Annotated in this window: 49 protein-coding genes and 1 tRNA gene (1 of these 50 cut by a window edge); 19 read left to right on the forward strand and 31 right to left on the reverse strand. The window is 67.1% G+C overall.

The annotated features are described in order from the left end of the window. Window positions 1-343: 343 nt before the first annotated feature. Window positions 344-556 (forward strand): cold-shock protein, encoded by a 213-nt coding sequence (locus V6W80_RS05035; RefSeq protein ID WP_017641736.1) that lies wholly within the window; start codon window positions 344-346, stop codon window positions 554-556. 184 nt (window positions 557-740) lie between these two features. On the opposite strand, the gene V6W80_RS05040 is transcribed toward V6W80_RS05035, so the two are convergent. Genes V6W80_RS05040 through dapE form a run of 3 tightly spaced genes read right to left on the reverse strand, consistent with a single transcriptional unit; the run spans window position 741 to window position 3,081 of the window. Then, the gene (locus V6W80_RS05040) at window positions 741-1,124 is read right to left on the reverse strand and encodes a hypothetical protein (RefSeq protein WP_064307967.1); all 384 of its coding nucleotides are present in this window, start codon (window positions 1,122-1,124) and stop codon (window positions 741-743) included. A 5-nt stretch (window positions 1,125-1,129) separates the two neighbouring features. Beyond that, window positions 1,130-1,942 carry a putative RNA methyltransferase gene (locus V6W80_RS05045; RefSeq protein WP_064307966.1) on the reverse strand — a complete coding sequence of 271 codons (813 nt, stop codon included), beginning with the start codon at window positions 1,940-1,942 and terminating at the stop codon, window positions 1,130-1,132. Then, a complete protein-coding gene (gene dapE, locus V6W80_RS05050; RefSeq protein ID WP_338546037.1) occupies window positions 1,939-3,081 on the reverse strand; it encodes a succinyl-diaminopimelate desuccinylase in 1,143 nt (380 codons plus the stop codon). The genes V6W80_RS05045 and dapE overlap by 4 nt, the downstream gene beginning before the upstream one ends. Window positions 3,082-3,165: 84 nt before the next feature. Between dapE and tcdA the strand changes: the two genes are divergently transcribed. Next, the gene (gene tcdA, locus V6W80_RS05055) at window positions 3,166-3,951 is read left to right on the forward strand and encodes a tRNA cyclic N6-threonylcarbamoyladenosine(37) synthase TcdA (protein WP_017642560.1); all 786 of its coding nucleotides are present in this window, start codon (window positions 3,166-3,168) and stop codon (window positions 3,949-3,951) included. A 350-nt stretch (window positions 3,952-4,301) separates the two neighbouring features. On the opposite strand, the gene mltF is transcribed toward tcdA, so the two are convergent. After that, window positions 4,302-5,786 (reverse strand): membrane-bound lytic murein transglycosylase MltF, encoded by a 1,485-nt coding sequence (gene mltF / locus V6W80_RS05060; RefSeq protein WP_430707783.1) that lies wholly within the window; start codon window positions 5,784-5,786, stop codon window positions 4,302-4,304. Window positions 5,787-6,102: 316 nt separating this feature from the next. Here mltF and purL point away from each other — a divergent pair, with 316 nt between their 5' ends. Together purL and V6W80_RS05070 are read left to right on the forward strand one after the other, a co-directional pair. Further along, a complete protein-coding gene (gene purL, locus V6W80_RS05065; protein ID WP_064307962.1) occupies window positions 6,103-10,002 on the forward strand; it encodes a phosphoribosylformylglycinamidine synthase in 3,900 nt (1,299 codons plus the stop codon). 102 nt (window positions 10,003-10,104) lie between these two features. Continuing rightward, window positions 10,105-10,419, forward strand: coding sequence for an NIF3 1 (locus V6W80_RS05070; protein ID WP_017642557.1), 315 nt, complete (start codon window positions 10,105-10,107; stop codon window positions 10,417-10,419). Window positions 10,420-10,422: 3 nt separating this feature from the next. Here the strand turns inward: V6W80_RS05070 and V6W80_RS05075 are convergent, their stop codons facing one another. The 5 genes from V6W80_RS05075 to V6W80_RS05095 all read right to left on the reverse strand — a co-directional run bounded on the left by V6W80_RS05075 (window position 10,423) and on the right by V6W80_RS05095 (window position 16,197). Further along, the gene (locus V6W80_RS05075; RefSeq protein WP_017642556.1) at window positions 10,423-10,719 is read right to left on the reverse strand and encodes a winged helix-turn-helix domain-containing protein; all 297 of its coding nucleotides are present in this window, start codon (window positions 10,717-10,719) and stop codon (window positions 10,423-10,425) included. A 53-nt stretch (window positions 10,720-10,772) separates the two neighbouring features. Further along, complete coding sequence (locus tag V6W80_RS05080; RefSeq protein WP_338546039.1) at window positions 10,773-13,604, reverse strand: valine--tRNA ligase; 2,832 nt, start codon at window positions 13,602-13,604, stop codon at window positions 10,773-10,775. An 87-nt stretch (window positions 13,605-13,691) separates the two neighbouring features. After that, the gene (locus V6W80_RS05085; RefSeq protein WP_017642554.1) at window positions 13,692-14,054 is read right to left on the reverse strand and encodes a hypothetical protein; all 363 of its coding nucleotides are present in this window, start codon (window positions 14,052-14,054) and stop codon (window positions 13,692-13,694) included. A 4-nt stretch (window positions 14,055-14,058) separates the two neighbouring features. Then, window positions 14,059-14,487: a DNA polymerase III subunit chi gene (locus V6W80_RS05090; protein ID WP_338546041.1), complete on the reverse strand. Its 429-nt coding sequence runs from the start codon at window positions 14,485-14,487 to the stop codon at window positions 14,059-14,061. A 210-nt stretch (window positions 14,488-14,697) separates the two neighbouring features. Continuing rightward, window positions 14,698-16,197 carry a leucyl aminopeptidase gene (locus V6W80_RS05095; RefSeq protein WP_338546043.1) on the reverse strand — a complete coding sequence of 500 codons (1,500 nt, stop codon included), beginning with the start codon at window positions 16,195-16,197 and terminating at the stop codon, window positions 14,698-14,700. 171 nt (window positions 16,198-16,368) lie between these two features. On the opposite strand from V6W80_RS05095, the gene lptF reads away from it, so the two are divergent. Then, window positions 16,369-17,481 (forward strand): LPS export ABC transporter permease LptF, encoded by a 1,113-nt coding sequence (lptF, locus tag V6W80_RS05100; RefSeq protein ID WP_160923620.1) that lies wholly within the window; start codon window positions 16,369-16,371, stop codon window positions 17,479-17,481. Further along, complete coding sequence (lptG, locus tag V6W80_RS05105) at window positions 17,478-18,539, forward strand: LPS export ABC transporter permease LptG (RefSeq protein WP_017642550.1); 1,062 nt, start codon at window positions 17,478-17,480, stop codon at window positions 18,537-18,539. Before lptF ends, lptG begins: the two co-directional genes overlap by 4 nt. Window positions 18,540-18,558: 19 nt before the next feature. Here lptG and V6W80_RS05110 read toward each other — a convergent pair whose 3' ends face one another. The 3 genes from V6W80_RS05110 to V6W80_RS05120 form a co-directional block, all read right to left on the reverse strand. Further along, window positions 18,559-18,879 carry a hypothetical protein gene (locus V6W80_RS05110; protein WP_017642549.1) on the reverse strand — a complete coding sequence of 107 codons (321 nt, stop codon included), beginning with the start codon at window positions 18,877-18,879 and terminating at the stop codon, window positions 18,559-18,561. A gap of 100 nt (window positions 18,880-18,979) precedes the next feature. Next, entirely contained in the window at window positions 18,980-19,447 is a 468-nt protein-coding gene (locus V6W80_RS05115) for a hypothetical protein (protein ID WP_173148382.1), read from the reverse strand. Between the two features lie 35 nt (window positions 19,448-19,482). Then, window positions 19,483-19,653: a hypothetical protein gene (locus V6W80_RS05120; RefSeq protein ID WP_017642547.1), complete on the reverse strand. Its 171-nt coding sequence runs from the start codon at window positions 19,651-19,653 to the stop codon at window positions 19,483-19,485. Between the two features lie 198 nt (window positions 19,654-19,851). Between V6W80_RS05120 and V6W80_RS05125 the strand changes: the two genes are divergently transcribed. Further along, the gene (locus V6W80_RS05125) at window positions 19,852-20,181 is read left to right on the forward strand and encodes a DHCW motif cupin fold protein (RefSeq protein WP_017642546.1); all 330 of its coding nucleotides are present in this window, start codon (window positions 19,852-19,854) and stop codon (window positions 20,179-20,181) included. Window positions 20,182-20,290: 109 nt separating this feature from the next. Here the strand turns inward: V6W80_RS05125 and V6W80_RS05130 are convergent. Next, window positions 20,291-20,375 (reverse strand) — tRNA-Leu (locus V6W80_RS05130). A gap of 106 nt (window positions 20,376-20,481) precedes the next feature. Between V6W80_RS05130 and queA the strand changes: the two genes are divergently transcribed. The 6 genes from queA (at window position 20,482) to V6W80_RS05160 (ending at window position 26,582) form a co-directional block, all read left to right on the forward strand. Continuing rightward, entirely contained in the window at window positions 20,482-21,525 is a 1,044-nt protein-coding gene (queA, locus tag V6W80_RS05135; RefSeq protein ID WP_338546047.1) for a tRNA preQ1(34) S-adenosylmethionine ribosyltransferase-isomerase QueA, read from the forward strand. A gap of 10 nt (window positions 21,526-21,535) precedes the next feature. Then, on the forward strand, window positions 21,536-22,654 hold the full coding sequence (gene tgt, locus V6W80_RS05140) for a tRNA guanosine(34) transglycosylase Tgt (protein ID WP_338547353.1): 1,119 nt from the start codon (window positions 21,536-21,538) through the stop codon (window positions 22,652-22,654). A gap of 147 nt (window positions 22,655-22,801) precedes the next feature. After that, on the forward strand, window positions 22,802-23,146 hold the full coding sequence (gene yajC, locus V6W80_RS05145) for a preprotein translocase subunit YajC (RefSeq protein WP_007162951.1): 345 nt from the start codon (window positions 22,802-22,804) through the stop codon (window positions 23,144-23,146). Window positions 23,147-23,210: 64 nt separating this feature from the next. Next, window positions 23,211-25,079 carry a protein translocase subunit SecD gene (gene secD / locus V6W80_RS05150; RefSeq protein ID WP_338546049.1) on the forward strand — a complete coding sequence of 623 codons (1,869 nt, stop codon included), beginning with the start codon at window positions 23,211-23,213 and terminating at the stop codon, window positions 25,077-25,079. A gap of 10 nt (window positions 25,080-25,089) precedes the next feature. Further along, window positions 25,090-25,995 carry a protein translocase subunit SecF gene (gene secF, locus V6W80_RS05155; RefSeq protein WP_017642542.1) on the forward strand — a complete coding sequence of 302 codons (906 nt, stop codon included), beginning with the start codon at window positions 25,090-25,092 and terminating at the stop codon, window positions 25,993-25,995. Between the two features lie 59 nt (window positions 25,996-26,054). Continuing rightward, window positions 26,055-26,582 (forward strand): glycine zipper 2TM domain-containing protein, encoded by a 528-nt coding sequence (locus V6W80_RS05160; RefSeq protein ID WP_017642541.1) that lies wholly within the window; start codon window positions 26,055-26,057, stop codon window positions 26,580-26,582. A 153-nt stretch (window positions 26,583-26,735) separates the two neighbouring features. On the opposite strand, the gene V6W80_RS05165 is transcribed toward V6W80_RS05160, so the two are convergent. The 7 genes from V6W80_RS05165 to V6W80_RS05195 form a co-directional block, all read right to left on the reverse strand. Further along, the gene (locus tag V6W80_RS05165; protein WP_017642540.1) at window positions 26,736-27,776 is read right to left on the reverse strand and encodes an acyltransferase family protein; all 1,041 of its coding nucleotides are present in this window, start codon (window positions 27,774-27,776) and stop codon (window positions 26,736-26,738) included. A gap of 286 nt (window positions 27,777-28,062) precedes the next feature. Continuing rightward, a complete protein-coding gene (locus V6W80_RS05170; RefSeq protein ID WP_184291688.1) occupies window positions 28,063-28,608 on the reverse strand; it encodes a hypothetical protein in 546 nt (181 codons plus the stop codon). Window positions 28,609-28,728: 120 nt separating this feature from the next. Further along, window positions 28,729-28,866, reverse strand: a complete 138-nt coding sequence (locus V6W80_RS05175) for a hypothetical protein (RefSeq protein ID WP_007159685.1) — start codon at window positions 28,864-28,866, stop codon at window positions 28,729-28,731. A gap of 64 nt (window positions 28,867-28,930) precedes the next feature. Then, the gene (locus V6W80_RS05180) at window positions 28,931-30,283 is read right to left on the reverse strand and encodes an MATE family efflux transporter (RefSeq protein ID WP_064307955.1); all 1,353 of its coding nucleotides are present in this window, start codon (window positions 30,281-30,283) and stop codon (window positions 28,931-28,933) included. A gap of 79 nt (window positions 30,284-30,362) precedes the next feature. Continuing rightward, a complete protein-coding gene (gene pcp / locus V6W80_RS05185) occupies window positions 30,363-31,001 on the reverse strand; it encodes a pyroglutamyl-peptidase I (protein WP_338546054.1) in 639 nt (212 codons plus the stop codon). A gap of 8 nt (window positions 31,002-31,009) precedes the next feature. Further along, window positions 31,010-31,960 carry a DUF979 domain-containing protein gene (locus V6W80_RS05190; protein WP_017642536.1) on the reverse strand — a complete coding sequence of 317 codons (951 nt, stop codon included), beginning with the start codon at window positions 31,958-31,960 and terminating at the stop codon, window positions 31,010-31,012. Continuing rightward, a complete protein-coding gene (locus V6W80_RS05195; protein ID WP_017642535.1) occupies window positions 31,957-32,664 on the reverse strand; it encodes a DUF969 domain-containing protein in 708 nt (235 codons plus the stop codon). Before V6W80_RS05195 ends, V6W80_RS05190 begins: the two co-directional genes overlap by 4 nt. A 272-nt stretch (window positions 32,665-32,936) precedes the next feature. On the opposite strand from V6W80_RS05195, the gene V6W80_RS05200 reads away from it, so the two are divergent. The 6 genes from V6W80_RS05200 (at window position 32,937) to bfr (ending at window position 37,970) form a co-directional block, all read left to right on the forward strand. Continuing rightward, window positions 32,937-33,857 carry a LysR family transcriptional regulator gene (locus V6W80_RS05200; RefSeq protein ID WP_017642534.1) on the forward strand — a complete coding sequence of 307 codons (921 nt, stop codon included), beginning with the start codon at window positions 32,937-32,939 and terminating at the stop codon, window positions 33,855-33,857. Window positions 33,858-33,962: 105 nt separating this feature from the next. Further along, complete coding sequence (locus V6W80_RS05205) at window positions 33,963-34,709, forward strand: 5-oxoprolinase subunit PxpA (protein WP_338546055.1); 747 nt, start codon at window positions 33,963-33,965, stop codon at window positions 34,707-34,709. Beyond that, window positions 34,706-35,383, forward strand: coding sequence for a 5-oxoprolinase subunit PxpB (gene pxpB / locus V6W80_RS05210; RefSeq protein WP_338546056.1), 678 nt, complete (start codon window positions 34,706-34,708; stop codon window positions 35,381-35,383). Before V6W80_RS05205 ends, pxpB begins: the two co-directional genes overlap by 4 nt. Next, a complete protein-coding gene (locus V6W80_RS05215; protein ID WP_338546057.1) occupies window positions 35,380-36,312 on the forward strand; it encodes a biotin-dependent carboxyltransferase family protein in 933 nt (310 codons plus the stop codon). The genes pxpB and V6W80_RS05215 overlap by 4 nt, the downstream gene beginning before the upstream one ends. Window positions 36,313-36,461: 149 nt before the next feature. Beyond that, window positions 36,462-37,352 (forward strand): PA4780 family RIO1-like protein kinase, encoded by an 891-nt coding sequence (locus V6W80_RS05220; protein ID WP_059313875.1) that lies wholly within the window; start codon window positions 36,462-36,464, stop codon window positions 37,350-37,352. Window positions 37,353-37,472: 120 nt separating this feature from the next. Continuing rightward, entirely contained in the window at window positions 37,473-37,970 is a 498-nt protein-coding gene (bfr, locus tag V6W80_RS05225; protein WP_007159675.1) for a bacterioferritin, read from the forward strand. A 30-nt stretch (window positions 37,971-38,000) separates the two neighbouring features. Here the strand turns inward: bfr and V6W80_RS05230 are convergent, their stop codons facing one another. From V6W80_RS05230 to V6W80_RS05280, 11 genes are all read right to left on the reverse strand, one after another. After that, complete coding sequence (locus V6W80_RS05230; RefSeq protein WP_338546061.1) at window positions 38,001-40,568, reverse strand: ATP-binding protein; 2,568 nt, start codon at window positions 40,566-40,568, stop codon at window positions 38,001-38,003. Window positions 40,569-40,668: 100 nt separating this feature from the next. Then, on the reverse strand, window positions 40,669-41,997 hold the full coding sequence (locus V6W80_RS05235; RefSeq protein ID WP_017642528.1) for a bifunctional DedA family/phosphatase PAP2 family protein: 1,329 nt from the start codon (window positions 41,995-41,997) through the stop codon (window positions 40,669-40,671). 62 nt (window positions 41,998-42,059) lie between these two features. Next, window positions 42,060-43,205, reverse strand: coding sequence for an alginate O-acetyltransferase AlgX-related protein (locus V6W80_RS05240; RefSeq protein WP_338546064.1), 1,146 nt, complete (start codon window positions 43,203-43,205; stop codon window positions 42,060-42,062). 10 nt (window positions 43,206-43,215) lie between these two features. Then, window positions 43,216-44,631 carry an MBOAT family O-acyltransferase gene (locus V6W80_RS05245; protein ID WP_338546065.1) on the reverse strand — a complete coding sequence of 472 codons (1,416 nt, stop codon included), beginning with the start codon at window positions 44,629-44,631 and terminating at the stop codon, window positions 43,216-43,218. 13 nt (window positions 44,632-44,644) lie between these two features. Beyond that, window positions 44,645-45,256 (reverse strand): alginate O-acetyltransferase AlgF, encoded by a 612-nt coding sequence (locus tag V6W80_RS05250; RefSeq protein WP_257706589.1) that lies wholly within the window; start codon window positions 45,254-45,256, stop codon window positions 44,645-44,647. Window positions 45,257-45,291: 35 nt separating this feature from the next. After that, the gene (locus tag V6W80_RS05255) at window positions 45,292-45,957 is read right to left on the reverse strand and encodes a cell division protein FtsQ (RefSeq protein WP_017642524.1); all 666 of its coding nucleotides are present in this window, start codon (window positions 45,955-45,957) and stop codon (window positions 45,292-45,294) included. Window positions 45,958-45,971: 14 nt separating this feature from the next. After that, complete coding sequence (locus V6W80_RS05260) at window positions 45,972-49,754, reverse strand: cellulose synthase subunit BcsC-related outer membrane protein (protein ID WP_338546066.1); 3,783 nt, start codon at window positions 49,752-49,754, stop codon at window positions 45,972-45,974. A 3-nt stretch (window positions 49,755-49,757) separates the two neighbouring features. Beyond that, complete coding sequence (gene bcsB / locus V6W80_RS05265) at window positions 49,758-51,992, reverse strand: cellulose biosynthesis cyclic di-GMP-binding regulatory protein BcsB (protein ID WP_338546067.1); 2,235 nt, start codon at window positions 51,990-51,992, stop codon at window positions 49,758-49,760. Next, entirely contained in the window at window positions 51,989-54,187 is a 2,199-nt protein-coding gene (gene bcsA / locus V6W80_RS05270) for a UDP-forming cellulose synthase catalytic subunit (protein WP_338546068.1), read from the reverse strand. Before bcsA ends, bcsB begins: the two co-directional genes overlap by 4 nt. A gap of 2 nt (window positions 54,188-54,189) precedes the next feature. Next, window positions 54,190-55,239 (reverse strand): cellulose synthase operon protein YhjQ/BcsQ, encoded by a 1,050-nt coding sequence (locus V6W80_RS05275; protein ID WP_338546070.1) that lies wholly within the window; start codon window positions 55,237-55,239, stop codon window positions 54,190-54,192. Window positions 55,240-55,602: 363 nt separating this feature from the next. Next, window positions 55,603-56,597, reverse strand: the final stretch of a protein-coding gene (locus V6W80_RS05280) for a cellulose biosynthesis protein BcsC (protein ID WP_338546071.1). Its footprint extends 2,023 nt past the window's final position; the window shows 995 of its 3,018 coding nt (coding positions 2,024-3,018); the start codon falls outside the window, past its right edge; its stop codon occupies window positions 55,603-55,605.

Below are 56,597 nucleotides of genomic sequence, written 5' to 3' on the forward strand. Positions count from 1 at the left end.
CAGTGTGCCGGATGGCCTGGCGGGCGTAAAACCACCCGTGTTGTTCTGACTTCGACCCGGCAGTCGGCGCCTTGTCCCCAGCGTCGAAAAAATGCCATTCAAATCGTCGACAATCCGGCGCTGGCGTGGCTTCCAGCCGTGATGGCACTGTGCGTAAAGAACGTTGCTTTTGCCGGAAAAGCCCTGCTTCATAAGGTTTCGGCAACGTGTTGCCGATGGTCGGATACGGGCCAGCCTGGCGACCGGTCCGATGCGCGATCTGTACCGATACAACAAAGCGACCCGGTCGCCCAGGCTGTGGCGAGCGGGGATAGGAAATCCAGAAAAGCTTCGGAGAGATGTGATGGGTGAGCAACGCGAAACCGGGACCGTCAAGTGGTTCAATGACGCCAAGGGATATGGATTCATTCAACGCGAGGGCGGCGCCGACGTGTTCGTTCACTACCGCGCCATTCGTGGTGAAGGCCACCGCTCCCTTGTCGAAGGCCAGCAGGTGGAGTTCTCGGTGATCGAAGGCCAGAAGGGTCTGCAGGCCGAAGACGTCGCCCGGCTGTAAGAGCCTATTCAAAGTCTGCTGCGCGTCGGCCAAACGGCGTTGAAAATGGCTTCGGAATGCTCATTTACCACTCGTAAACTCCGCTTCCTCAGCCATTTTCGCCTTGTTTGTCTCTAGCTCGCGAGCCTTTGAACAGGCTCTGAGCCCGCTTCGCGAGGAGCGCAATGCTCCTCGCGCCTTCAGTTCACTCGGTGCGCCAGACGATTTCCTCGACGCCCTCGTCCGTCACCTTCAGCCAGCGATCGGCGGTTTCTTCCTCTTCTTCCTCGCTCCAGCCACTCGGGGCGCAGCGTACCTGCACCTGCAGGGCCGCCTGGGCGTCGCGGGCACAGGCCAGGTCGTCCACCCAGGGCGAGACATCGCTTTCCAGCAGCAGGCTGTGCCACTTGCCCACCGCCTTCGGCAGCCAGGTGACTGGAATGGGCTCGCCACCATAGCGCAGGGTGCACTTGAAGGTCTGCCCACGCGCCTGCCAGGCGCAAGGCATGGCGAACACCTGTTCGAGCCAGGCCGAGACGGCGTCCTGGTCGACGTCCTTTAGGTAGATTTCGATATCGGGCTGGCGCATGGGGCTTAGGCTCCGGATTTGACGATCCAATCGTAACGTACTGCCACCCGCACCTCGAAGGGCTCGGCAAGAACCCGCTCGCGACGCTCGGCGTTGACCCGCCAACCGTGGGGCGTCATGGCCAGCAGGTCTTCGCGGGTCTGGCGCTCGGTCAGCGGCAGCACGAATTCGAGCCCTTCGCTGTGGGCCAGTTCCAGACCTGGCGGCAGATCCTGCAAGTGCTTGTCTTCGGCATAGTCGCGCACCTCGTCATAGAGCCGCTGGCGCAACTCCAGCAGGTGGGCGCTGGCCGGACCCAGGCGCAGGATGCCGCCGCCCGGTGCCAGCACACGCAGGGCTTCGGCCCAGTCGATGGGGCTGAAGACACTGGCCAGCAGCTGGCAACTGGCGTCCGGCAGCGGCAGACGCGCCATGCTCGCCACCAGCCAGGTCAGCGCCGGGGTACGTCGGCAGGCGCGGCGCACCGCCTCGCGGGAGATGTCCAGCGCATAGCCGTCGGCCGCGGGCAGGGCCTGGGCCAGGCGCGCGGTATAGAAGCCTTCGCCACAACCCACGTCGATCCAGCGCTGGGGCGCGCGTTCGGCGGCCAGCTGCGCCAGGCGCTCGGCCAGGGGCGCATAGTGACCGGCATCGAGAAAGCGCCGGCGCGCCTCGACCATGGCGGCGTTGTCACCCGGATCCAGGCTCTTCTTGTGCTGCACCGGCAGGAGGTTCAGGTAGCCCTGGCGGGCGCGGTCGAAACGATGGCCGGCGGCGCAACCGACGCCACCCTCGAGTTCGGCCAGCGGGGCCTGGCAGAGCGGACAGATCAGCTTCATGCCAGCAACCGCACCAAGGTGCCGTAGTAGACCTCGGTCAGCAGATCCAGGTCGCTGGCCAGGACGTGCTCGTCCACCTGGTGAATGGTGGCGTTGACCGGACCCAGTTCCACTACCTGGGCGCCCAGGGTGGCGATGAAGCGACCATCCGAGGTGCCGCCGCTGGTGGATGCCTCGGGGCGATAGCCGGTGACCGCCTCCACGCTGGCCGCGACGGCGTCGAGCAGGTCGCCCGGCTCGGTGAGGAAGGGCAGGCCGGACAGCGACCAGTCGATGTGCCAGTCCAGGCCGTGGCGATCGAGGATGGCCTCGACGCGGGCCTGCAGGCCTTCCACGGTGGATTCGGTGGAGAAGCGGAAGTTGAACAGCGCCTGCAGTTCGCCCGGCACCACGTTGCCGGCGCCGGTGCCGGAATTGAGGTTGGAAATCTGGAAGCTGGTGGGCGGGAAGAAGGCGTTGCCGTCGTCCCATTGCTCGGCGGCCAGATCCGCCAGGGCCTGGGCCGCCAGGTGGATGGGATTGCGCGCCAGGTGCGGGTAGGCCACGTGGCCCTGCTTGCCGCGCACGATCAGGCGGCCATTGAGCGAGCCGCGGCGACCGTTCTTGACCACATCGCCCAGTAGCCGGGTGCTGGAGGGTTCACCGACGATGCACCAGTCCAGCCGCTCGCCGCGCTCGCGCAGGCGCTCGACCACCGCACGGGTGCCATGCAGGGCGGGGCCTTCTTCGTCGCTGGTGATGAGGAAGGCGATGGCGCCGCGATGGTCCGGGTGGTCGGCGACGAAGCGCTCCACGGCGATGATCATGCTCGCCAGACTGCCCTTCATGTCGGCGGCGCCGCGGCCACGCAGCATGCCATCGGCATCCACGTGGGCATTGAAGGGCGCCTGCTGCCAGGCCTCCAGCGGGCCGGTGGGCACCACGTCGGTGTGGCCGGCGAAGCACAGCACCGGACCCTCGCCGCCACGGCGGGCCCAGAAGTTGTCCACCTCCTCGAAGCGCAGCGGTTCCAGGGCGAAGCCCAGGCGCTCCAGGCGCTGCATCATCAGCGCCTGGCAGCCTTCGTCCAGCGGCGTGACCGAGGCCCGGCCGATGAGGTCGCAGGCGAGTTCCAGAGTGGGGGTGAGAGCGGTGGTCATGGCGGGTCCCGGGAGGCGGCTAGGGTTCAGGGGGAGCGGTATGGTAAAGGAAAACCTATACTGTGGCTTTTGTGGAAAGCCTTCATGACGTTCGATGAACAACGCTTCGGCGGGATCGCCCGGCTCTATGGGCAGGAGGCCGTCGAGCGCCTGGCCGCCAGTCACGTCGCCGTGGTCGGCATCGGCGGAGTGGGTTCCTGGGCCGCCGAGGCCCTGGCCCGTAGCGGCGTCGGTCGCATCAGCCTGTTCGATCTGGACGACGTTTGCGTCAGCAACACCAATCGCCAGGTGCACGCCCTGGACGGCCAGGTGGGGCGACCCAAGGTCACGGTGATGGCCGAGCGCATCCAGGCCATCAACCCGGCCTGCACGGTCAAGGCGGTGGCGGACTTCGTCACCCGCGAGACCATGGCCGACTACATCACCGAGGAGCTCGATCTGGTGCTGGACTGCATTGACAGCGTGGCCTCCAAGGCGGCGTTGATCGCCTGGTGCAAGAGACGCAAGATCGCCATCGTCACCACTGGCGGTGCGGGCGGCCAGATCGACCCCACCCAGATCCAGGTGGTGGACCTCAATCGCACCTACAACGACCCCCTGGCCTCGCGGGTGCGTTCGCTGCTGCGCCGAGACTATGGTTTCTCGCGTAATCCCAGCCGCCACTACAGCGTGCCCTGCGTCTTTTCCACCGAGCAGCTGCGCTATCCCAAGCCGGACGGCAGCGTTTGCCAGCAGAAGAGTTTCGTCGGCGAAGGCGTGCGCCTGGACTGCGCTGGCGGCTTCGGCGCGGTGATGATGGTCACCGCCACCTTCGGCATGGTCGCCGCCGCCCGCGCCGTGGACAAGCTGATCCAGAAGCCCAAAGGTTAAAGCTCTCGTAGGTTGGGTTGAGCGCAGCGAAGCCCAACGCTGCCCAGGTCGAGCCCGCATGTTGGGCTTCGACGATGGAGCCGTCTCAGCCCAACCTACGTCCTGATGATGGGACGCTTCGGTAGGTTGGGTTGAGCGCAGCGAAGCCCAACGCTGCCCAGGTCGAGCCCGCAATGTTGGGCTTCGACGATGGAGCCGTCTCAGCCCAGCCTACGTCCTGACGACGAGGGGGCGCTTCGGTAGGTTGGGTTGAGCGCAGTGAAGCCCAACGCTGCCCAGGTCGAGCCCGCAATGTTGGGCTTCGACGATGGAGCCGTCTTAGCCCAACCTACGTCCTGAGGTGCCGTGCCTCACATATCCTGGGGCGTTTCCCGGACGGGACGGTCGTCGGCGATGGCGGGGACGTGCAGGCCGGTCTTGGCCAGCTGCTGGCCTTCCATCTGCGGTTGGGTGGTCCAGGTGAGGATGTCGTAATAACGGCGCACGTTCTGCACGAACTGCACCGTCTCACCACCACGGGCGTAGCCATAGCGGGTCTTGCTGTACCACTGCTTCTGCGCCAGGCGCGGCAACATCTTCTTCACGTCCAGCCAGCGATCCGGGTCCAGGCCCTGGGATTCGGCCAGACGGCGGGCGTCGAGGATGTGGGCGATGCCGATGTTGTAGGTGGCCAGGGCGAACCAGGTGCGATCCGGTTCGTTGATGCTGTCGGGCAGCTCGTCACGGATCTGGTCGAAGTACTTGGCGCCGCCGGTGATGCTCTGCTCGGGATCCAGGCGATTGGATACCCCCATGGCCTGGGCGGTGTTATTGGTCAGCATCATCAGTCCGCGTACCCCGGTCTTGGAGGTGGCGTCCGGCGTCCACAGCGATTCCTGGTAGCCCATGGCGGCCAGCAGGCGCCAGTCCAACTGGTGTTTCTGCGCCACCTTGCGGAAGTGCTTCTCGTACTTGGGCAGGCGTTCCTGCAGGTGCTGGGCGAAGGTGTAGGCACCGACGTAACCAAGCACGTCGACGTGGCCGTAGTAGCGCTCCTTGAGCTGCTGCAGGGTGCCGTCGCGGCGGACCTTGTCCAGGTAGGCGTTGACCGCGTCGAGCAAGCTGTTGTCCTCACCGGGCTGCAGCGCCCAGGCCTGGCCCTGGTTATCGCCCAGGTCGAAGGCCACCCGCACATTGGGGAAATAGACCTGGTTCATGGCCAGTTCGTTGGAATCCACCAGGGTCAGGTCGATCTGGCCCTCGTCGACCATGCGCAGCAGGTCGCTGACCTCCACCTGGTCGGATTCGTCGAAGGCCAGGCCCGGCACCTGGGCCTGCAGCGCCTTTAGTTGCTGGGCCTGGCTGCTGCCCTTGAGCACCAGGATGCGCTTGCCGACCATGTCCTTGGGCGTGCTGGGGCGGACGGTGCCGTTGCGATAGATGACCTGGGGCACCACGTCCAGATAGCTGCGGGAAAACTTCAGATTCTGGCGATTGATCGAAGGCGTGAGGCCGGCCGCGGCGATCACCGGCCCGTCCGGCGCGGTCAGGCGATTGAAGAGGTCGTCGAGGTTGTCGGCGGTGCTGATTTCCAGGCGTACCTTGAGCGATTCGGCGAAGCCCTTGACCAATTCGTATTCGAAGCCGGTCTCGCCGTTGCGGTCCTGGAAATAGGTCGCCGGACTGTTGCGCGTCACCACGCGCAGGACTCCCGCCTGCTGCACCTGCTCCAGCGCGGTAGGCTTGGGCGGCGCAGGCACGTCGGCCTCCCCGCAGCTCATGAGCAAGGCGAGGAAGGGCAGGGTAAGCCAGGCGAATCGCTTGAAGGCTCTATTCAAATGGGCTAGCTCGGCCATACGGCATCAAAACGGCACTGGCGCCTTGCTGACGCGCCTCATCGGTCGGCCCCTCCGGGCACTCGTTATGGTCGGGACGCTCCGCGCCACCGGTCCGGCCAAAGGCTCTATCCTGAGCCCAATGGGGAGCCGCGTCCATGGGGCGCGGCAGGCCGTAACGGCGGGCAGTATACGCGAGAAGTGGCCCAGCGCCCATTTTATACATACAATGATGGTTGTAAGGCTGCATGAACCCTCGTCGCCGGAAGGTGTCCCCGGCGCGCCTTTAGGCTAGAATGCACGGCCCCAAAGTGACTTGGCCCCGAGGCTGTCCCCGATGCTGATCCTGCGCGGCGCTCCCGCTCTTTCTTCGTTCCGTCACGGCAAACTTCTCGACCAGCTGACTCGCCTGGTTCCCGGTGTCTCCGGGCTCTATGCCGAGTTCGTTCATTTCGCCGAAGTCGCCGGCACCCTGAGCGCGGAGGAAGAGGGCATCCTCGGCCGACTGCTGCAATACGGCCCCAGCGTCCCCCAGCAAGAACCCCAAGGCGCGCTGTTCCTCATCGTCCCGCGCCTGGGCACCATCTCGCCCTGGTCGAGCAAGGCCACCGACATCGCCCACAACTGTGGCCTGGCGCAGATCGAGCGTCTGGAGCGCGGCGTGGCCTACTACGTCGCCGGCGAGCTGGACGGCGTTGCCCACGCGCAGCTGGCCGCGGCCCTGCATGACCGCATGACCCAGCGCGTGCTGCCGACCCTGGACGCCGCCGCCGACATCTTCAGCCATGCCGCGCCCAAGCCGCTCACCGCGGTGGACGTGCTCGGCGGTGGTCACGCCGCGCTGGAGCAGGCCAACCTCGAGCTGGGCCTGGCCCTGGCCGAGGACGAGATCGACTACCTGGTCAAGAGCTTCACCGCCCTGGGGCGCAATCCCCATGACATCGAACTCATGATGTTCGCCCAGGCCAACTCCGAGCACTGCCGGCACAAGATCTTCAATGCCAGCTGGGACATCGACGGCGAAAGCCAGGAGAAGTCGCTGTTCGGCATGATCAAGAACACCTACGAGATGAACCGCGCTGGCGTGCTGTCCGCCTACAAGGACAACGCCGCGGTCATGGAAGGCTTCACCGCCGGCCGCTTCTATCCCGACGCCGAGTCCCGTGAGTACGGCGCGCACAGCCAGCCCGTGCACATCCTGATGAAGGTGGAGACCCACAACCACCCGACGGCCATCGCCCCCTTCCCCGGCGCCTCCACCGGCTCCGGCGGCGAGATCCGCGACGAAGGCGCCACCGGCCGCGGCTCCAAGCCCAAGGCCGGCCTGACCGGCTTCACCGTCTCCAACCTGAACATCCCCGGTTTCGCGCAGCCCTGGGAGCAGCCCTACGGCAAGCCCGAGCGCATCGTCACCCCGCTGGACATCATGATCGAGGGCCCGCTGGGTGGCGCCGCCTTCAACAACGAATTCGGTCGCCCGGCCCTGGCCGGCTACTTCCGCACCTTCGAGCAGCAGGTCGAGACCCCCCGTGGTCCCGAGGTGCGCGGCTACCACAAGCCGATCATGCTCGCCGGCGGCCTGGGCAACATCCGCGCCGACCACGTGCAGAAGGGCGACATCTCGGTGGGCGGCAAGCTCATCGTGCTCGGTGGTCCGGCCATGCTGATCGGTCTGGGCGGCGGCGCCGCCTCGTCCATGTCCACCGGTGCCAGCTCCGCCGACCTGGATTTCGCCTCGGTGCAGCGCGAGAACCCGGAAATGGAGCGCCGCTGTCAGGAGGTCATCGACCGCTGCTGGCAGCTGGGCGAAAACAACCCCATCACCTTCATCCATGACGTAGGCGCGGGCGGCCTGTCCAACGCCTTCCCCGAACTGGTCAACGATGCCGGTCGCGGCGGCCGCTTCGAACTGCGCAACGTGCCGAACGACGAGCCGGGCATGAGTCCGCTGGAGATCTGGTGCAACGAGTCCCAGGAGCGCTACGTGCTCTCCGTGGACGCCGAGAACTTCGAGACCTTCAAGGCCATCTGCGAACGCGAGCGCTGCCCCTTCGCCGTGGTCGGCGAAGCCACCGAGGAGCGCCAGCTGACCGTGGCCGACAGCCACTTCGGCAACAACGCCGTGGACATGCCGCTGGACGTCCTGCTCGGCAAGCCGCCGCGCATGCACCGCAGCGCCACCCGGGAAGCCGAACTGGGCGACGCCTTCGACGGCGCCGGCCTGGACCTGACCGAGTCGGTGGAGCGCGTCCTGCGCCACCCGGCCGTGGCCAGCAAGAGCTTCCTGATCACCATCGGCGATCGCACTATCACCGGCCTGGTCGCCCGTGACCAGATGGTCGGTCCCTGGCAGGTCCCGGTGGCCGACTGCGCCGTGACCGCCACCAGCTTCGACGTCCACACCGGCGAAGCCATGGCCATGGGCGAGCGCACCCCGCTGGCGCTGCTCGACGCGCCCGCTTCCGGCCGCATGGCCATCGGCGAGACCATCACCAACCTGGCCGCAGCGCGCATCGACAAGCTCGGCGACATCAAGCTCTCCGCCAACTGGATGGCCGCCGCCGGCCACCCGGGCGAAGATGCGCGCCTCTATGAAACCGTCAAGGCGGTGGGCATGGAGCTGTGCCCGCAGCTGGGCATCACCATCCCGGTCGGCAAGGACTCCATGTCCATGAAGACCCGCTGGCAGGACGGTGGCGAAGACAAGAGCGTTACCGCGCCGCTGTCCCTGGTGATCACCGGTTTCGCCCCGGTGCAGGACATCCGCCGCACCCTGACCCCCCAGCTGCGCCTGGACAAGGGCCAGACCGACCTGATCCTGATCGATCTCGGCCGCGGCCAGAATCGCCTGGGCGGCTCCATCCTTGCCCAGACCCACGGCAAGCTCGGCCAGCAGGCTCCCGACGTCGACGAAGCCGAAGACCTCAAGGCCTTCTTCGCGGTGATCCAGGGCCTCAACCAGGACGGCCTGCTGCTGGCCTACCACGACCGTTCCGACGGCGGCCTCATCACCACCCTGGTGGAAATGGCCTTCGCCGGTCACTGCGGCCTGGCCCTGCGCCTGGACGCCCTGGCCGCCGACCGTGACGAACTGACCCGCGCGCTGTTCGCCGAAGAGCTGGGCGCCGTCATCCAGGTGCCCCAGGACTTCACCCACGAGGTGCTGGCCCAGTTCAGCGCGGCCGGTCTGGAAGACTGCGTGGCGGTGATCGGCAACCCGGTCAACGGCTACGAGATCAACATCCACTACCACGACGAGCATCTCTACCGGGCCGAGCGGCGCATGCTGCAGCGCGTCTGGAGCGAGACCAGCTTCCAGATCCAGCGCCTGCGCGACAATGCCGACTGCGCCCAGCAGGAATTCGATGCCCTGCTGGAAGAGGATCATCCGGGTCTGTCGGCCAAGCTGGCTTATGATCCCAACGAGGACATCTGCGCCCCCTACATCAAGAAGGGCGTGCGGCCCCAGGTCGCCATCCTGCGCGAGCAGGGCGTCAACGGTCAGGTGGAGATGGGCGCGGCCTTCGATCGCGCCGGCTTCGCCGCCATCGACGTGCACATGAGCGACATCCTCTCCGGTCGCATCGACCTGGCGGACTTCAAGGGCGTGGTGGCCTGTGGCGGCTTCTCCTATGGTGACGTCCTCGGCGCCGGCGGTGGTTGGGCCAAGTCCATCCTGTTCAACGCCCGGGCCCGCGACGGCTTCCAGCAGTTCTTCGAGCGCACCGATACCTTCACCCTCGGCGTGTGCAACGGCTGCCAGATGGTCGCCAACCTGCGCGAGCTGGTGCCCGGCAGCGAATTCTGGCCGCGCTTCGTGCGCAACCGCTCCGAGCAGTTCGAGGCGCGGGTGGCCATGGTCCAGGTGCAGGATTCGCCCTCGCTGTTCCTCGCTGGCATGGCCGGGTCGCGGCTGCCCATCGCCATCGCCCATGGCGAAGGCTTCGCCGAATACCCGAACCAGCAGGCGCTGGTCGCCGCTGACGTCTCCGGCACCGTGGCGCTGCGCTATGTCGACGGTCACAGCAAGGTCACCGAGACCTATCCGGCCAACCCCAACGGCTCGCCGCTGGGCATCACCGGTCTGTCCAGCCAGGACGGTCGCGTGCTGCTGATGATGCCGCACCCCGAGCGCTGCTTCCGCGCTGTACAGAACTCCTGGATCCCGGCCGACTGGCAGGGCGAGGACGGCGGCTGGATGCGCCTGTTCCGCAATGCGCGGGTCTGGGTGGACTGAGTCCTCGGCTCGCGTCTGACGAAACCCGCGCCTCGGCGCGGGTTTCGTCTTTCTGGGAAGGGTTTAAGCTAAAGGGACCGTCCAGCGTCTCCGGAGTCCTCGATGTTCAAGCTGTGTTTCTACGTCCCCGACTCGCACCTCGATGCCGTCAAGCAGGCGATCTTTGCTGTGGGCGGTGGCCGCATCGGGCTCTATGACAGTTGCTGCTGGCAGGTCCAAGGCCTCGGTCAATTCCGTCCACTGGCGGGCAGCCAGCCGCACCTGGGCGAGCAGGGCAGTCTCGAACAGCTAACGGAATGGCGAGTGGAGCTGGTACTGGCCGATGAGCAGGTCGCCCGCCAGGCCGTGGCGGCGCTCAAGGAGGCGCATCCCTATGAAACGCCGGCCTACGACGTGGTGCAGGTGCTGGATTTCTAGCCGTCAGGGATAGCCGAGAACGGTCTTGATCCGTGCAAGCTCACGCTCGACCCAGCGCGGATCCACCGCGCCCCAATCGCGGACCTCGTAGCCGCCCGCGTTGTTGCGCGCGCCGTCGCCCTGCACGAACTGACAGTCGATATCCAGATCGGCCAGCGCCAGCAGGGTGTCCTGGGCCGTACGCCGCGGCATGCCGGTGGCGGCCATCAGCGCGGGCACGCTGGTGGCGGTGCCGCTGGCCACCAGCCAGGCCACATAGAGCCGGCGATAGAAACTGGTCTTGGTCTTGCTCACATCCATGAGAATCGTCCTAGGCAATAAAAAGCCCACCGCGAGGGTGGGCTTCAGGGGCATCAGAGGGTAGCGATGCGCTGCCGCTGGTCCACCATCTTGGCCAGGGCCTGTTCGGCTTCTGCCAGTTTGGCACGCTCCTTCTCCAGCACTTCGGCAGGCGCCTTGGCGACGAAGCCTTCGTTGCCCAGCTTGCCGCCGACGCGCTTGACCTCGCCTTCCAGGCGGCCGATCTCCTTGTCCAGGCGCGCCAGTTCCGCGTCCTTGTCGATCAGCCCGGCCATGGGCACCAGCACTTCCATCTCGCCCACCAGGGTGGTGGCGGACATCGGCGCTTCCTCGCCGGCGGCCAGCACGCGGACCGATTCCAACTTGGCCAGCTTGTTCAGCAGCGGCTCGAAGTCGGCCAGGCGGCGCTGGTCCTCGGCACTGGCGTTGGCGACGATGATGTCGATGCGCTTGGCCATGGAGATCTTCATCTCGCCGCGGATCTGCCGCACGCCCAGCATCAGCGCCTTGACCCACTCGATGTCGCCCTCGGCGGCGGCGTCGATGCGCGCCTCGTTGGCCACCGGCCAGGGTTGCAGCATCAGGGTCTCGCCCTGGACACCGGCCGGCGCCTTGAGGCGCTGCCAGATTTCCTCGGTGATGAAGGGCATGAAGGGGTGCGCCAGACGCAGCACCACTTCAAGGACCCGCGCCAGGGTGCGGCGGGTGCCGCGCTGGCGCTCGATGGAGGCGTTCTCGTCCCACAGCACCGGCTTGACCAGCTCCAGGTACCAGGCGCAGTACTCGTCCCAGACGAACTCGTAGAGCGCCTGGGTGGCCAGGTCGAAGCGGAAGGCGTCGAGCTGACGGGTCACCTCGGCCTCGGTGCGCTGCAGCTGGGAGATGATCCAGCGATCCACCGAGGACAGCTCCACGGGTTCGTCATTGACGCCGGTGTCCTGGCCTTCGACGTTCTCCATGACGAAGTTCGCCGCGTTCCACAGCTTGTTGCAGAAGTTGCGATAGCCCTCGACGCGACCCATGTCGAACTTGACGTCGCGGCCGGTGGTGGCCAGGGAGCAGAAGGTGAATCTCAGGGCATCGGTGCCGTAGCTGGCTATGCCGTCCGGGAATTCGGCGCGGGTCTGCTTGGCGATCTTCTCGGCCAGCTTAGGCTGCATCAGGCCGCTGGTGCGCTTCTGCAGCAGGGTGTCCAGGTCGATGCCGTCGACGATATCCAGCGGGTCGAGCACGTTGCCCTTGGACTTGGACATCTTCTGGCCCTGGCCATCGCGCACCAGGCCGTGGACGTAGACGGTCTTGAACGGAATCTGCCCGGTCAGGTGGGTGGACAGCATGATCATCCGGGCGACCCAGAAGAAGATGATGTCGAAGCCGGTGACCAGCACGTCGGTGGGGTGGAAGGTCTTCAGTGCCTCGGTCTGCTCGGGCCAGCCCAGGGTGGAGAAGGTCCACAGGCCGGAACTGAACCAGGTGTCCAGGACATCGTCGTCCTGGCGCAGGGCGATGTCACCCAGGTTGTGCTTGGCGCGTACCTCGGCCTCGTCACGACCGACGTAGACATTGCCGGCCTGGTCGTACCAGGCGGGAATGCGGTGGCCCCACCAGAGCTGGCGGCTGATGCACCAGTCCTGGATGTCGCGCATCCAGCTGAAGTACATGTTCTCGTACTGCTTGGGCACGAACTGCACCTCGCCGCTCTCGACCACGGCGATGGCCTTCTCGGCCAGGGGCTTGGTGGAGACGTACCACTGGTCGGTCAGCCAGGGCTCGATCACGGTGCCGGAGCGGTCGCCCTTGGGTACCTTGAGGGCGTGGTCGTCGATCTTCTCCAGGCGGCCGGCTGCCTCCAGGTCGGCGACGATGCGCTTGCGCGCCTCGAAGCGATCCAGGCCTGCATAGGCGGAGGGGAGGGTGGCGTCGAACATGCCGTTGACGCTGCCGTCCAGGTTGAACACCTGGGCGCCGGGGAGGACGGCCGCGTCGGCGTCGAAGATGTTGATCAGCGGCAGGTTGTGGCGCTTGCCGACTTCATAGTCGTTGAAGTCGTGGGCCGGGGTGATCTTGACGCAGCCGGTGCCGAATTCGGGGTCGCAGTAGTCGTCGCCGACGATGGGGATGCGGCGGCCCACCAGGGGCAGCTCGACGTACTGGCCGATCAGATCCTTGTAGCGCGGATCTTCCGGGTGCACGGCCACGGCGGCATCGCCCAGCAGGGTCTCGGGGCGGGTGGTGGCGACCACCAGATGGTCCATGCCCTCGGCGGTGCGGGCACCGTCCGCCAGCGGATAACGCAGGTGCCAGAGGTGGCCCTTCTCGTCATGGCTTTCCACTTCCAGGTCGGAAATGGCGGTGTGCAGCTTGGTGTCCCAGTTGACCAGGCGCTTGCCGCGATAGATCAGGCCGTCCTCGTGCAGGCGCACGAAGGCTTCCTTGACCGCCTCGGAGAGGCCGTCGTCCATGGTGAAGCGCTCGCGCGACCAGTCCACCGAGGAGCCCAGGCGGCGGATCTGCCGGCTGATGTTGCCACCGGATTCATTCTTCCAATCCCAGACCTTCTCCAGGAATTTTTCCCGGCCCAGGTCATGGCGCGACAGGCCCTCGGCACCGATGCGGCGCTCCACCAGCATCTGGGTGGCGATGCCGGCGTGGTCGGTGCCCGGCTGCCAGAGGGTGTTGCGACCCTGCATGCGGCGGAAGCGGATCAGGGCGTCCATGATGGCGTTGTTGAAGCCATGGCCCATGTGCAGGCTGCCGGTCACGTTCGGCGGCGGGATCATGATGGTGTAGGGCTCGCCCGACCCCTGGGGCGCGAAGTAGCCCTGGCGTTCCCAGGTCTGGTACCAGGAGGTTTCGATGGCGTGCGGCTGGTAGGTCTTGTCCATGGAGGGGGCTTTTGTCGCTGGAAGAGGAAAGCCTCCGAGTATAGCGACTCCCGCCGGCCGACGGCAGGGCGCCTTGGCGCCCCGCGCTCAGGGACGCTGCAGCAATTCTTCCAGGCGCCGCTGCAGACGGCGCTGCAACTCGGCCTCCAGGCGCGGCAACTGCTCGTCGAGCAGTTCCTGCAGGATGGCCGGCGCCTCCTGGTGCAGGCGGACGTGGGCCAGGTCTTCATGGGGCGCGCTGGGCGTCACCTCTTCGATGGCGTCCGGCACGATCTGGTCGAGCAGCGGCGGGATGGCCTTGAGGCGCTCGGCGCTGGGCGCGATGACGTCGGAGAGGATGGGGATGCCATCGGCGCTGCTCGGATGAATCGTGTTGCGACTCTTGTCGAGCACCTGGCGGATGGCTTCGAGGTCTTGCAGGACGTGCGCGGGAGGCTTGGTGCTGGTCATGAAATCAGACACGTGACAGCTGATGGTCCTGTAGAGCATAGCCAAGCTTGCGGTAGAAGCGAAAACCTTCGCGCATCGCCTGGCGCACGTCGGGGGCTTCGACGACCACTTCGGCGATCCGGGCGAAACCCGCATGGCAGGGCGGCGGGGCCAGGCTGAGGTTGATCAGCAGTTCGCCCGTTTGCTCGGCGGTCGTGGTCAGGCCCAGCACCACCGGGCTGTCGCCCGAGGTCTCTGCCAGATCGTGGGGGACGAAGCTGTCCGGCCGAAAGCTCCACAGCTGGTCATCCAGGCGCTGACGCTGCTCGGCGTCGGCGCAATGCACATAGACCGGCATGCCCTGCTTCCAGGCCTTGTCCACCAGCCGGCAGGCAAAGGCCAGCCGCGCCGCGGGATCGGTGGAGGGCAGGACATAAAAATCGACACGGGTCATGGGAGATCACGGCGAGGGGAGGGGAACGGCAAGGCCGCGACGTAGGGGCGTCGCGGCCTCTATAGGCGTTAGCGCGTGTTCAAAGTCTCGCGAGCTAGAGCCAAACAAGGCGAAAAGACCTGAGGAAGCGGAGTTTACAAAGAGTAAATGAGCATTCCGAAGGTCTTTTCAACGCCGTTTGGCCGACGCGCAGCAGACTTTGAGCAGGCCTTAGGCCTCGTTGCTGCGGTCGAGCAGATATTGCACCAGCAGCGGTACCGGGCGACCGGTGGCGGCCTTGTCCTTGCCGCCGCTGATCCAGGCGGTGCCGGCCACGTCCAGGTGCGCCCAGGGATAGGCCTTGGCATAGCGCGCCAGGAAGCAGCCCGCGGTGATGGTGCCGGCCTTGGGACCGCCGATGTTGGCCATGTCGGCGAAGGGGCTGTCCAGCTGCTCCTGGTACTCCTCGTGCAGCGGCAGTTGCCAGACGCGGTCGTCGGCGCGATCGCCGGCCTGCTTGACCTGGTCGATCAAGGCATCGTCGTTGCCCATCAGGCCCGAGACCAGCGAACCCAGGGCGGTGATGCAGGCGCCGGTGAGGGTGGCGATGTCGATCACCGCCTTGGGCTGGAAGCGCTCGGCGTAGGTGAGGGTGTCGCACAGCACCAGGCGGCCTTCGGCGTCGGTGTTGAGGATCTCGATGGTCTGGCCGCTCATGCTGGTGACGATGTCACCCGGACGGGTGGCGGTGCCGCTCGGCATGTTCTCGGCCAGGGCCAGCAGACCTACCACGTTGATCGCCGGCTTGAGCTCCATGAGGGCACGGAAGGTACCCAGGACGCTGGCGGCGCCGCACATGTCGTACTTCATCTCGTCCATGCCGGCGCTCGGCTTGATGCTGATGCCGCCGGTATCAAAGGTGATGCCCTTGCCGACCAGGGTGTAGGGCTGGGCGTTCTTGGCGCCGCCCCGGTACTGCAGCACCACCAGGCGCGGCGGCTGGGCGCTGCCCTGGGCCACGGCGAGGAAGGAGCCCATGCCCAGTTCGCGCATCTTCTTCTCGTCGAGCACCTCGACGGAGAGCCCGGCGTCCTTGAACTGCTTGCCCAGGACCTTGGCCTGATCGGCTACATAGACCGGGTTGCAGACGTTTGGCGGCAGGTTGCCGAAGTCCTTGGCATAGGCGGTGCCGTGGGTGATCGCTAGGGCATGGGCCAGGGCGCGTTCGGCCTCCGGCTGGGAGGCCTTGGTGGTGACCAGGGTCAGCTTCTTCAGCGGCCGCGGCTCGGCCTTCTTGCTCTTGAAGCGATCGAAGACGTAGTCGCCATCGGCCAGGGTCTCGGCCAGCAGGCGCAGGCGGGCATAACCATCGCGATTCTTGACCGGCACATCGCCGAGGGCGATGGCAGCGTCGCTGCCGCCCAGGCTCTTGAGCACGCCCAGGGCGCCGCTGGCCAGCTTGCGGTACTGACGGTCGGAAAGCCCTTCGCTGGCGCCGCTACCGACGAGCAGCACGCGCTCGGCCTTGATGCCGGGCAGATTGGTGAGCAGCAGGGTCTGGCCGGCCTTGCCGGCGATGTCGCCGCGCTTGACGGCCGCGCTCAGGGCGCCGGAAGTGGCAGCGTCCACGGCGCTGGCCGCTGCGTCGAGCGCACCGCCTTCACCGACGGCCACGACCAGCGTGGCGGTTTTCAGGGTTTCCGGACGAGCGTTTTTGACGACGAATTCCATTAGGAGAAGCTCCCCAAGACAAACACATGAGTTCGCAGGATATAATGCGGGGCTTTCGCCAGGGCCTTTCCCGGCGATCGGCCTTCAACGGGTGGGCCTTGCAACGCAAGCCATGCAGCCGAGCTAGTGTGAGCGTTCGCGCCAGAGCCTGACAACCCTGGAGAATCCTGTTTGATCGTCTTCCGCTATCTGTCTCGAGAAGTTCTCACCACCCTCGGTGCGGTCAGTGCCGTGCTGCTGGTGATCATCATGAGCGGCCGCTTCATCAAGTACCTGGCCCAGGCGGCCCAGGGCCTGCTGGATCCGGGCGTGCTCCTGCTCATCATGGCCTACCGCATCCCCGGATTCCTGCAGCTGATCCTGCCGCTGGGCCTCTTTCTCGGCTTCCTGCTCGCCTATGGCCGGCTGTACCTGGACAGCGAGATGACCGTGCTCACCGCCACCGGCCTGAGTCCGCGCCGCCTGCTGGCCTACAGCATGGCGCCGGCCGCGGTGGTGGCCCTGGTGGTCGCCTGGCTGAGTCTGTCGCTGGCACCCCTGGGCGTGCAGAAGGTCACCACCATCCTCAATCAGCAGGATGCCATGACCGAGTTCGACACCCTCGAACCGGGCCGCTTCCAGTCGCTGCGGGACAATTCGCGGGTCACCTACACCGAGCGCCTGTCGGCGGATCGCAGCCAGCTGGGCGGCGTCTTCATTTCCGAGCGCAACACCTCCACCGCCGGCGGCAAGGACCGCGGCGTGGGCGTGCTGGTGGCCGACACCGGCCGGCAGGAAATCCACCCGGACGGCAGTCGCTACCTGATCCTGCAGAACGGCTTCCGCTACGACGGCGTGCCGGGCCAGGCCGACTATCGCGCCGTGCAGTACGACACCTATGGCGTCTTGCTGCCCAAGCCCGCCGTCAGCGAGGACATCAGCGAGCGTGACGCCGTCACCACTGGTGAACTCATGCGCAGCAACGAGCTGCAGTATCGCGGCGAGCTGCAATGGCGGCTGTCGCTGCCGATCCTGGTGTTCGTCGTGACTCTCATCGCCGTGCCCTTGGCCAAGGTCAATCCGCGTCAGGGCCGCTTCCTCAAGCTGCTGCCGGCGATCCTGCTGTACATGGCCTACCTGTCGCTGCTGATCGCCGCCCGCGGCGCCCTGGATAAAGGCCGCCTGCCGCCGGCCATCGGTCTGTGGGGCGTGCACCTGCTGTTCCTGGTGCTGGGCCTGCTGCTGGCCTTCTGGGAACCGCTCAAGGCGCGTCTGCGCGGTCGCAAGCCGGAGGTAGCGGCATGAACAAGCTCGATTGGTACATAGGGCGCACCGTCTTCGTCAGCATCCTCGCGGTGCTGGGTGTGATCGTCGGTCTGGCCCTGCTGTTCGCCTTCATCGACCAGCTCGGCGACTTCGACGACAACTACGGCGTCGCCGAGGCGCTCAAGTTCGTCCTGCTCACCTCGCCGCGGCGAGCCTACGAGATGCTGCCCATGGCGGCGCTGATTGGCTGCCTGATCGGCCTGGGCACCCTGGCCAGCAGCAGCGAGCTGATCGTGATGCGTGCCGCTGGGGTCTCCCTGGGGCGCATCGTCTGGGCGGTGATGAAGCCGATGTTCGTGCTGCTCATCGCCGGCATCCTGGTCGGCGAGTACGTGGCGCCCTGGTCGGAGAACCTGGCGCAGAGCGGTCGTGCCCTGGCGCAGAGCGCCGGCAAGGCGCAGAGTTCGCGTCATGGCCTCTGGCATCGCCAGGGCCACGAGTACACCCACGTCAACGCCGTGCAGCCCAATGGCCTGCTGCTGGGCGTGACGCGCTACGAATTCGACGACAATCGCCATCTGCTGCAATCCAGCTTCGCCCAGCGCGGTATCTATCGTGGAGATCACTGGGAGCTGGAAAACGTCAGCATCACCGACTTCGGCAATCGCCAGACCAGTGTGCGTCAGGAGCCCAAGGTGATCTGGAACGTCGAGCTGACCCCGCAGGTGCTCGATACCGTGATCATGGAGCCGGATGCGCTGTCGATCTCCGGGCTGTGGTGGTACATCCACTACCTGGCCGATCAGGGCCTGAGCAACAAGAGCTACTGGCTGGCGTTCTGGTCGAAGATCTTCCAGCCGCTGGTGACCGCCGCTCTGGTGCTGATGGCGATCTCCTTCATCTTCGGCCCGCTGCGCTCGGTGACCCTGGGCCAGCGGATCTTCACCGGGGTGATCATCGGCTTCGCCCTGCGCATCTTCCAGGACCTGCTGGGACCGTCCAGCCTGGTGTTCGGCTTCTCGCCGCTGCTGGCCGTGCTGGCACCGGCGCTGCTCTGCGCCGTGGCTGGGATCCTGTTGCTGCGCCGGGCCGGCTAGGGCCCGGCGGCGCCGTCCGCTAGGCGGCGCCCTTGCTCACGACCGGTTGCGGCTGCAGCCAGCCGGCGTGGGCTTCGCAGAAGCTCAGGATGCGCTGCACGCGGCGGATCTGATCCCGATGGCGGCATTCGCCCACCACGGTACGCACCAGCAGATCGACGTTCTGCATGTGGATCAGGCGCAGATCAGCGCTCATGTCGGGGCAGGCGTCCATCTCGTCCATGCGCGTCTCGCAACGCGAGAGCAGGCGCTCGATGAAGGCGGTGGAGAAGCGGGCGGGGGTCTGGGCCGTTTCCAGGTCCTTGACCGCCACCTGAGAGAGGGGGGAGAGCGTTTCCATGTGCAAGATCTCGCGTCCGTATCGATGTCTTACTATTGCACGCTTTGCCCTTGCGTTTCAGCTGCCGGTGGTCAGCTGGCTATCCGATCGTTTCCGGGGCTCAGCGCGGATGTCCGGGTGCTCCTGTCGCCACGTCGAGCAGCGCTGATCGCGCCTTAAGATAAGACTGCTTCTGCTGCAAGTCGGCTGGATGATCGATGGTTAGCCCCGCCAGATAGCCCTGCCAGATGGCCAAGTAGGCTTTCTGCGCATTGCGCAGCCGCCAATCCTGGCCGGCGGGTAATTGGTCCGTAGCAGACTTCTCTTCGGCAGCGGCCTGGGTCTGGCAACTGCTCAGCCGCTGACGAAAGTCCGCCAGCCGCCCTTGTTCGCCCGCCAAGCGGGCGTTGTTGCCATGCAGCACCAGCAACTCGCAGCCATAGAGGGCGCTGTGCAACCGGGCCTGCAACGTCCAGCTGGGCGAGCGATTCAGGTCGACACCCGCACTCGCTGGCTGGGTGGGTCGCTGCACGGCGCAGCCACCCAGGGTCAGCAGCAGGACGAGTAGCAGGGAAGGGCTCAGGCGCATCTTCCGGTCTCGGCAAGCCTTGTGCGGGCACCAGCCTATTGGTAACGCTGCCATTCCCGATACTTGTCCATCAGGTAGTTACCGACCGGTTGCGACTTCTTGCAGTCCTCACCGCTCAGTGGGCTGGGTTCGCAGACGGAGTCGGCCGAGCTGTAGTGGTTGCAGCCGGTCAGCAGTAACGCGAGGCCAAGCAATATCCATTTCAAAAGGCATCCTTCCCTACGATGAAAGCGGGAGTGTGGTGATCAAGAACGTGCCTGATGGATGGGGGTCGCCGTATTCGCAAAGGTACAAAAACCGCAATTAGCGCAAGGCTGCATACCTTGAAAATTCATCCAATCTGTATCCCTTGACCGTCTTGCTGCCGGGCTAACATACCCTTCCTGACCTAGGTAGAGGCCGTCATGCAACTGAGCGACATTCCATTCGGTACCACTGACTGGTCGAAAATCGAACCTGTAGTCCATGCGGGAGCGAGCGGCTCAGCGCTTTGGCGTACCTGCCAGTTTGGTGCAATACGGGTCCGCATGGTCGAGTACAGTGAGGGTTATCTTGCCGATCACTGGTGCAGCAAGGGACATATTCTACTTTGCCTGGATGGTCGGCTGGATACCGAGCTGGCCGATGGTCGCGTCTTCACCTTGACCGCCGGCATGAGTTACCAGGTGGCCGACAATGCAGAGGCTCACAGATCCTCGACCGCGACTGGGGCTAGGTTGTTCGTCGTGGATTGAGGCTCGTATCGACGCCGCGACCAGGGCGCACCAGGCACAAAAAAACCGCCTCGAGGGGCGGTTTCTTCGGCTTCCAGGCAACACGGGGGAGGCCTGGAAGGTACCAACTTGGTGCCCCGGGGGAGACTCGAACTCCCACTCCTTTCGGAAACGGATTTTGAATCCGCCGCGTCTACCGGTTCCGCCACCGGGGCAATGGCGGCGGAGTATAGGGATGCAGGCAGGTCCGGTCAATCCAAAGTGCGTTGGTGAAAAAGGCCGCTTCCGGTAAGCTGTGCGGCCTTTCGAGATCTACCTGCCATGCACGTCGCCGACTTCCATTTCGACCTTCCCGAATCCCTCATCGCCCGTCATCCGCTGGCCGAGCGCCGCGGCAGTCGATTGCTGGTGCTCGACGGCCCCAGCGGTGAGCTGAGCCATCGCCACTTCGCCGATCTGCTGGGCTATCTGCAGCCGGGCGACCTGATGGTGTTCAACGACACCCGGGTGATACCCGCGCGGCTGTTCGGCCAGAAGGCCAGTGGCGGCAAGCTGGAGATCCTGGTGGAGCGGGTGCTGGACGAGGAGCGGGTGCTGGCCCATGTGCGGTCCAGCAAATCGCCCAAACCAGGCAGCCGCATCCTCATTGACGGCGGTGCCGAGGCCGAGATGGTGGCGCGCCACGAGGCGCTGTTCGAACTGAAATTCGCCGAGCCCGTGCTGCCGCTGCTGGAGCGGGTCGGTCATATGCCGTTGCCGCCCTATATCGACCGGCCCGACGAGGCCGAGGATCGCGAGCGCTACCAGACCGTCTATGCGCGCAATGCCGGCGCTGTGGCCGCGCCCACCGCCGGACTGCACTTCGACGAGCCGCTGCTGGAGGCCATCCGCGCCAAGGGCGTGGCGACCGCCTTCGTCACCCTGCACGTCGGCGCCGGCACCTTCCAGCCGGTGCGGGTCGAGCGCATCGAAGACCACCACATGCACCGCGAGTGGCTGCAGGTCGACCAGGCCGTCGTGGATGCCGTGGCCGCCTGCCGCGCCCGTGGCGGTCGGGTGATCGCCGTCGGTACCACCAGCGTGCGTTCGCTGGAAAGCGCCGCCCGTGATGGCCAGCTCAAGGCCTTCGCCGGCGAGACGGATATCTTTCTCTATCCCGGTCGCCCCTTCCATGTCGTCGATGCGCTGGTGACCAACTTCCACCTGCCCGAATCGACCCTGCTGATGCTGGTGTCGGCCTTTGCCGGTTACCGCGAGACCATGGCCGCCTATGCGACGGCCGTGGCCGAGGGCTATCGCTTCTTCAGTTATGGCGACGCCATGTTCATCACCCGCAATCCCGGGGCCCAGGGCCCGGAGAGCTGATATGAGTTTCATGAATTTCGAATTGCTGGCCACCGAGGGCAAGGCCCGTCGCGGTCGCCTGACCTTTCCCCGCGGCGTGGTCGAGACCCCGGCCTTCATGCCGGTCGGTACCTACGGCACGGTCAAGGGCATGCTGCCCGACAGCGTCGCCGACATCGGCGCCCAGATCATCCTGGGCAACACCTTCCACCTCTGGCTGCGGCCCGGGACCGAGGTGATCCAGCGCCACGGCGACCTGCACGGCTTCATGCAGTGGCAGGGGCCGATCCTCACTGATTCCGGCGGCTTCCAGGTGTTCAGCCTGGGCGCGCTGCGCAAGATCAAGGAAGAGGGCGTCTACTTCGCCTCGCCGGTGGACGGCGCCAAGGTCTTCATGGGCCCCGAGGAATCCATGGCGGTGCAGCGCGCCCTGGGCTCGGACATCGTGATGATCTTCGACGAGTGCACCCCTTATCCGGCGGATTTCGACACCGCGCGCCGCTCCATGGAGCTGTCGCTGCGCTGGGCCAAGCGCTCCCGCGAAGCCCATGGCGACAACCCCTCGGCGTTGTTCGGCATCGTCCAGGGCGGCATGCACGAGGAGTTGCGCCTGAGGTCCCTGGAGGGGCTGGAAGGCATCGGCTTCGACGGCTACGCCATCGGCGGCCTGTCGGTGGGCGAGCCCAAGGAAGAGATGATCCGCGTGCTGGACTTCCTGCCGCCGCACCTGCCGGCGGACAAGCCGCGCTACCTGATGGGCGTGGGCAAGCCGGAAGACCTGGTGGAAGGCGTGCGCCGTGGCGTCGACATGTTCGACTGCGTGATGCCCACCCGCAACGCGCGCAACGGCCATCTGTTCATCGACACCGGCGTGCTCAAGTTGCGCAATGCCGTGCATCGTCACGACGAGACGCCGCTGGATCCCACCTGCGACTGTTACACCTGCAAACATTTCTCCCGGGCCTATCTGCACCATCTGGATAAATGCGGGGAAATGCTGGGGAGTATGCTGAATACGATCCACAACCTGCGGTATTACCAGCGGGTGATGGCCGGTTTGCGCCAGGCTATCCAAGAGGGTAAATTGGCCGACTTTGTGGACGCCTTCTATGCTCGGCGCGGCCTGCCTACGCCGCCGCTCGACCGCTGAAAGCCCCTGTCCGATCGTCCAGGCGAAACGGCGCTCGCGCGTCCTTCGCCGGGTGCGTGACCGGGGTTCTGCAGCGGTCGAACCGGTGGCGAGCGACCCCCGGCATCTCTTCTTTTTCCGTCATCCAACTCTGCAAGGAGTAGTGCAATGAGTTTTCTGATTTCCACGGCCCAGGCCCAGGAAGCTGCCGCGCCGGCCGCCAACGCCGCACCGGGAGGTGAATACATTCAGTTCATCTTCCTGATCGGCTTCGTGGTGATCTTCTATTTCCTGATCTGGCGTCCCCAGGCCAAGCGCACCAAGGACCACAAGAACCTGATCGGCGGCCTGCAGAAGGGTGACGAAGTGGTGACTACCGGTGGCATCGCCGGTCGCATCAACAAGGTCACCGACGAGTTCGTGGTGCTGGAAGTGTCCGACAACGTCGAACTCAAGTTCCAGAAGGGCGCCATCGCCGCGACCCTGCCGAAGGGCACCCTGAAGGCCCTCTGAGCCTTCCTTAATCTAGCTAACACCGGGGCGCGCAAGGCGCCCCGCCTTTATCTCGGGCGGTGTCATGCTCAACAAATATCCCCTCTGGAAGTACCTGCTGATCCTGGCCGTACTGGTCGTGGGCGCCATCTATTCGGTTCCTAATCTGTACCCCGACGATCCGGCCCTGCAGATCAGCGCTTCCAGCACCGAACGCACGGTGACCCCCGCCGAGGTGCAGCGTGTCAACGCGGCCCTGGCCGAGGCTCATCTGGCGGTGAAGTCCAGCGATCTCAATGAGAACGGCAGCCGGGTGCTGGTCCGCCTGATGCGCGCCGATGATCAACTGCCGGCCCAGGAAGTGGTCCGCCGTACCCTGGGCGACGACTTCGTGGTGGCCCTGAACCTGGCGCCCACCACCCCGCAGTGGCTGCGCAAGCTGGGCGCCAGCCCCATGAAGCTGGGTCTGGATCTCTCCGGCGGTGTGCACTTCCTGCTGGCGGTGGACATGGACAAGGCCGTGGACGCGCGCCTGAAGGTCTATGACAACGAGGTCAAGACCCTGCTGCGCCGCGAGAAGGTGCGCTATCGCAGCATGCCCGACCAGAACGGCGCCCTGCAGCTCGGCTTCACCGATGCCGCCGACCTGCAGCAGGCCCAGAGCCTGATCCGCAAGAACTACACCGATTTCGAGCTGACCACCGATACCCGTGGCGACCTGCAGGTGCTGCGTCTGCAGCTGACCGAGGCCAAGCTGCGGGAGATCCGCAACTATGCCGTCACCCAGAACCTGACCACGGTACGCAACCGGGTCAACGAACTGGGTGTGGCCGAGCCGCTGGTGCAGCGCCAGGGCGCCGACCGCATCGTGGTCGAGCTACCGGGTGTGCAGGACACCGCCGAAGCCAAGCGCATCCTCGGCAAGACCGCCAACCTGGAATTCCGCCTGGCCGCCACCGCGGACACCCCGCGGGCCTCCACCGAGAGCTTCGAATTCCGCGAGCCCGGGCGTCCGGCGGTACCGCTGGAGCGTAACGTCATCATCACCGGTGACCAGGTCACCGACGCCTCGGCCAGCTTCGACGAGAACGGCCGGCCCCAGGTCAACATCCGCCTGGATGGCCATGGTGGCGATCTGATCAACCGTGCCACCCGCACCAACGTCGGCCGCAGCATGGCCGTGGTGTTCATCGAGCAGCGCCCGGTCACCCGCTACACCACCCAGGCCGTGGACGGCGTGCAGAAGGAAGTGGCGGTGCCCGGCTTCGAGGAAGAGCGGCGCATCATCAGCCTGGCGACCATCCAGTCGGCCCTGGGCAACAGCTTCCGCATCACCGGCCTGAATGGCTCGGGCGAGGCCTCGGAACTGGCGCTGCTGCTGCGTGCCGGTGGCCTGGCCGCACCCATGTACTTCGCCGAAGAACGCACCCTCGGCCCGAGCCTGGGCGCCGACAACATCGAGAAGGGCATCGATGCCTCGCTGTGGGGCATGGTCTTCGTCTCGCTGTTCCTGATCGCCATCTACCGCTTCTTCGGGGTGCTGGCGACCATCGCCCTGGCGTTCAACATGGTGCTGCTGATGGCGCTGATGTCCATCCTGCATGCCACCCTGACGCTGCCGGGTATCGCCGGTATCGTGCTGACCATGGGGCAGGCGGTGGACGCCAACGTGCTGATCTTCTCGCGGATCCGTGAAGAGATCGCCAATGGCATGCCGATCCAGCGCGCCATCCACGAAGGTTTCAATCGGGCCTTCACGGCGATCCTGGACTCCAACCTGACGACCCTGCTGGTGGGCGCCATCCTGTTCGCCATGGGCACCGGGCCGGTCAAGGGCTTCGCCGTGACCATGTCGCTGGGTATCTTCACCTCCCTGTTCACCGCCATCTTCGTGACCCGTGCCATGGTCAACCTGATTTATGGCGGCCGGAACGTCAAGAAGCTGTGGATTTGAGGACGCGGCCATGAAAAAGACCATCAACTTCATGGGCGTACGCAATATCGCGTTCGCCATCACCGCGCTCCTGACCGTACTGGCGCTGTTCAGCTGGTTCTACAAGGGGCTGAACTTCGGCCTGGACTTCACCGGCGGTACCCTGATCGAGTTGCGCTACGAGCAGCCGGCCGACCTCGGCAAGATCCGTCAGGAATTGCAGGGCGCCGGCTTCGAAGACGCCGTGGTGCAGAGCTTCGGCGCCACCACCGACGTGCTGGTACGGATGCCCGGTGACGATCCCCAACTGGGCCAGAAGGTGACCGGCGCGCTGCAGCAGGCGAGCACCGAGAACTTCTCCCTGACCCGTACCGAGTTCGTCGGTCCGCAGGTTGGCGAGGAGCTGCGTGACCAGGGCGGCCTGGGCATGCTGCTGGCCCTGGGCAGCGTGCTGGTCTACGTGGCCTTCCGCTTCCAGTGGAAGTTCGCCGTGGGCGCCATCCTGTCGCTGGTGCACGACGTGGTGGTGACCCTGGGGCTGCTGTCGTTCTTCCAGATCACCTTCGACCTGACGGTGCTGGCGGCGGTCCTGGCGATCATCGGTTACTCGCTCAACGACACCATCGTGGTGTTCGACCGGGTGCGGGAGAACTTCCGGGTGCTGCGCAAGGCCGACCTGATCGAGAACATCAACGTCTCGACCACCCAGACCCTGCTACGGACCCTGGCGACCTCGATCTCGACCCTGCTCGCCGTGGGAGCCCTGCTGATCTTTGGTGGCGACAACCTGTTCGGCTTCTCGCTGGCGCTGTTCATCGGCGTGATGGCCGGTACCTACTCGTCGATCTATATCGCCAACGTTGTGCTGATCTGGCTGGATCTGAAGAGCGAGGACCTGATTCCGCCGCAGGCCAAGGAACTCGACGAGCGTCCCTGATGTCCCAGGCATGGCAAAGGGCCAGGTGCCCGCTATGACAGAGTAGTCAGGAGGTTGTAGTGAACAAGTCGATGCTCGTAGGTACGGTTCTGGGAGCCATCGTCGCCACCGCAGGTGGCGCCGTGGCGTACAGTTTCGTCGACCGCGGGCCTCAGTACGCCGAGGTCGTCGCCGTCCAGCCGGTCAAGGAAACGGTCAAGACCCCGCGCGAGGTCTGCAAGGAGGTCGCGGTGACTCATCGGCGACCTGTTCAGGACCAACACCAGATCGCCGGGACCGCCGTAGGCGCGGTCGTCGGCGGTCTGCTGGGCAACCAGGTCGGCAACGGCAGCGGCAAGACCCTGGCGACCATCGCCGGTGCCGTGGGCGGTGGTTACGCTGGCAACAAGGGTCAGGAATACATGCAGAACCGCGACACCTACACCACCACCCAGACCCGCTGCAACACGGTTACCGACAGCAAGGACCAGGTGGTCGGCTATGACGTCAAGTATCTGCTGGATGGCAAGATCGGTCAGGTCCGCATGGACCACGAGCCGGGCAAGCAACTGGAAGTGAAGAACGGCCAGGTGCTGGCCAGCCAGTGATCCGCCTTGACCGCTGAAGCCCCAGGGCTTCAGCCGATGAAAAAACCCGCTACCAGGTGATTGGTAGCGGGTTTTTTCATGGGGGTTTCGTGCTGATCGAAACGCTCTTCCACGCTGGCCAGAGGCGCAGGGCGCCCTGGCCGGAGTCGTCACTCAGACGGCGGGGCGGGGGGTTTCAGCTTTGGGCCGAAGCCACCGCCGGGCGGAGATCCACGCCGGCGCCTCGAACAGACCGTTGATGCCACGGGCTTCCAGCAGCTTGGCGATGGCCACGGGCACCAGGATGCCGAAGGCGCAACCGGCGACGATGTGCAGCAGGCCGTCGTTGATGTGCAGGCCCTTGCTCAGGACGATGCGCGCACCGCTGCCACTCAGTACGTGCATCACGTAGATGGGCATGGACAGCGCCCCCAGGGTCAGCACCCACTGCAGCGGCCGTTGCGCCAGCACCATGCAGGTGGCGCTGACGAAGACGATACCGTTCAGCGCCAGGACCAGGGTGGCCAGGCCACGATCGGTATAGACCAGGCCCAGCAGGCCATGGAACCAGTACTCCAGCACCACGAACAGCAGACCCGAGCCCAGCATCACCCGGCCGGCCTGTTCCTCGATGGCCTGCTTGAAGTTGTTGAACCAGACGCCGAAGGCGAAGAACACGAAGTTCTGCGCGGTGAAGGTGAAGAAGAAGTCTTCCGGGCCGGCGTTCTGGAACAGATAGACCAGGGCGCCAAAGGCGAACACGGCAAAGAAGGCCAGCGGCTTGGCCCAGCGATAGGCGAGCATGGCCAGGCAGAACACCAGGAACAGAGCATAGAGGAACCAGAACTGCTGGCGTGGCTCCCAGACCGTCAGAACTTCGCTGAAGCTGACGCCGCCATTGGTGTAGCGCGACATCAGCGCCTCCACCGAGCCCTGCAACAGCGACCAGACCAGGAAGGGATAGACGATGGTGTCGATCTTGTTCACCAACAGGCCGCCGGTGCCGCGCTTGACGAAGGAGCTGTAGAAGAACAGGCCGGAAAGAAAGAAGAACAGCGGCATGTGGAAGCTGTAGATGACGCTGTCCACCAGGCCGTGGAATTCTGCGTCCTGCAGGATGCCGGCGTTGAGCAGGCCGCGGACGACATGGCCATAGACGACCAGCACGATGCCAATGGCTTTCGCATAGTCGACCCAGAGATTGCGAGTGTTCATTGAATGATCCTTTTCAAAGGAGAACCTGTGCCGCTGAAGCCAAGCGCTGGGGGCAAACGAAAGCAGGAACGCTGCGGCGCCAGAGCGCGCATCGCGACAGGTTCGGTCATGGTAGGACTCCCGAAGGAACGACGTCCGTAAGTAGCCGGTTACAGGAAGGGGCTCCTTGCCCGCGTTCTGACCATGGCTATCTGCCATTGTTCATGGCTTGTTTCCAGCCAGGCGTGAACGGGGCGACACTTTGGCCGCCTGGGGGACAACTGTCCGACGAGCTGTAACCGGATGTTTAAAGCGAGTCTTTGACGAACTGCAACTGCCGCTCCTTGAGCAGGGGTTCGTAACGTGGCGAGGTGTAGATCAGCAGGACCTGTTTCCGACGTGCCGCCTGGGCGCTGAACTTGTAGACCACGGTGTCGTGATCGAAGGCCAGATAGGCCTGGGCGTCGTCATCCTGGTTCAGGCGTTCGAAGGCGGCGGCCGATGACTGGGAGGAGGGCTTGCCATACTTCTGGGTGAGGCCTTCGGCGATCAGGAAGGACTGGGCCAGGGGCGTGACGATGGACAGCCGCAGGAAGCGACCATCGATGAAGAAGGCACCGGCCTCGACCTTTTCACCGGCGAAGGCGAGGTCGTTGCATTCGAAATACTCGACGCCGACCACGTCGATCTTGCGCGGCTGGAAGGTGCAGAGCTTTTTCGCCAGAAAGGTTTTCTGGTCAGTGCCGAAGGCGATGCCCGCATAGCCATCCACGGCCTGGGCCGGCGCCGGGAACAGCACCAACAGCGCCAATAAGGGCGCAAGGAAAGGCGACAGGTAGGACCTGACGGTCATGGTGATCTGGATTCCCTTCACGAAGGCCCTGGGGCCCACTCAACCCGACGGATGCTAGAAGCTCCGCCGGGGCTTTGCCACCGCTGTCGACGGCTTTTGTCGAGGGGTTCAGGGTTGGCGTCAGGCGATGCCGGGCGGAATCTGATCCTTGCCGTAATCCTTGAGCTTCTCCAGGTTTTCCGGCTTCTGGTGCTCGGGGACGTCGTCGCCGTCGGCGGGGGTGTCCAGGGGTTCCTGATCGCGGGTGTCTTCGCTCATGGCAGCGCTCTCGGCAGGGGATGTTCGACTTTGAGGGGAGCGCCGACCCGGCGGTTCCGCAGGATCAGGCGCTGGCGTGGTCGTCGAGCCAGCCTTCGCGCCGGGCCAGGCGCCAGGCGAGCAGGGCGGAGATCAGGCCGCGCAACGCCATGAAGGTCAGAAAGGCCAGCCACAGGCCGTGATTGCCGAGGCCGCGCAGCAACCCGCCGAGGGGCAGTGCCAGCAGCAGGGCGAGGAGCATCGAGTTGCGCATCTCGCGGGCGCGGGTGGCGCCGATGAAGAGGCCGTCCAGCAGGTAGCTGACCATGGCGATCAAGGGCAGCAGCGCAAGATAGGGCAGGTAGGCATGGGCCTCCTGGCGTACCGCGGCGATGTCGCTCTGCAGGGCGACGAACAGATCGCCGCCCAGGGCGAAGGCGACGGCGAACACCAGGCTGGCCAGCAACGACCAGCCGCCGGCGATTACCAGCACCCGGCGCAGGGTGGCGCCCTCGCGAGCGCCGAGGGCATGACCGGCCAGGGCCTCCACCGCATGGGCGAGGCCGTCGAGGGCGAAGGCGGTGACCAGCAGGCCATTGAGCAGCAGGGCGTTGACCGCCACCGTGGTCTCGCCCAGCTGGGCGCCCTGGGCGGCGAACAGCAGGAACACCGCCTGCAGCGCCAGGGAGCGGATGAAGATGTCGCGATTGACCGCCAGCAGCGGGCGCCAGCTGGCGAGCTGGCGCAGCGCCTGGCGATCGATCCGGCCGGGCCACAGCCGCAGGCGGCGCAGCACCAGCCCGAGGCCGAGCAGCATGCCGCTCCATTCCGCCAGGACCGAGGCCAGGGCGATGCCCTGCACCCCGGCGCCGAGGCCGAGCACGAAAGCGGTCACCAGCAGCAGGTTCAGGGCATTGGTGGTGAGCAGCAGCACCAGCGGCGTGCGTGCATCCTGGGTGCCGAGCAGCCAGCCGATCAGCGCGTAGCTAAGCAGCGCCGCAGGCAGGCCGAGCAGGCGCAGGTGCAGGAAGCGCGCGGCCAGCTCGGCGAAGGCGGGATCCAGGCCGAGCCAGGCGAGCAGCGGCTCCAGCGCCAGGCTGGCCATCAGCAGCAGGACCAGCGACAACCCGAGGCCCAGCAGACCGGCTTGCAAGAGGATCTGGCGCAGGGCGGCGCCATCACGGCGCCCGCTGGCCTGGGCGGCGAAACCGGTGGTGCCCATGCGCAGGAAGGCGAGGATGCCGAGCAGGGCTGTGTAGAAGGCGCCGCCCATGGCCACCGCGGCGAGCTGGCGGGCTTGCGGCAGGTGACCGGCGATGGCGCTGTCGACCAGGGTCACCAGCGGCACGCTGAGATTGGACAGGATCATGGGCGCGGCCAGGGCCCAGACGCGGCGGTGCAGCAGGGGATGACGCCAGTCGGCAAGCAGGGTGGACATGGGCTAATCGCAGCGGCGGCGGAGGGGGCATTGTAGGCCAGCCAGCCCGGATGGTCCTCCGCCGCCGCGCCTACGGGTGTCAGTCCAGTTGGCCGCCGCCTTCGCGCAGGTCCGCCTGGGTGGTCGCCGCGCAGGTCAGCGCCAGGCGCAGGCCGGCGACCAGGGTCTCCAGGGCCATGGACGGCGCCCCGGGCTGGTTGGCGGCCTGGACCGGCAGATAAGGAATATGGATGAAGCCGCCGCGTACCCCGGTGCCCTGTAGGCGATGCTGCAGGCCATAGAAGACGTGGTTGCAGACGAAGGTGCCGGCGGTCTGGGACACCGCCGCGGGAAAGCCGGCGGCGCGCAGGGCATGGACCATGGCCTTGATCGGCAGGGTGCTGAAGTAGGCCGCGGGGCCGCCGGGCACCACCGGTTCGTCGATGGGCTGACGTCCGGCATTGTCGGGGATGCGGGCATCGTCGACGTTGATGGCGATGCGTTCCAGCGACAGCTCGGCCCGCCCGCCGGCCTGGCCGACCGCCACCACCAGGGTGGGGCGATGGCGGTCGAGCAACTCGCCCAGCACCCGGAGCGCGGCGCCGAATGCGGTCGGCAACTGCGCCGCGACCACGGGTAGATCGCCGAGGCGTTCGCCGTCGAGTCGGCGCACGGCCTCCCAGGAAGGGTTGAGCTCTTCGCCACCGAAGGGCGCGAAGCCGGTGAGCAGCAGGGTCATGGGATACCTCACATCAGCAGATAGAGCAGCACCACGTTGCAGGCCAGCACCGCCAGGGCGGTGGGGACCTGGGCCTTGATCACGGCGTTCTTGTCGTCCAGTTCCAGCAGGGCCGCCGGGACGATGTTGAAGTTGGCCGCCATGGGCGTCATCAGGGTGCCACAGTAGCCGGAGAACATGCCGATGGCAGCCATCACCGCCGGATCGGCATGATAGACACCCACCAGCACCGGGACGCCGATGCCGCCGGTCATTACCGGGAAGGCGGCGAAGCCGTTGCCCATGATGACGGTGAAGGCGGCCATGCCCACCACATAGACCACTACCGCCACCAGGCGCAGGTCGAGGGCCACGTAGGCGGTGGCCAGGTGCGCCACCGCCTTGCCGACGCCGGCATCGGTGAAGACCAGGCCGAGCATGGCCAGGGCCTGGGGCAACACCAGCGACCAGCCCAGGGCATCGGTCAGGCGGCGTGATTCGCGCATGGCCTGGATCGGGGTGTCCCGGGTCAGCCAGCAGGCCAGCGCCAGGGCCACCAGGGCGCCCAGGCCCAGGGAGACGAAGGTGACGTTCTTGGGATCGAGCAGCGGCAGGCCGGCGATCTGCACATCCTTGAGCAGCACGCTGCCGATCACCGTCACCACGGGAATCGCCAGGGCCGGAATGAACAGGCGATTGCCCAGGCGGCCGGCGCTGGCGCGGGTCTCGCGTTCAGGGCGAGTCACGTGGTGACCACTGCCCACTGCGCCGCAACCGGCCAGCACGGCCATCAGCAGCACTCCGGCGCCGACCCAGGCCGGCGGCAGGCGATCGCCGATCAGGAAGACCAGGCTGAACAGGCCCCAGAATAGGCCGCTGGTCCAGCGCTTGGGGTGGTGACGATCGGCCAGGGTCATGACCGCGGTCAGCGCCAGGATGGCGCCAGCCAGCCAGAACAGATACTGGATCGACAGGATCATGGTTGCACCTCCTTGCGCGCGGTCAGCTCGCGATAGAGCTGGCGGTCGAAGCGGTGCAGGCGCAGGGCATGGATGAAAAAGGCGCAGAGGGCCGTGGGAATGCCCCAGAGAGCGATGTGCAGGGGTTCGACATCGAGGCCGGCGCCGAGCAGGAAGGTGTGCATCAGTGCGATGGCGCCAAAGGCGACGAAGATGTCTTCGCCAAAGAACAGCCCGACGTTGTCGGTGGCCGCGCAGAAGGCCAGCAGCCGCTGGCGCAGCGCCTCGGGCAGGCGGCCATGGAGTTTTTCGGCGGTGCCTTCGGCCATGGGCGCCAGCAGCGGCCGGACCATCTGCGGATGGCCGCCGAGGCTGGTCAGCCCCAAGGCCGCGGTGGTCTCGCGGACGAACAGGTAGAAGATCAGCAGGCGGCCGACGGTGGCGTTGCGAAAGCGGGCGATCCAGTTCTGCGCATGCAGGCGCAGGCCGTGGCGCTCGAGCAGGCCGATCACCGCCAGCGGCAGCAGGATGATCAGCGGCAGGGCGCGCGCCTTGATGAAGCCGGTGCCGATGGCGGCGAGCAGTGCCTCGGGGCTGAACTGGGCGGCGATCCCGGTGGCCACGGCGGCCAGGGCGACCACCAGCAGCGGATTGAACCTCAGCACGAAGCCGACCACGATGACCAGTACGCCCAGCAGCGGCCAGAGGTTGACGGTGGTTTGCATGGGTGGATGTCTCCAGCGGGTCCACCGCGCTCCGGGCAGACGGTGCGGCGGACGGTAGGAAGCCGCAGGCGGCTTCGGCTGATCCAGGCCGTGCCCGTGGCACGGCTCGTTGTTGTTGTCGGACGTCATTTGGCATGGCGCCGGCTGGCATCTTTTGCCGTCGGTGGAGCTGGCGTCCAGCAAATAAAACTGTTCGCCGCCGATAGGGAAAAGCGGGGCAGACAAGCCTGCTGGTGGGGGTAAAGTGACGGGATAGCCTTGTCGAGGTCCTCATGAATCTGCGCTTTCTCGATACCTTCGTCTGGGTCGCCCGCCTGGGCAGTTTCCGCCTGACGGCGGAAAAGCTCTCCACCACTCAGGCCGCCATCTCCAGCCGCATCGCCGTGCTGGAAAGCGAGCTGGGCGTGCAACTGTTCCTGCGCGACTCCCGCGGCGTGAGTCTGACCGCCGAGGGGCATCGGGTGCTGGGCTACGCCGAGCGGATGCTGGCGACCCAGCGTGAACTGCACGAGGCCCTGGGTCATGGTCAGACCCTGGAGGGCCGCCTGCGCATCGGCGTGATGGATACCGTGATCCACAGTTGGCTGGATCAGTTGATCGCCGCGGTCACCCAGAGCTATCCGGCCATCGAGCTGGAGCTGACCGCCGATACCGCGCTGAATCTGGCCGAGCAACTGGCGCGGGGACAGCTCGACCTGATCTTCCAGACCGATCTGCTGCGCGCCGAGGGTATCCGCAATCTGCATCTGGCCAGCTATCCGGTGCGCTGGCTGGTGGCCAGCGACAGCCACCTGGCGCGGCCCTACGCCAATCTGGCCGAGCTGGCCGGCGAGCGGCTGATCACCTTTTCCCGCCATTCGCGGCCGCACCAGGACATCCTCGGCCTCTTGCAGCGCGAGGGCATCGCCGAACCGCGGGTCTGCTGCATCAACTCGGTGGCGGCCATCATCAAGCTGATGGGCGAGGGCTTCGGCATCGGTGCCTTGCCGCCGGCCCTGGTGATCGAAGAATTGGCCCGTGGCAGCCTGATGCCCTTGCCGTTGGCCGGACCGCCGCCCTTCGATGTCCAGGCCAGCTGGCACGGCGGTGCCGGCCTGGCGCTGAGCGAGGCGGTGGTGGCCCTGAGCCAGACGGTGGTGGCCGACTGGTGTACGCGCCTGGGCCCGGAGCGCGCCTTGCCGGTGCTGGTCTAGCCCGGGTGTTTCAACGGTATCTTATCGCCAGCGCCCGGAATCTTTTGTTGGACAGCGGCGCCCCGGCTTTCCGACACTCGAGCTACTTCCTCAGAGGATCCTGTCATGCCCGCTCGCCTGCTGCTCAATTGCGATTCCGGTGAAAGCTACGGTGCCTGGTCCATGGGCGATGATGCCCATGCCATTCCCCTGGTCGACCAGGCCAATCTGGCCTGCGGCTTCCATGCCGCCGATCCCCTGATCATGCAGCGCGCCGTGACCCTGGCGGTGGCCAATGGCGTGCAGATCGGCGCTCATCCGGCCTATCCCGACCTGGTGGGTTTCGGTCGGCGGCCCATGGCCTGCACTCCGGCCGAAGTGGAAGCCATGATCCTCTACCAGATCGGCGCCCTGGACGCCTTCTGCCGCGCCGCAGGCGTACGCGTCGAGTACGTGAAGCCCCATGGCGCCCTCTACAACGCCCTGGTCAAGGACGATGCCCTGCTGACCGCCGCGCTCTCCGCCTGCGCCCGCTATCGCCAGGGACTACCGCTGATGGTGCTGGCCAAGGCCGACAACGCCCGCGAGCGCCGGCTGGCCGAAGCCGCCGGGGTGCCGTTGCTGCTGGAAGCCTTCGCCGATCGCGCCTATCTGGCCGACGGCTCCCTGGCCCCGCGTGGCCAGGCCGGCGCCGTTCACCATGATCCCGAGCGTATCCTGGCCCAGGCCGTCGCCATCGCCCGGGGCGAAGACTTTCCCGGGTTCGATGGCCAGCCCATGCGCCTGCAGGCCGACAGCCTCTGCGTGCATGGCGACAATGCCGAATCCCTGGCAGTGCTGCGCCGGCTGCGCGCGGCGCTGGACGCCCTATGATCGCCTGCAAGCCCTTTGGCGTTGCGGCGCTGCTGCTCGAACTGGCCGAGCACCCCGATGCCGAACTGCCTTCGCGCATCGCCCGCCTGGGCGAGCGGATTCGCCAGCGCTTCGGCGCGGCGGTGACCGATCTGGTGGCGGGCTGGACCAGCCTGCTGGTGCACTACGACCCCCGGCAACTGACCCTGGCCGAGCTGCAGGCCGGCCTCGAACCCCTGCTGGCCGATTGGCCAGGTGCCGCGAAGGCGGGCGAGGGCGGGCGTCTGCACGAGGTGCCGACCCTCTATGCCGGACCCGATCTGGCCGAGGTGGCCGAGCGCTGTGGCCTGAGCGAGGCCGAGGTCATTGGCCTCCACAGTGGTCGTGACTATCAGGTGGGGGCCATCGGCTTCATGCCCGGTTTCGCCTTTCTCGGCGAGCTGGACGAGTGCCTGGCGCTGCCGCGGCGCAGCACGCCGCGCACCAGCGTCCCCGCCGGCAGTCTGGCCATCGCCGAGCGCCAGACCGCGGTCTATCCCCAGGCCTCGCCAGGGGGCTGGAATCTCATCGGCCGCTGCCTGTGGACGGTCTTCGATGCCCGGGCCGAGCCGCCGTGCCTCCTGGCGCCTGGCGATCGAGTGCGCTTCGTGCCGGTCGACGAAGCCGCCTTTCGTGCCCAGGGAGGTCAGCCATGAGCGGTCTGCTGGTCAGCAAGCCCGGTCCCCTGACCCTGCTGCAGGATCTCGGCCGCCAGGGCTGGCAGCACCTGGGCGTGGCGCCCTCGGGCCCCATGGACGGCCATGCCGCACGCTGGGCCAATCGCCTGGTGGCTAACCCGATGACGGCGCCGCTGCTGGAGATCGCCCTGGGCGGCGCCGAATTCGAGATCGAGACCGACACCTGGCTGGCCCTGACCGGCGCGCCGCTGGACGCCCGGCTGGATGGCGAGTCCCTGCCGGCCTGGTCGTGCTTTCCGGTAAAGGCCGGCGCGCGACTGCGGCTGGGCTTCGCCCAGGCTGGACAGCGCGCCTATCTGGCCGCGGCCGGTGGCGGCTTCCAGGCCTCGACGACCCTGGGCAGCGTGGCCAGCAACCGGCGCGAAGGCCTGGGCGGGCTGGAGGGCCAGGGCGCTGCCCTGACGGCCGGACAGCGGCTGGGCTGCGCGACTGTGACCGTGTTGCATGCCCACAGGTGCGGACCGGCGGCGCGTTTCGTCCCGGACTATCGCGAGGTGCCAACCCTGAGGGTGATCTTTGGCGGCGACGCCGAGGCCTTCGGTCCGGCGGCGCAGCAGGCGCTCTGCGACCAGCCCTGGCGCATCAGCCCGCAATCCGACCGCATGGGCATCCGCCTGGCCGGGGACGTGCCCCTGGCGCCACCACGCCGCCAGTGGTCGCTGGGGGTGGTGACCGGTGCCATCCAGGTACCGCCCGACGGCCAGCCCATCGTGCTCATGGCCGATCGCCAGACCATGGGCGGCTATCCGCTGCTGGGCTTCATCCATCCCCTGGACCTGGCGCGCCTGGCCCAGTGCCCGGCCCATCACGAGGTGCGCTTCGCCCCGGTGGAGCTGGCGGTGGCCCAAGACGAATGGCGTCGTTTCCTCGCGTTCTTTTCCGGTTGAGGGCGCAGCCGGTCACGCCCAAGGAATCTTGTCCGCTTCGATGAGTCGCACGCTCAGGGGCGATGCCGACTTCCCTTTCTCGGCGTCTGGCTTGAAACTTGCCTCACACGTCCCCTGTGACGACCGACAAGAAGGAGCTGGAACCGGCGATGAAAACTCCCAAACGCATCGAGCCGCTGATCGAGGACGGCTTGGTCGATGAGGTGATACGGCCCCTGATGAGTGGCAAGGAGGCGGCGGTCTACGTGGTGCGCTGCGGCAGTCAGGTGCGCTGCGCCAAGGTCTACAAGGAGGCCGACAAGCGCAGCTTCCGCCAGGCCGCCGAATACCAGGAGGGGCGTAAGGTGCGTGGCAGCCGGGAAAATCGCGCCATGGCCAAGGGCTCCAAGTTCGGTCGCCGCGAGCGCGAGGACAACTGGCAGAATGCCGAGGTGACGGCGCTCTATCGCCTGGCCGATGCCGGGGTGCGGGTACCCAAGCCCCATGACTTCCTCGATGGCGTGCTGCTGATGGACCTGGTCACCGACGGCAATGGCGAGGCCGCGCCGCGCCTCAACGACGTGACCCTCACCGCCGAGGAAGCGCTGCGCTATCACGACCTGATGATCGGCCAGATCGTGCGCATGCTCTGCGCCGGCCTGGTCCACGGCGACCTTTCCGAATTCAACGTGCTGCTGGCCGAGGACGGCCCGGTGATCATCGATCTGCCCCAGGCGGTGGATGCCGCTGGCAACAACCACGCCTTCCGCCTGCTGGCGCGGGACGTGGAGAACATGGCGCTGTACTTCGGTCGCTTCGCGCCGGAATTGCGTACGACGCGCTATGCGCCGGAGATGTGGGCCCTGTTCGAGAAGGGCGAGTTGTTCGCTAATACGCGGCTCACCGGCGAATTCGCCGAGCGTGAAGACCAGGCCGACGTCCATGCGGTGATGCGCGAGATCGAGGCGGCGCGGCGTGACGAGGAGCGCCGCCAGGCGGCACGGCGCGAACAGGATGAACCCAGCGTGCGCGAGGAGCCACCACCACCGTGGTTAAGCTGAGCGTGAAGCAGAACGATTAGCGCTGCGATGAGACGAACGGCCCCAGTGGTCGGGCGATGAACGGCGCCTCCCTGGCGCTGGCGCGCTAAACTGGGCACTGAACAGCACAGGACTCTTTTCATGCAAGGCCATCCGGACGTCATCAACTACCTCAACCAGCTGCTGCGTGGCGAGCTGGCGGCGCGCGACCAGTACTTCATCCATTCGCGGATGTACGAGGACTGGGGCCTGATGCGCCTGTACGAGCGGATTGGCCACGAGATGGAGGAGGAAACCCAGCACGCCGATGCCCTGCTGCGCCGCATCCTCTTCCTCGAAGGCACGCCGGACATGCGGCCCAACGCCATCACCGTGGGCCAGACCGTGCCGGAGATGCTGCGTGCGGACCTCGCGCTGGAGTACGAGGTGCGCGAAGCCCTGGCCCAGGGCGTGGCTCTGTGCAACCAGCACAAGGATTTCGTCACCCGCGAGATTCTGGTCGTGCAGCTGGAAGACACCGAGGAAGACCACGCCTACTGGCTGGAGCAGCAGCTGGGCCTGATCGACAAGATCGGCTTGCAGAACTACCTGCAATCCCAGATGAAGGGCGGCACCACGCCCCACGGCGCCGGCCTCTAAACTCGGCGGAGCGGCGCCGCCAGGTGTCGCTCAGGACGTGCGGGCGTCGCCCTCTGGCGCCCGTGGCAGATAGAGCGAGATGCAGGTGCCCGCGCCAGGCGTGGTGTCCACCTGGATCTGACCGCCCGACTGGTGCACGAAGCCGTGCACCATCGACAGTCCCAGGCCGGTGCCCTGGCCTGGCGGCTTGGTGGTGAAGAAGGGATCGAAGATCCGCTCCACTATCTCCGACGCGATGCCGGTCCCGGTATCGCTCACCTTGACCCTCACATAGTCGCCGGCGGGCAGGTCGTGCGGTCGCTCCGGCGCATCCTCGGGCAGATTGGCCGTGGACAACCGCAACTGGCCTCCCTGGGGCATGGCATCGCGGGCGTTGATCGCCAGATTGAGCAGGGCGCTTTCCAGCTGGACCGCATCGATCACCGTCGGCCAGAGCGGCTCCGCCGGCTCGGCCTGGACCTCGATCGCCGGGCCGACGCTGCGACGGATCAGCTCCTCCATGGCCAGCATCAGCTCGTTGACATCGGTTGGCTTGGGTTCCAGCGTCTGCCGCCGGGAAAAGGCCAGCAACCGCTGGGTCAGGGAGGCCGCGCGCGCGGCATAGGCCTGGGCGCCACCGAGCAGCCGGTCGAGCTGGTCGGTACGGTTCTGCTGCAGGCGGCGCTCGATCAGCTCCAGGCTGCCGATGATGCCGGCCAGCAGATTGTTGAAGTCATGGGCGATGCCGCCAGTCAGTTGGCCGATGGCTTCCATCTTCTGCGCCTGGTGCAGGGCCTGTTGGGCCTGGGTCAATTCGGCGGTGCGCTCGACCACCCGCTGTTCGAGGGTCTCGTTGGCGGTCCGCACCGCCTGGAACAACTGGGCCTGTTCGATGGCAATGGCCGCACGGGCGGCCAGGGCGACCATCAGCCGTTCGTGGCGGGCGTTGAAGCGCCTCGGCTCGGGATGGCCGAAGCCCAGTCCGCCCAGCACCGCCCCGCTGCGGGCTACCACCGAGACGGCCAGATAGCTGCGCAGGGGCAGACGGCTGGCCGTTCTGCCGGGAGTCGCCAGGGCCTGGCCAAGCCGGGGATCGCTCGCCAGGTCGTCGCTCCGGACCACGCCCGCGCTGTCCAGGGTGGTGGCGAACAGCGCGGTGGCGCCGGACTCGCCGAACTGCTCGAAAACACCCCGCTCGACGCCGGACAGGGTGAAGCGCTGCAGGCGCCCGCCACGCGCTTCGGGCTGTTGATTGAAATAGGCGCCGAAGTCCGCTCCGGTCAGCTCCACGCCGGCATCGGTCACGGTCTGCACCAGGTGCGCCAGATCCAGCTGGCTGGCCAGCTCCGTGTCGATGCGCTTGAGGGCTTCCAGGGTACGGGTTTCCTCGCGCAACTCGGCCTCGGCCCGCTTGCGGTCGCTGATGTCGACGAGGAATTCGAAGGCACTGCCGTCGGGCAGGCGCTTGGCCGCCACCAGGGCCCAGCCGGTCGAGCCGTCGCGTCGCCGGTAGCTGCGCTCGTCGGGCGGCAGCTGGTCGTCGGCGCATCGCAACGTCGGCGCGGGCCAGGCGATGCGACCGGCCACCAGATCCTCGTGGTCATGCCCGCTCATGCGCAGGAAGGCGTCGTTGGCATCGATCAACCGGCCCTCGGCGTCGAAGCACAGCGCCCCCACCGTCTCGATTTCCAGGGCGGTGCGAAAGCGGCGCTCGCTGGCCTCCAGGGCGGCCCGTGCCAGATGGGCTTCGGTGACGTCCTGCCCCTGGCAGAAGATGCCGATTACCTGGCCGGTTTCGTCGGTCAGGGGTTCATAGATGAAATCCAGGTACAGGGTCCGGATCGGTTCACCCGCCGTTTCCAGTCGCATCGGCTGGTGTTCGGCGACGAAGCGGCGACCGCTGCGATAGACCTGTTCGAGCCACTCGAAGTAACCCTGATTCTGCAGCTCGGGAAAGACTTCGCGTACCGTGAGACCTTCGCGGGGCCGACCATCGAACAGTCGGCTGAAGGCGACGTTGACGAAATCGAAGACGTGGTCCGGCCCGCGGACGATGGCGACGAAGCCCGGCGCCTGTTCGAACATCCGCCGCTGGCGCGCGGCATCGGCGGCGCGGCGGCGTTCGTCGAGGATGCGTTGGGTGGTCTCGTGCCCCTGGTTGAATAATCCGGCGACCTCGCCGCCTTCACCGCGGATCGGCGTGAAGCTGTAGTTCCAGTAGGTCTCAGTGACCACGCCCTGACGCACCATCGGCAGCAACTGGTCGAAGACGGAAAAGCCCTGGCCGGTGCTCAGGACCTGCTCGAATTGCGGCCCAACCACGGGCCAGATGTCCTGCCAGACCTCCTGCGCCGGACGGCCCAGGGCCCAGGGATGCCGCTCGGCGGGGATCGGCGCCCAGGCGTCGTTGTAGAGCAGCAGCAGGTCCGGCCCCCAGTAGATGGCGGTGGGAAAGCTGGAATTCAGGCAGATGCTGAGTGCGGAGCGCAGTGATTGCGGCCACTGCGACGGCGCGCCCAGAGGGGATTCCGACCAGTCGTGGGTACGCAACCGGGCACCCATTTCGCCGCCGCCGGCGAGAAAGTCCAATTCGTTCCAGTCGGCAATCTGCGCTGCCATCGATCACCTCTCCCCAGCCACTTCTGCCGTTCCAGGCGTTCAGACCACAATTGCACCGGAACTGCATGACCGCGACAGGTTTTTTTAGTTCGGGGTGGCGCTACAGGCGGGGCGCGTAGCGTTCGATGGCCTCCGGCAGGGCCCAGCCCGCGGCGAAAGCCAGGATCAGCAGGATCAGCGGCAACAGTACCCACCAAGTCCGGGTCGGAACGGGTTCCAGGCGATTGCCGCCGGTCTTTTGCAACAGCGCCAGGCTAAGGCCGCAGAAGCCCCCGGCGAGCAGAGCGCCGGCCAGGATGTCGGTCGGCCAGTGCACGCCCAGATAAACGCGACTGAGGGCGATGAGCGCGGCCGGCAGGGCCGCGATCACCAGCCAGGCGAGGCGCCCGCGTGGCCCGTAGCGGCGACCGACCAGGATGCCCAGGGTCAAGAAGAAGGCAAAGGAGGCCGAACTGTGGCCGCTAGGCAGACTGTAGGTGGTGAGCGGCTCGGCCAGCACGTCGGGTCGGGCACGGGCCAGCAGGTTCTTCAGTTGGCCATTGGCCAGGGCGGTGCCCAGGGTGGTGCCCAGGGCGAACAGCAGCGGCCGCCACTGGCGGAAGGCGGCCAGCACCAGAATCAGCACCGCGGCGAGGATCAGCTGGGTGCGGAAATCGCCCATGCGGGTAATGACCACGGCGACCAGGTTGAGCCAGCCTTCGCGATGCTCCTGGACCAGCGCCATCAGGCCCTCGTCGAAGGCGCGCAGGTGGTGCCAGCCGAACAGCAGGGCCAGCAGACCGACCAGGCACAGCGCACCGCTGAGCAGGGTAGTGCCGGCCCGCTCGCGCCAGGCGCCGTGGGCGATGACGGTCGCCAGCAGCACAGTGCCGCCCGTCACGAGGCCCGCCTGATACCAGAAGCCCTCGGGCAGCGGCAGGCGCAAGGCCGCCCCGGCCACCCAGCCTGGGCCCAGAGCCGCGATCGACCAGCCAGTCGCGGCCACCAGACTGACGGCGGCGAACTTCACCACGGGCATGTCGAGCATGCCGGCGATCAGCGGCAACAGGGGCCGCAAGGGGCCGATGAAGCGGCCGACCAGCAGACTGGCAACGCCGTACTTGTGGATGAAGTCTTCCGCGCGGCTGATCCATTCGGGATGGGTACGCAGACCTGGCAGGCGGCGAATGCGTTCGTGGAAATGGCGGCCGAGAAAATACGATACGGCATCGCCGAGGATGCCACCCAGGAAGCCGAGCAGCAGGGTATCGAAGAGACTCATGGCGCCGTTGCCGGCAGCGATGGAAATGGCGAACAGCACCACCGTGCCGGGCACCACCAGACCGGCCAAGGCCAGGCATTCGAGAAAGGCTACGACGAAGATGGCAACGCCGAGCCACTCATTGTGATGGGTGATCCACTGGGTCAGGCCGGCGAACAGTTCCGTCATCGAAAGGCTTCCTGGGAGCTAAGGGCTGCGTCCTCAGACCCATGGGGAAAGCCTTGGTTGCCTCAAGGACGCGGATCGAGACGCAACGCCTCGGGGCGGGGAGATTGTAAATCGCGCTCGGGAATTTCCCAGACCAATAACTGTGGCGGGGTTTGTCGAAAGGCAGGGCTGTCGAAGTAGTCCCGCGCCGCGCCGGCGAAATGTCCGCCGTCCTTGGCGAAGCGCCCGACGCTGGCCCCCAGGGCCTGTTCCAGGAAGGGCAGAAAATTGGAATTGCGCGAGAAGGAGGTGCCGATCACCGCGACATTGGGCAGGTCGCCGTCGCCGAACAGATCATCGCTGGCGCCGGCCGCGGCGCGGCTGTCGACCTGGGTCAGCCGCAGGACCTCGGGCGCGGGTTGCAGGCGCGGCGATAGCCAGTCCAGGCCGGCCAGGCGTACCAGGTCTCCGGGTCGCGGTGCCGGCGCCAGCAGCGTGCGAGCGAATGTCCGTGCCGGGCTGGCCTGGAAGGGCAGCGCCTGGATATGGGTGGCCAGGGCGCGGGCTGCGGCCTCGGCACCGGTCTCGTTCCAGTGGGTGTCGGTGCGCAGGAAGGCGGCGCTGCCCAGGGGCGCGAGTGCCGCGGTGAGGTCGAGCACCGGCACCTGGGCGGCGCTGAGCAGCCGCGTCCAGTCGGCGACGCGGCTGGCGAAGGCGGCCGGTCGGTGCAGGCTGCACAGCTGGTCGGCGGCGATGCGGCTCTTGTCCGGCACCACGGTGACCAGCAGCTGGATGTGCCGGGCAGCCAGTTGCCGACGCAGCTCGATCACCGTCTGGGCGCGGGCCCGGGCATTGGCGGCCGCCTGGCGCGGGACGTCGAGTTCTTCGGCGAGAAACAGCCAGCCAGGGCAGCCCTGACGTACCCGCGGACCGGTATCGCCCAGCAGCAGCCAGCTGGCGCCCCGTTCCAGGCGGGCGGCCGCTTCCGGCAGCGGCGCTTGGGCCAGCTCCTTGGCGATATGGTGGGTGAGCTCGCCTTCGAGCAGGGCGTGGCGATCCACCTGCTCCGGCCAGAGCGACAGGCGCTCGGTCAGCAGCGCCCAGGCGCAGGATAGAAGGCCAAGGGCCAGGAACAGCGCGAAGACGATTCCCGCCAGGGGCGCCAGGCGTGTGCTGGTGACACTGGGCGGCTGCGGGGCGGGCGAGGGCGGCAGGGCGGGAGCGCTCATGACGGCGGCCTCAGAACTGGAAGTAGAGGAAGGGCACGGCTTCGCGGCTGGCGATCAGCGCGAAGCAGAGCAGGAAGCCGGCTATCGGCCAAAGGGCACCGATACCGCGCAGTAGGGCGCTGCCGGGCAGACGCGCCTCGATGCGCGCCTGCCACAGCGGGGCGAGGACGCAGGCCACGCCCAGCAGGGCAGCCAGGCCGTGCACGGGTCTCAGGGTCACAGCCAGGGCATCGCCCAGGGCGAAGCCGTGCAGGCCGAACTGACCGGCGTACATCGACAGCGCCGTGGCGAAGTCCGGCGCGCGGAACAGCGTCCAGGCCAGGGCCACGAACAGCAGGGTCAGGCCGTGGGCCAGGGGACGCGGCAGCGGGCGGCCACCGAGTTCGTCCCAGAGGCGATCCAGGCACAGCGCCAGGCCGTGCAGCATGCCCCAGAGCAGGTAGTTCCAGCTGTCGCCGCCGTGCCAGAGGCCGGCGATGGCCATGGTCAGGAAGAGATTGCGATAGGTGCGCCAGCGACCGCCGCGATTGCCGCCCAGGGAGATATAGAGGTAGTCGCGCAGCCAGCTGGACAGCGACAGGTGCCAGCGCCGCCAGAAGTCCTGGATGCTGCGGGCGAGATAGGGTCGGTTGAAGTTTTCCGGGAAGTGGAAACCCAGCATCAGGCCCAGGCCGATGGCCATGGCGCTGTAGCCGGCGAAGTCGAAGAACAGCTGCAGCGAATAGGCCAGGCAGCCGATCCAGGCGTCGACGAAGGACGGCTGATCGAGGTGGAAGGCCACATCCACCAGCGGCGACAGGGTGTCGGCCACCAGCACCTTCATGCACAGGCCGATCATGAAACGGCGCGCGCCGAGGGCGAAATTCTCACGAGTGAACCAGCGCTGGTTGAGTTCGCGCCGCACCCAGTCGTAGCGGATGATCGGCCCGGCGATGGAGTGGCCGAACATGGAGATGTAGGTGGCGTAGTTGACGAAGCTGCGCTCCACCGGCACCACGTGGCGGTGGACATCCACCAGGTAGGAGATGGCCTGCAGCACGATAAAGGACAGCCCGGCCGGCAAGGCCACCTTCTGCCAGTCCAGCGGCAGGGCGCCGGCGCTCACCAGCACCTGACTCCAGGTGGCAGCGACGATGTTGGCGTACTTGTACCAGCAGAGCACCGCCAGGTTGAGCACGATCAGCCCGGCGAGCAGCCGTAGCCGGGTCCTTGAGCCTTCGCGCGCGCGATCCACCAGTAGCCCGCCGACCCAGGCCAGCAAGGCCAGGGCCATGTGCAGCAGCAGGAACAGCGGACTCAGCCAGCCATAGAACAGCCAGCTGCCCACCAGCAGCACCCCGTTGCGCCCGCCGGGCCGCGCCAGGGCGTAGACCAGCAGGAACAGCGGCAGGAAGAGGGTGAGGAATTCCAGCGAGGCGAAGACCATCGAGCGGCTGTCCTTAGTGGGCGATAGCGTCCTGGGTGGCGAGCAACCGCGGACCCGCGGCGCCGGGCAGCAGCAGCACGCTGTAGCGCTCGCCGGCCTTGAGTTCGCCCAGGTCCAGGGCGTCACCGGTGGCCTGGCCGGCGCAGGTCAGCTGCACCTTGAGCGCCACGGCGTTGAGGCTGCGGCGCTGGAGGGTGCCGTCAGCGACGTTCTTAAAGATCTCGGCATTGCGGCCGGCCGCCTGCAGCCCCGGGTTCGCGCACTGCGGATCCAGGCTGTAGAAAGCCAGCGAGGCTTTGAGGGCGTTGAAGTCGTCGGGTTGCTCGCGCACCAGGCGCTGCACCAGCGGGCTGCCGGGCAGGACCACCAGGGTGGCGAATTCACCGGCGGCCACGGTCAGCTCCAGCGGGGCCTTGGCCGCGCCCTGGACCAGTTCGCCCTGGATGGCCTTGGTCGCCGGCACCGTCAGGTAGTCGGAGACCGGCTTGGCGGCTTCCAGTTGCAGCCGTGCGGCGGAGCCGGAGGCCTGTAGCGCCAGCGGCTCGCTGCCGGCGTTGACGAATCTGAGGAAAGCCGAGTCTTCGCTGGGGCCGGTGGGATAGAGGGACACCTCGGCCTGGGCCATCCCGCTCACTAGCAGGCCGAGCAGCAGCAGGGCCTTCACTGGGCGGCTCCCTTGAGTTTGTCGGCGGGCAGCTTGTTCAGGGCGTCGACGATGGCCGAACTCCAGGACTTGTAGCCCGGGCCGGTGAGGTGCTGGCCGTCGATGGTGGCCCACTGACCGGGCTTGGCGAAGCTCAGAGAGTCGATGTAGCTGCAGGGTGCGACGTTGCTGGCGAGGAAGCCGGACATCAGCTTGACCCGGTCGAAGGTCTTGCCGTATTTGCCGCCCTCGGTGCCCCAGGTCGGGCCGACCCAGGCGCAGTGGGTCTTGGTGGCGGCGATGGCCTTGGTCAGGCTGGTGGTCTGCTGCCAGACCCAGGTCTTGGGAAAGCTGGGGTTGGTGTAGCTGGCCATGGTGTCGCCCATGACGATCAGCACCAGGTCGGGCTTGTCGGCGGCGATGAGTTCGTTGATCGGCTGGGTGGCGGCCTTGCCGCCGAGCACCACGGCCTTGTCGCCGTTGCGCCGCTCGGCGCCGCCGCAGGTGCCGGGGGTGACCTTGAGCCAGTCGCCGGCGTTGGTGCCGCAGATACCCAGGGTGTGCACCTTGGCGCCTTGCTGCACCAGGCTGTCCTGCAGGGCGCCGATCAGGTAGTCGGGGGTGGCCAGGTGGCTGTCGCCGATCATGAGAATGGTAAGGCCGGTGAGAAGGCTGGCTGCCATGGGAGCTCCGTGAATCAGTTGTCGTAGGGGGAACGATAGGGACTGACCGGCAAGGTGAGTGCGCGGTCCTGGGGATCCAGCGTATAGCGCAGATAGAGGCCGCCATTGAGCTGTTGGAAATCGCGGCCGTTGTCGACGCCGAGGTTGCCGCCAACGAACAGCTGGCGCCCGAGCTGGTACTCGGTGGCGCCAAGGAGGCTGTAGCCGATACTGGTCTTGCGCTGGCCGCCATAGACCGCCGGGGCGCCGAGCGCCTGGCTCGCCGCGGCCTGCAGCCGGGCGTCGGTCGGATAGAAATCGGCGCCGTCCTGCACGATGCGCTGCACGCCCACCGCGCCGCGCAGCTGCCAGGTCCAGCGATCGGTACGCTGCGACCAGGTCAGGGGCACGCCCAGGGCATAGAAGCGCTGCGGACTGAAGTAGCCGCCATGGCCGTAGGTGAAGAAGGCCTGGTTGTTGTCGTAGGCGATGCCGGTGAGGGACAGGCCCAGCGTCAGGCGGCTGTCTTCGCTGTTGATCAGATAGCGATACAGCCCGGTGCCCAATTCGGTGCGGCTATTGTCGGCGACATGGTTGCCCAGCAGCCGGTACCAGGAAGCATAGGCATAGGCGCCGAACTGGCGGTCGTCATAACCGAGCTGGCCGCGTACGCCGTTGGCGGTCACGCCGCCCCATTGCTGACCGGTACGGGCGTCCTCGCTGCCGGCGAAGGAGGTCAGGCTGTCGATCACCGCGCGGCGCGAGGCCGAGAGGGTATAGCGGCTGTTATCGGTCAGCGGCCGGTCCAGGCTCACCCCACCCACTGGCGTCGAATAGAGAAAGCCCAGGGGCGTGGTGCCGGCGTCGGCCTTGAGGCCGAGCTGGGGATCGCTGTAGGCCACCGCAAGGCCCACGCCGCTGTCGCTCTGGCTGCCCGGCGAGGCATCCGGCGAGGCCTGGGTCGCGGCCGGACCGCCACCGAAGCGACTGCGGGCGTCGCTGCCGACGCTGCCGGTGTTCAGGCTGACCGGGGTCACCCGCACGGCCAGGCGCACGTCGCCCAGCGGGAAGTCGATCTCCAGCGGCGCCTCCACGTCGGTGAGCTTGCCGAGGCCGCGCTCGTTATCGTTGCTGCGCACGGTCAGGCCCTGGGTGATCCGCGCGCTGCGCGTCTGCAGCAGGTCGTCGAGGGCGCGTTCGGCGGCGCTGTCGCGCGGGGCCTCGGCTACGTCCGCTGGCGGGGCGGTCTTGGCCGCCGCCAGCAACTGGTCGGCAGTGGGCGGAATGGCCTGGCTGGCCAGGGTGGCGCTGCCGCGCCGCGTGCCGAAGGGATTGGCCGGCGCGCTGGCCAGGGGCCGCGCGGTCTCGGCGTCGCGGCGCTCCACCGCGACCACCTGGCGCAGCAGTTCGGTGGCCCGGCCATCGCGGCCCAGGGCGCGATAGAGACGTGCGGCCTCGGTCAGCACCGCCACGTCATCGGCGCCCAGGGTGACGGCGCGTTCGAGGGCGCGTTCGGCATAGGCGCTGTCACGGGCCCGCACGGCCGCATCGGCCGCGCCCAGTTGCAGCCGGGGATTGTCGGGCGCGCGGCGCAACAGGGGCTCATAGAGGCGCAGCGCCTTGTCGGCCTCGCCATTGGCCAGGTACAACCGCGCCAGGGCGGCATTGGCCAGGTCATCGTCCGGGCGCTGGGCCAGGGCTGGCGCGAGGGTGTCGTAGGCGGTGACCAGATCGCCGCGCTCGCGCAGCTGGTCGGCCTGGCGCACCCGATAGCGATAGAGCAGGTCTTCATAGCCCTGACGGTGCGCGGCGCTCAGGCGCTGCCCCTGGAGGTCGTGCAGCAGGGCGTTGACCTCGTCGTCGGCGCCACTGCGCAGCAGCACCTCGCCATATTGCAGGCGCAGGGCGGGATCGGGCGTGCGTTCGCGGGCCAGGACATCGCGCAGCAGGCGCAGACCGCGTTCGGGATCGCCGGCCTCGGCATAGGCCGCTGCCAGACCACCCAGGGCCGCGGCGCGCTCGCCGGCCTGCGGCTCCAGGGCCGCCAGCTGGCGGCGTGCGGCCTGCTGCTGGCCGCGGCGGGCCAGGTCGCGAGCGGCGCTTACCCTGGCATCGAAGTCGAGATCGGCGGCCAGGCCGTTCATGGCCGGAGTGCGCTGGGCCGACGGGATGCGCCCGAGCAGCTCGCGCGCCGCCGCGGGATCCTGCTGCTCCAGGGCGAACAGGGCGCGGACATAGAGCGCCTCGGGGCGTTGGGGATCCTTGGCCAGGCCACTGTCTAGGGTCTGGCGGGCCGCCTGGGCCTGGCCCTGGCGCAGTTGCAGGCGGGCCAGGGCGAGCAGCGTCCAGACGTCGTCCGGATCGGCGCGGCGAGCGTCTTCCAGGGCGCGCCGGGCGCCCTGGAGATCGCCACGACCTTCGGCCAGCTTGGCTTCCTGCAGGGCCTGGGTGGCCTTGAGCCGATCCAGATTGCCGAGCTTGGCGCGTTCGGCTGGCGTCAGGGTGTCGAGCAGGCGCAGGGCCTCGGCCGGACGCTCGCTCTCGGCCAGCAGGTCAATCAGGCCCCGGCGGGCTTCCAGATTGCGCGGATCCTGCTGCAGGATCCGCCGATAACCGGCCTCGGCGGCGTCCAGCTGCCCGGTCTGGGCCTGCAGCCCGGCCAGGGCTAACGGCGCTTCCGGACGCTTGGCGTCCAGCCGCAGCGCCTGCTCCACGCGGGCACGGGCGGTAGTGAAGTCGTTGGTTTGCTGGGCCTGACGGGCCTGGGCGAGCAGCGCCCAGTAGCGCACCTCGGCCAGGGGCGCCTGCCAGCGCGCCCCGCCCGGTTGGCGGCTGGCGCGGCTCAAGAGGTCTTCGGCGTCGCTGAAGCGCTCCTGGCGCTGGCGGACGATGCCCAGTCCGCCCAGGGCGTTGGCGTCGTTAGGTGCCGTCTTGAGCCGTGCCTGGAAGGCCTCTTCGGCAGCGCCCAGCTCATTGCGGCGCAAGGCCTCGATGCCGCGGGCCAGTTGCGGATCCAGACCGCCGCTGCGATTCAGGGCACGGCCCTTTTCCAGCTGGGCGCGCAACTCGGCGTCGTCGGGATGCTGGCGTAGATAGGCCTCGAACAGCGGCGCCTCGGCCGGACCGGGCGGACCGCTCCAGACCAGGGCCTGGCGCCAGTACTCAGCGGCCTCGCCGCCGATGTCCTTACGCGTGCTGAGATCGGCCAGGGTCTGGATGCCACGGCTGCGACTGGCCGGAAAGCGCGCCAGGTGCTTGGCCTGGATCAGCATCAGCGCCGGGTCGGCAGGTTGCAGCTTGCGCAGGCGCTCGATGCCTGGCCCCGCTTCCTGCCAGCCATTGGGGGTATAGGCGAGGATGTCGTAGTACTCCCGCGCCAGATCGCCCTGGGGTAGCCGACCGCCAAACAGCTGGCGATAGAGCGCCAGGGCCGGCACGGGCTTTTCTTCGCTGACCAATTGGCGGGCATCCACCAGGCGCTGCGGATTGTCGCCACTGGCCAGGGCGATGTCCTGTTCCAGTTGCAAGGCCTGCTGGGGCAGGGGCTTGAGCGCCTGCAGGCGGCGCAGATAGGCCTGGGCCGCCGACAGCCGATCGGCCTGTACCTCGATCAGGCCCAGGCCGTAGAGCGCCTCGGGCTGCTGCGCATCCAGTTCGAGCAGTTTGTTCCAGGTCTCCTGGGCGCGGGGCGCGTTCTTGCGTGCCTGCCAGAAATGCCCCTGCTCGATGAGCAGCGCTTCGGGCGTGCCGGCCGCCAGGGCCAGGGGCGGCAGCAGGAGACCGGTCAGCAGGGTAGCCAACAGTAGCGTGCGGATCATGGTCTAGCGCTCCAGCCGTTGACGGGCACGGGCACGCAGCGCCGCATAGAGTAGACCGGCCAGCAAGGCCACGCCCAGGGCGCTCAAGCCCAGCATCAACAGCGGGTGGCGAGCCAGTTGCCAGCGGACATAGAGCAGCGGCCCCAGGCTACCGATGTGATAGGTCTCGTCGGCCACCAGGCTCTCCACCTGCTGGCCGCGCACCGTGGCCAGGCTGCCCTGCAGCCCCTGGGCATAGTCTTCCCGGGTGGTGAGGGCGCGGCTGATGTCGGCCAGACCTTCGGGGCGGGCGGCGACCAGGGCCACCACGCTGCGACCGCTCCTGAGCGGCGATTCGAAGCCGGCGACGAAGGCCGTGCCGGCACCGCCACTGGCACTCAGGGCCGCGCGGTTGCGCGCCAGGCTGGCCGCGTTGTCACTGCTGAACCACTGGCGCACCTTGAACGCCAGGTCGGAAACCTCGAAGCGCTGGCCGTTGCCGGCGAAGCCGGCCGGCAACTGGGCGGCCCAGCGCTGCAGCAGCGGCTGGTCGGCGCCGCTGGCGATCAGCAGCAGGTCCTTGTCGGCCAGACCCTCGACCTCGCCCGCGCGGGCCACGGTGACCGCGGTGGCGGGATAGCCGGTGGAACTGCCGAAGCGGCCGAGCACGTTCAGGTAGCTGTCGATCTCCGCTGCGCTGGGCGCATCGGGCAGGATCACCGCGGTTTCGCTCAGATCCGCCAGGCGGGTGAAGGGAAAGCCGCTGTCCTTGAACACGCCCAGATTGGGCAGGGCGATGAAGTGCCGATAGCCGGACAGATCCAGGGTCGAGTCCGGTTCCAGGGTGCCGCGCATGTTGTCGATGATGACGTCGCGGCATTCACCCTGCTTGAGGTAGTCGTACATGAAGCGGAATTGCAGGCGGGCCTGCAGTGCCTCCCCATCCAGTGGCAGCCGCACCTCGGCCTCGCGGGGCAATTCCTCGTCCTTGATCAGACCCAGCAAGCCCTGGTCCAGGTGCTCCTGGGACGGCAGGGGGATGGACTGCACGAAGCGGTCGTTGAAGCTCACCAGCAGCGAGGAATTGGTCGCCACCGGCTGCGGGGTGTAGCGGTATCTGAGGTGCAGCGGCAACCCCTGGTTGCGCCAGAGGAACAGGTCCGGCGGCAGTCGCAGCGGCACGGTCACCGTTCCCGGCGCGTAGCCGGAGACAGCGAGCTCCTTGGGCGTCGCCAGCTCGCCCAGACGCACCGGTCGGTCGCTGGGCAGCCAGTTGGGCGCATCGTAGGGCTTGCGCGGTTGCAGCGCCTGCAGGGTCTCGATGGTCACGCCCTGGCCGGACAGGGTCTGGTGACCCAGGGCCACGGCGCTCGCGGCGCGCTTGAGTTCGTTGGCATCGCGCCCGGAGATCACCAGCAGCTGGCCCTGGGGATCAAAGGGGTTGACCAGGATGTCGACCCGCGCCGCCGTCGGTGCCGGCAGACTCAGGCCCAGGGTCTTGGCGCGCTCTTCGCTGGTGACCAGCACCACCGCATTGCCCTTGGCCGGCAAGGCGCTCTGGCTGCTGGGAAAGCGGGCGCCGCGATAGCTGGCCAGAGCGCTGAACCAGGACGACAGGGTGCCGGCGGCCTCCAGGGTGCCGTTGTCCGCCGCTCCGGCGATGACGAAGGGCAGCTCCAGCGGGCGGGCATCGCGGCGATCGAAGAACGGCTGCGGCAGGCGCGCCAGATCCGGCGCCAGGTCCAGGCGGTTGACCTGGATGTCCAGGCGGCTGCCGTTGCTCACCTTGGCCCAGAGACTGGAGTGCAGCGGGTCTTCGCACTGCATGGTGTAGTGGCCGATCAGCTGGATGCTCAGCCGGTTGAACTCGGTGATCAGCCGCGGCGGGATATCCACCACCCGGGTCTGGGGCGTGCCGGCGGTCTCCTTGGGCAGCGGAATGCTGGCGGCGACCTCGTCGTTGACCAGTACATTGAGCTGGGATAACTCCGGCAGCAGCGCCGGGGAATAGGTGTAGTTCAGCGTCACCTTGGCGGCGCTGACGATCTCGTCGGCACGGATATCGAAGCTGACCCCGTCGCGACTGTCGATGCCGCGCAGATTGAAGGGATAGACCGCGCCGAGCTGCTTGAAGCTGTTGTCGTAGCCGCTGCCGGCCATGGCCACGGCCACCGGGGGTGCGCTCTGGGCCAGGGTGATGGCGGGTGCGGCACCCAGGGTGGCGAGCAGGAGCGGGGCGAGACGAAGCGACACGGTCATGGGCGGTCCAGGGAGGCGGAAGAGGAGGGCGCCGTGCGCCGGGAAGGTCGGCTCAGGCGCCAGACGTTGCGATTGAGATCGGCGATGCCGCGCACGCCGATCAGACTGACCTCGCGCAGCGAGCCCAAAAGGGAGTCCGGGCGATGATTGCCCCAGGCCTCGGCCCAGAGATCGGCGCGGGAAAAGGTCATGCGCACCAGCTCGCGCTGTTCGGTGACGCTGAGCTCGGCGAAGCGGGTGCCCACAGCGCCGGCGCGGCTGAAGGCCACGGTGGCCGGGAAGCGGCGGCTGCGACCGTCGCGGCTGAGTTCCACCTCGACCGCGCTGCCCTCGGGCACCTGCACACCCTCGGGTAGCTGCAGGCCAACGCCGCTCTGGGAGAAGTCCAGGGTAGTGCACGCCAGGCGGCTGCCATCGGCGAGGACGAGTCCGGCCGGCAGGGCGGCGGCCACCCGCGGTTCGGCGCGTACCTGGCGCGTCTCGCTCGCCACGGCCACCGCAGCACTGGCGATCACCAGGTTGTAGAGGGTCCAGACCAGATTGATGGCCACCGTGGTCACCGCTTCGGGATCGCCGAAGAACAGCCGACCGATACCCACCCCCAGACCGAGCAGATTGAGCGCCAGCAGCACGATGTAGGGCCGTGCCAGCTCCCAGTCGAAGTAGTCGCGGGCGATGATGCCGCCCTTGTCGGTGACGTTGAACTTGCCCAGCCGCGGGTTGATCAGCGCCAGCAGCGTGGGCCTGAGGATGTACCAGGCCAGCACCGTCTCGTAGACCTCGTTCCAGAAGGAGTGGCGGAATTCGCCCTGGATGCGCGAGTTGGTCAGGTTGGAATGCAGCACGTGGGGCAGCACATAGCAGGTGATCAGCAGTGCCGAGGCGTGAAAGATCTGCGCGCTGAACAGCAGATAGGCCAGTGGCGCGGTGAGGAACACCAGGCGCGGCAGACCATAGAAGAAGTGCAGCATGGCGTTGAGGTAGCAGAGCCGCTGGCCGAGGGCGAGGCCCTTGCCCAGCAGCGGATTGTCCATGCGAAAGATCTGCGCCATGCCGCGTGCCCAGCGGATGCGCTGGGCGATATGGCGCGACAGGCTTTCGGTGGCCAGACCGGCGGCCTGGGGAATGCCCAGGTAAGCGGTGTTGTAACCGAGCCGATTGAGCTTGAGCGCGGTGTGGGCGTCTTCGGTCACCGTCTCGGTGGCCACGCCGCCGACCTCTTCCAGCATGGTGCGCCGGATCACCGCGCAGGAGCCGCAGAAGAAGGTGGCGTTCCACAGGTCGTTGCCGTCCTGCACCAGCCCATAGAACAGTTCGCCCTCGTTGGGCACGGTGCGAAAGGTCTTGAGGTTCTTCTCGAAGGGATCCGGGGAAAAGAAGAAGTGCGGCGTCTGCAGCATGGCCAGCTGCGGATCCTTGAGGAACCAGCCCAGGCAGACCTGCAGGAAGGAGCGCGTCGGCACGTGGTCGGCATCGAAGATGGCGATGTACTCGCCATCGGTCACCTTGAGCGCTGCGTTGAGATTGCCGGCCTTGGCATGCTCGTTGTTCTCGCGCACCAGGTAGGAGACGCCAGCGGTCGCGCAGAAGTGGCGGAAGTCCTCGCGGCGGCCATCGTCGAGCACGTGCACCCGCAGCTTGTCGTGCGGCCAGTCGATGGCCTGGGCCGCCAGGATCGACAGCTTCACGATGCTCAGGGCTTCGTTGTAGGTGGGGATGAAGACGTCCACGGTGGGCCAGGCGGCCGGATCGGCCGGCAGCGGCACCGGTGTGCGGCGCAGCGGCCAGATGGTCTGCAGATAGCCGAACACCAGCACCGCCAGGGCATAGAGCTCGGCGGCCACCAGCCCGTAGCCGAGCACCATTTCCAGCGGCGTCTCGAAGCCCAGGGTGCTGGTCAGGCGCCAATAGAGGTAGCGCAGCGACGCCAGCAGCGACAAGAGGATCAGCGCGATCACCGGCAGCCGCCCGGGCAGCCGGCGCAGCAGCAGGGCCGCGACGAAGCAGCCGACGGCGAACAGCGCCTGCTCTTCCAGCGCCAGGGGTACGCTCACCAGCAGGGCGCCCAGCAGCGCGGCGGCCGTCCAGGCGAGCAGCTGCAGCCAGGCCGGCGCCACCGGCGTTGCGGGCGGGACGTCGGCACTGCGCGCCGCGCGGCGCTGGCGAACCTGATCCAGGCGGTCGAGAACGCTCATGGCTAGGAAGGCGCCGCGTAACGCAAGGCCGGTCGCAGCTCGCCGAGCAATTCCCGGCCCAACTCGGCGAGGCCGTGCGCCCAGGCGTCCTGGACGCTGGCCAACCCCTGGCCCAAGGCCAGTGCCTGCTCCAGGTCAGGACTTTCCGGCAGTACGCCGAGAAGGCGGTCGCCCCAGGAATGCGCCACGATGGCAGCGATGTCCTGACTCAGGGGACGTGCGGGATCGACCCGGTTGAGCAGGTGCAGCGGATGGACCTGGCCGGTGCAGTGCTGCCACTGGCGTTCGAGGCGCGGCAGACTGGCATAGCCGGTCGCATCCGCGGTCGTCACCCCGAGGACCCGGGTGGCCAGGGCCAGCGCCTGACGAGTCAAGGGCGTCGAGCCCGTGGGGCAGTCGAGGATCACCAGGGTGTCGGCCGGGACGTCGAGTGCCTGCAGGCGCCGCGTCAGCCACTGGGTGTCGGTGGCCAGCGCCCGTTCCAAAGCCTGCAGATCCAGGTCGTCGGGGGCGCCGAAGGGCACCAGGCGCAGGCGATCGTCCACCGCCAGGCAGGCGGAGAGCGGAGCCCTGATCGAGCCGGTGGTGGACGAGGCTTCCTGCAGCAACAGCGAAGACAGCACGTTCTGACTGTCCAGCTCCACCAGCAGCACCGCCTGGCCGCTGCGGCTCAGTGCCTGGGCCAGGCCTGCGGCGATGACCGTCTTGCCGGTCCCGCCCCGGGCCGAGGTCAGTGCCAGCACCGGACCGGCCAGTGCCGGTCGCGAGCGACTCAGCGCCTGATCCAGCGCAGCGACCGCCTGGCTGGCCTGGCGGCTGCTGTGCAGCTGCGCCAGCTCCCGCGACAGCGGCGGCAACTCGCCTGGCTCGGCCTGAACGACAGGCTCGGCAAGCGCCCTGACCGCTTCGACCGGTGCACGTGGGGACGGCAGCGGCGCAGCCGTCGAGACCGCCTCATGCAACTCCGCTTCGGGCGCCTCGAATTCCTGGTAGCGCTGGGGATCACCGCCGAAGGAGCGGAACAGATTGGCAATATCCAGCGAACGGACCATGGCTGATTCCGGGAGGTTGAGGGGCTGGGCGGATGCTTGACGTCAGATTAATGGCTAAAAGCCACCAGGCGTCATTTTTGCGAATACTGTCACGCGGGATTCGTGACGCACCAATTGAAAATGCGTATGCGGGCATTGCAGCGGAGCGAACGGATAGTTGCGCTATTCGCCCCTGTCTTGCGGCAATGGTTGGATGACCTCGACGCCCCGTCAACGCCATGTCTGGTGCGGTTCGGACGAAAGGCGCGGCCTGGGGATGGGGCGGTCGAAGCGACGACGAATGTGGGGATGAGCGGTCGTTTCGGCGGCGAAGGAAGGATGCCGCAGGGTAAGAAAAAGGCCCGCGGGTGCGGGCCTTTGTGCTTATTCCTCGTTGCGCGAACGGTAGGGCTGCGGCCGCGAGAGTTGCGGTCGGCCTTCCTGCTCTTCGAAGAAGTAGCGCAGATAGAGGTTGCCGTTGACGTCGCGCTCGTCCTGGGCATTGTCCATACCCAGACGGCCCCCCAGAGCGAACTGCCCGCTGAGGCGGTATTCGCCGTTGGCCGAGAGGCTGTAGGCCACGCCGGTCTTGCTCTTGCTGCCGTATTGGCCTTCGCCGGCGGCTTCCGCGGCCGCCTGCAGGGCGGCGTCGTCGGGATAGCGATCCGCAGCGTCCTGGCGAATGGTCTGCACGCCCAGCATGCCCTGCACCTGATAGGCCCAGAGATCGCCGCGCTGCGCCCACACCAGGGGCACGCCGATGGCGAAGTAGCGCTGTGGACTGAAGTAACCGCCATGGCCGTAGGTCAGGTGATTCTGGTTGTTGTCGTAGCCGATCGCGGTGGCCGAGAGGCCCACGGTGAACAGGCTGTCCGGGCCATTGCGCAGATAGTAGTAGACGCCGGTGCCGATCTCGAAGCGGTCGTTGTCCTTGACGTCATGGCCAGTCAGGCGATGGGCCGCGCCGTAGATGTAGGAGCCGTAGCGCCCGTCGTCGTATCTCAGCCGCGCCAGGCCGCCATTGGCGGTGACGCCGCCCCACTCCTGGCCGGTGCGCGGATCGCGGATGCCGCCGTAGGAGGCCAGGGAGTCGGTCACCGAACGCCGCGACACGCTCAGGGCATAGAGCAGGTTCTCGCTGAGGCTGCTCAGCGGGCGTTCCAGGGTCGCGCCGCCGACCACGGTGCTGTATCTCAGGCCCACCGGCGAGACGCCGATATCGCCCTTGAGGCCGCGCCCGGCGTCTTCCACGGCGATGGATGCCGCCACGCCGTTTTCCTTCTGGCTGCCCTCGCTGCTGCTGTCGTTGATTCGCGTCGGGGTGACACGCACGGCCAGGCGCTGGTCGCCGGCGGGGAAGGAGATCTCCAGCGGCGCGC

It is taken from the genome of Pseudomonas benzopyrenica (assembly GCF_036884265.1).
In the GTDB taxonomy this organism is placed as follows: Bacteria; Pseudomonadota; Gammaproteobacteria; order Pseudomonadales; family Pseudomonadaceae; genus Chryseomonas; species Chryseomonas benzopyrenica.

Coding starts and splice junctions, on each gene's coding strand:
- V6W80_RS05035 (WP_017641736.1), top strand. CDS start 344: ATGGGTGAGCAACGCGAAACCGGGACCGTCAAGTGGTTCAATGACGCC.
- V6W80_RS05040 (WP_064307967.1), bottom strand. CDS start 1,124: ATGCGCCAGCCCGATATCGAAATCTACCTAAAGGACGTCGACCAGGAC.
- V6W80_RS05045 (WP_064307966.1), bottom strand. CDS start 1,942: ATGAAGCTGATCTGTCCGCTCTGCCAGGCCCCGCTGGCCGAACTCGAG.
- dapE (WP_338546037.1), bottom strand. CDS start 3,081: ATGACCACCGCTCTCACCCCCACTCTGGAACTCGCCTGCGACCTCATC.
- tcdA (WP_017642560.1), top strand. CDS start 3,166: ATGACGTTCGATGAACAACGCTTCGGCGGGATCGCCCGGCTCTATGGG.
- mltF (WP_430707783.1), bottom strand. CDS start 5,786: ATGGCCGAGCTAGCCCATTTGAATAGAGCCTTCAAGCGATTCGCCTGG.
- purL (WP_064307962.1), top strand. CDS start 6,103: ATGCTGATCCTGCGCGGCGCTCCCGCTCTTTCTTCGTTCCGTCACGGC.
- V6W80_RS05070 (WP_017642557.1), top strand. CDS start 10,105: ATGTTCAAGCTGTGTTTCTACGTCCCCGACTCGCACCTCGATGCCGTC.
- V6W80_RS05075 (WP_017642556.1), bottom strand. CDS start 10,719: ATGGATGTGAGCAAGACCAAGACCAGTTTCTATCGCCGGCTCTATGTG.
- V6W80_RS05080 (WP_338546039.1), bottom strand. CDS start 13,604: ATGGACAAGACCTACCAGCCGCACGCCATCGAAACCTCCTGGTACCAG.
- V6W80_RS05085 (WP_017642554.1), bottom strand. CDS start 14,054: ATGACCAGCACCAAGCCTCCCGCGCACGTCCTGCAAGACCTCGAAGCC.
- V6W80_RS05090 (WP_338546041.1), bottom strand. CDS start 14,487: ATGACCCGTGTCGATTTTTATGTCCTGCCCTCCACCGATCCCGCGGCG.
- V6W80_RS05095 (WP_338546043.1), bottom strand. CDS start 16,197: ATGGAATTCGTCGTCAAAAACGCTCGTCCGGAAACCCTGAAAACCGCC.
- lptG (WP_017642550.1), top strand. CDS start 17,478: ATGAACAAGCTCGATTGGTACATAGGGCGCACCGTCTTCGTCAGCATC.
- V6W80_RS05110 (WP_017642549.1), bottom strand. CDS start 18,879: ATGGAAACGCTCTCCCCCCTCTCTCAGGTGGCGGTCAAGGACCTGGAA.
- V6W80_RS05115 (WP_173148382.1), bottom strand. CDS start 19,447: ATGCGCCTGAGCCCTTCCCTGCTACTCGTCCTGCTGCTGACCCTGGGT.
- V6W80_RS05125 (WP_017642546.1), top strand. CDS start 19,852: ATGCAACTGAGCGACATTCCATTCGGTACCACTGACTGGTCGAAAATC.
- queA (WP_338546047.1), top strand. CDS start 20,482: ATGCACGTCGCCGACTTCCATTTCGACCTTCCCGAATCCCTCATCGCC.
- tgt (WP_338547353.1), top strand. CDS start 21,536: ATGAATTTCGAATTGCTGGCCACCGAGGGCAAGGCCCGTCGCGGTCGC.
- yajC (WP_007162951.1), top strand. CDS start 22,802: ATGAGTTTTCTGATTTCCACGGCCCAGGCCCAGGAAGCTGCCGCGCCG.
- secD (WP_338546049.1), top strand. CDS start 23,211: ATGCTCAACAAATATCCCCTCTGGAAGTACCTGCTGATCCTGGCCGTA.
- secF (WP_017642542.1), top strand. CDS start 25,090: ATGAAAAAGACCATCAACTTCATGGGCGTACGCAATATCGCGTTCGCC.
- V6W80_RS05165 (WP_017642540.1), bottom strand. CDS start 27,776: ATGAACACTCGCAATCTCTGGGTCGACTATGCGAAAGCCATTGGCATC.
- V6W80_RS05170 (WP_184291688.1), bottom strand. CDS start 28,608: ATGACCGTCAGGTCCTACCTGTCGCCTTTCCTTGCGCCCTTATTGGCG.
- V6W80_RS05175 (WP_007159685.1), bottom strand. CDS start 28,866: ATGAGCGAAGACACCCGCGATCAGGAACCCCTGGACACCCCCGCCGAC.
- V6W80_RS05180 (WP_064307955.1), bottom strand. CDS start 30,283: ATGTCCACCCTGCTTGCCGACTGGCGTCATCCCCTGCTGCACCGCCGC.
- pcp (WP_338546054.1), bottom strand. CDS start 31,001: ATGACCCTGCTGCTCACCGGCTTCGCGCCCTTCGGTGGCGAAGAGCTC.
- V6W80_RS05190 (WP_017642536.1), bottom strand. CDS start 31,960: ATGATCCTGTCGATCCAGTATCTGTTCTGGCTGGCTGGCGCCATCCTG.
- V6W80_RS05195 (WP_017642535.1), bottom strand. CDS start 32,664: ATGCAAACCACCGTCAACCTCTGGCCGCTGCTGGGCGTACTGGTCATC.
- V6W80_RS05200 (WP_017642534.1), top strand. CDS start 32,937: ATGAATCTGCGCTTTCTCGATACCTTCGTCTGGGTCGCCCGCCTGGGC.
- V6W80_RS05205 (WP_338546055.1), top strand. CDS start 33,963: ATGCCCGCTCGCCTGCTGCTCAATTGCGATTCCGGTGAAAGCTACGGT.
- pxpB (WP_338546056.1), top strand. CDS start 34,706: ATGATCGCCTGCAAGCCCTTTGGCGTTGCGGCGCTGCTGCTCGAACTG.
- V6W80_RS05215 (WP_338546057.1), top strand. CDS start 35,380: ATGAGCGGTCTGCTGGTCAGCAAGCCCGGTCCCCTGACCCTGCTGCAG.
- V6W80_RS05220 (WP_059313875.1), top strand. CDS start 36,462: ATGAAAACTCCCAAACGCATCGAGCCGCTGATCGAGGACGGCTTGGTC.
- bfr (WP_007159675.1), top strand. CDS start 37,473: ATGCAAGGCCATCCGGACGTCATCAACTACCTCAACCAGCTGCTGCGT.
- V6W80_RS05230 (WP_338546061.1), bottom strand. CDS start 40,568: ATGGCAGCGCAGATTGCCGACTGGAACGAATTGGACTTTCTCGCCGGC.
- V6W80_RS05235 (WP_017642528.1), bottom strand. CDS start 41,997: ATGACGGAACTGTTCGCCGGCCTGACCCAGTGGATCACCCATCACAAT.
- V6W80_RS05240 (WP_338546064.1), bottom strand. CDS start 43,205: ATGAGCGCTCCCGCCCTGCCGCCCTCGCCCGCCCCGCAGCCGCCCAGT.
- V6W80_RS05245 (WP_338546065.1), bottom strand. CDS start 44,631: ATGGTCTTCGCCTCGCTGGAATTCCTCACCCTCTTCCTGCCGCTGTTC.
- V6W80_RS05250 (WP_257706589.1), bottom strand. CDS start 45,256: ATGGCCCAGGCCGAGGTGTCCCTCTATCCCACCGGCCCCAGCGAAGAC.
- V6W80_RS05255 (WP_017642524.1), bottom strand. CDS start 45,957: ATGGCAGCCAGCCTTCTCACCGGCCTTACCATTCTCATGATCGGCGAC.
- V6W80_RS05260 (WP_338546066.1), bottom strand. CDS start 49,754: ATGATCCGCACGCTACTGTTGGCTACCCTGCTGACCGGTCTCCTGCTG.
- bcsB (WP_338546067.1), bottom strand. CDS start 51,992: ATGACCGTGTCGCTTCGTCTCGCCCCGCTCCTGCTCGCCACCCTGGGT.
- bcsA (WP_338546068.1), bottom strand. CDS start 54,187: ATGAGCGTTCTCGACCGCCTGGATCAGGTTCGCCAGCGCCGCGCGGCG.
- V6W80_RS05275 (WP_338546070.1), bottom strand. CDS start 55,239: ATGGTCCGTTCGCTGGATATTGCCAATCTGTTCCGCTCCTTCGGCGGT.